At 69.0% G+C, this 55,544-nt stretch carries 53 protein-coding genes and 1 pseudogene; 30 read left to right on the top strand and 24 right to left on the bottom strand.

Going from position 1 to position 55,544, the window contains the following annotated elements:
- Positions 1-271 precede the first annotated feature (271 nt).
- The 15 genes from AC1DYD_RS27755 (at position 272) to AC1DYD_RS27685 (ending at position 14,649) form a co-directional block, all read left to right on the top strand.
- A complete protein-coding gene (locus AC1DYD_RS27755; protein WP_478175974.1) occupies positions 272-1,135 on the top strand; it encodes an FAD binding domain-containing protein in 864 nt (287 codons plus the stop codon).
- Positions 1,136-1,154: 19 nt separating this feature from the next.
- Positions 1,155-1,646, top strand: coding sequence for a (2Fe-2S)-binding protein (locus tag AC1DYD_RS27750; protein ID WP_478175973.1), 492 nt, complete (start codon positions 1,155-1,157; stop codon positions 1,644-1,646).
- A gap of 67 nt (positions 1,647-1,713) precedes the next feature.
- Positions 1,714-4,128, top strand: a complete 2,415-nt coding sequence (locus AC1DYD_RS27745) for an aerobic carbon-monoxide dehydrogenase large subunit (RefSeq protein ID WP_478175972.1) — start codon at positions 1,714-1,716, stop codon at positions 4,126-4,128.
- 24 nt (positions 4,129-4,152) lie between these two features.
- A complete protein-coding gene (locus AC1DYD_RS27740) occupies positions 4,153-4,806 on the top strand; it encodes an SRPBCC family protein (RefSeq protein ID WP_478175971.1) in 654 nt (217 codons plus the stop codon).
- A gap of 7 nt (positions 4,807-4,813) precedes the next feature.
- Positions 4,814-5,731 carry an AAA family ATPase gene (locus AC1DYD_RS27735; RefSeq protein WP_478175970.1) on the top strand — a complete coding sequence of 306 codons (918 nt, stop codon included), beginning with the start codon at positions 4,814-4,816 and terminating at the stop codon, positions 5,729-5,731.
- A complete protein-coding gene (locus AC1DYD_RS27730) occupies positions 5,728-6,894 on the top strand; it encodes a VWA domain-containing protein (protein ID WP_478175969.1) in 1,167 nt (388 codons plus the stop codon). Before AC1DYD_RS27735 ends, AC1DYD_RS27730 begins: the two co-directional genes overlap by 4 nt.
- 32 nt (positions 6,895-6,926) lie before the next feature.
- The gene (locus tag AC1DYD_RS27725) at positions 6,927-7,814 is read left to right on the top strand and encodes an XdhC family protein (protein ID WP_478175968.1); all 888 of its coding nucleotides are present in this window, start codon (positions 6,927-6,929) and stop codon (positions 7,812-7,814) included.
- 1 nt (position 7,815) lies between these two features.
- Positions 7,816-8,487: a nucleotidyltransferase family protein gene (locus tag AC1DYD_RS27720; RefSeq protein ID WP_478175967.1), complete on the top strand. Its 672-nt coding sequence runs from the start codon at positions 7,816-7,818 to the stop codon at positions 8,485-8,487.
- A gap of 137 nt (positions 8,488-8,624) precedes the next feature.
- Complete coding sequence (locus tag AC1DYD_RS27715; RefSeq protein ID WP_478175966.1) at positions 8,625-8,789, top strand: FmdB family zinc ribbon protein; 165 nt, start codon at positions 8,625-8,627, stop codon at positions 8,787-8,789.
- 178 nt (positions 8,790-8,967) lie between these two features.
- On the top strand, positions 8,968-9,648 hold the full coding sequence (locus AC1DYD_RS27710) for a redoxin domain-containing protein (protein WP_478175965.1): 681 nt from the start codon (positions 8,968-8,970) through the stop codon (positions 9,646-9,648).
- 149 nt (positions 9,649-9,797) lie between these two features.
- Complete coding sequence (locus AC1DYD_RS27705) at positions 9,798-10,451, top strand: hydrolase (protein WP_478175964.1); 654 nt, start codon at positions 9,798-9,800, stop codon at positions 10,449-10,451.
- Between the two features lie 15 nt (positions 10,452-10,466).
- Complete coding sequence (locus tag AC1DYD_RS27700) at positions 10,467-10,766, top strand: XapX domain-containing protein (RefSeq protein WP_478175963.1); 300 nt, start codon at positions 10,467-10,469, stop codon at positions 10,764-10,766.
- Entirely contained in the window at positions 10,759-12,642 is a 1,884-nt protein-coding gene (locus tag AC1DYD_RS27695; RefSeq protein ID WP_478175962.1) for an amidohydrolase, read from the top strand. Before AC1DYD_RS27700 ends, AC1DYD_RS27695 begins: the two co-directional genes overlap by 8 nt.
- A gap of 2 nt (positions 12,643-12,644) precedes the next feature.
- Positions 12,645-13,052, top strand: coding sequence for a DoxX family protein (locus tag AC1DYD_RS27690; protein WP_478175961.1), 408 nt, complete (start codon positions 12,645-12,647; stop codon positions 13,050-13,052).
- Positions 13,042-14,649, top strand: a complete 1,608-nt coding sequence (locus AC1DYD_RS27685) for an MFS transporter (protein ID WP_478175960.1) — start codon at positions 13,042-13,044, stop codon at positions 14,647-14,649. The genes AC1DYD_RS27690 and AC1DYD_RS27685 overlap by 11 nt, the downstream gene beginning before the upstream one ends.
- Positions 14,650-14,694: 45 nt before the next feature.
- Here AC1DYD_RS27685 and AC1DYD_RS27680 read toward each other — a convergent pair whose 3' ends face one another.
- Positions 14,695-15,630 (bottom strand): LysR substrate-binding domain-containing protein, encoded by a 936-nt coding sequence (locus tag AC1DYD_RS27680; protein WP_478175959.1) that lies wholly within the window; start codon positions 15,628-15,630, stop codon positions 14,695-14,697.
- 113 nt (positions 15,631-15,743) lie between these two features.
- Here AC1DYD_RS27680 and AC1DYD_RS27675 point away from each other — a divergent pair, with 113 nt between their 5' ends.
- A complete protein-coding gene (locus AC1DYD_RS27675) occupies positions 15,744-16,832 on the top strand; it encodes a tartrate dehydrogenase (protein WP_478175958.1) in 1,089 nt (362 codons plus the stop codon).
- A 224-nt stretch (positions 16,833-17,056) separates the two neighbouring features.
- The gene (locus AC1DYD_RS27670) at positions 17,057-18,034 is read left to right on the top strand and encodes a Bug family tripartite tricarboxylate transporter substrate binding protein (RefSeq protein WP_478175957.1); all 978 of its coding nucleotides are present in this window, start codon (positions 17,057-17,059) and stop codon (positions 18,032-18,034) included.
- An 18-nt stretch (positions 18,035-18,052) separates the two neighbouring features.
- Here AC1DYD_RS27670 and AC1DYD_RS27665 read toward each other — a convergent pair whose 3' ends face one another.
- On the bottom strand, positions 18,053-19,042 hold the full coding sequence (locus tag AC1DYD_RS27665) for a helix-turn-helix domain-containing protein (protein WP_478175956.1): 990 nt from the start codon (positions 19,040-19,042) through the stop codon (positions 18,053-18,055).
- Between the two features lie 371 nt (positions 19,043-19,413).
- On the opposite strand from AC1DYD_RS27665, the gene AC1DYD_RS27660 reads away from it, so the two are divergent.
- Positions 19,414-19,815 carry a nuclear transport factor 2 family protein gene (locus tag AC1DYD_RS27660; RefSeq protein ID WP_478175955.1) on the top strand — a complete coding sequence of 134 codons (402 nt, stop codon included), beginning with the start codon at positions 19,414-19,416 and terminating at the stop codon, positions 19,813-19,815.
- A gap of 135 nt (positions 19,816-19,950) precedes the next feature.
- Here AC1DYD_RS27660 and AC1DYD_RS27655 read toward each other — a convergent pair whose 3' ends face one another.
- The 5 genes from AC1DYD_RS27655 to AC1DYD_RS27635 all read right to left on the bottom strand — a co-directional run bounded on the left by AC1DYD_RS27655 (position 19,951) and on the right by AC1DYD_RS27635 (position 23,535).
- Positions 19,951-20,238 carry an acylphosphatase gene (locus AC1DYD_RS27655; RefSeq protein ID WP_478175954.1) on the bottom strand — a complete coding sequence of 96 codons (288 nt, stop codon included), beginning with the start codon at positions 20,236-20,238 and terminating at the stop codon, positions 19,951-19,953.
- A gap of 41 nt (positions 20,239-20,279) precedes the next feature.
- Positions 20,280-21,335, bottom strand: coding sequence for an RNA methyltransferase (locus AC1DYD_RS27650; protein ID WP_478175953.1), 1,056 nt, complete (start codon positions 21,333-21,335; stop codon positions 20,280-20,282).
- Between the two features lie 23 nt (positions 21,336-21,358).
- The gene (locus tag AC1DYD_RS27645; RefSeq protein ID WP_478175952.1) at positions 21,359-22,258 is read right to left on the bottom strand and encodes a dienelactone hydrolase family protein; all 900 of its coding nucleotides are present in this window, start codon (positions 22,256-22,258) and stop codon (positions 21,359-21,361) included.
- A gap of 89 nt (positions 22,259-22,347) precedes the next feature.
- Positions 22,348-22,704, bottom strand: coding sequence for a hypothetical protein (locus AC1DYD_RS27640; protein ID WP_478175951.1), 357 nt, complete (start codon positions 22,702-22,704; stop codon positions 22,348-22,350).
- Between the two features lie 111 nt (positions 22,705-22,815).
- Positions 22,816-23,535 carry a pirin family protein gene (locus AC1DYD_RS27635; RefSeq protein WP_478175950.1) on the bottom strand — a complete coding sequence of 240 codons (720 nt, stop codon included), beginning with the start codon at positions 23,533-23,535 and terminating at the stop codon, positions 22,816-22,818.
- Between the two features lie 142 nt (positions 23,536-23,677).
- Between AC1DYD_RS27635 and AC1DYD_RS27630 the strand changes: the two genes are divergently transcribed.
- Positions 23,678-24,583, top strand: a complete 906-nt coding sequence (locus AC1DYD_RS27630) for a LysR family transcriptional regulator (RefSeq protein ID WP_478175949.1) — start codon at positions 23,678-23,680, stop codon at positions 24,581-24,583.
- 72 nt (positions 24,584-24,655) lie between these two features.
- Here the strand turns inward: AC1DYD_RS27630 and AC1DYD_RS27625 are convergent, their stop codons facing one another.
- Positions 24,656-25,561: a helix-turn-helix domain-containing protein gene (locus tag AC1DYD_RS27625; RefSeq protein ID WP_478175948.1), complete on the bottom strand. Its 906-nt coding sequence runs from the start codon at positions 25,559-25,561 to the stop codon at positions 24,656-24,658.
- A 28-nt stretch (positions 25,562-25,589) separates the two neighbouring features.
- Positions 25,590-26,678 carry a maleylacetate reductase gene (locus AC1DYD_RS27620; RefSeq protein WP_478175947.1) on the bottom strand — a complete coding sequence of 363 codons (1,089 nt, stop codon included), beginning with the start codon at positions 26,676-26,678 and terminating at the stop codon, positions 25,590-25,592.
- 94 nt (positions 26,679-26,772) lie between these two features.
- Between AC1DYD_RS27620 and AC1DYD_RS27615 the strand changes: the two genes are divergently transcribed.
- Positions 26,773-27,705, top strand: a complete 933-nt coding sequence (locus AC1DYD_RS27615) for a LysR family transcriptional regulator (RefSeq protein WP_478175946.1) — start codon at positions 26,773-26,775, stop codon at positions 27,703-27,705.
- Positions 27,706-27,732: 27 nt separating this feature from the next.
- On the opposite strand, the gene aptA is transcribed toward AC1DYD_RS27615, so the two are convergent.
- Entirely contained in the window at positions 27,733-29,085 is a 1,353-nt protein-coding gene (aptA, locus tag AC1DYD_RS27610) for an omega-aminotransferase AptA (protein WP_478175945.1), read from the bottom strand.
- 106 nt (positions 29,086-29,191) lie between these two features.
- Between aptA and AC1DYD_RS27605 the strand changes: the two genes are divergently transcribed.
- Positions 29,192-30,133 carry a LysR family transcriptional regulator gene (locus tag AC1DYD_RS27605; protein WP_478175944.1) on the top strand — a complete coding sequence of 314 codons (942 nt, stop codon included), beginning with the start codon at positions 29,192-29,194 and terminating at the stop codon, positions 30,131-30,133.
- Positions 30,134-30,144: 11 nt separating this feature from the next.
- Here AC1DYD_RS27605 and AC1DYD_RS27600 read toward each other — a convergent pair whose 3' ends face one another.
- Positions 30,145-32,280 carry an EAL domain-containing protein gene (locus AC1DYD_RS27600; RefSeq protein ID WP_478175943.1) on the bottom strand — a complete coding sequence of 712 codons (2,136 nt, stop codon included), beginning with the start codon at positions 32,278-32,280 and terminating at the stop codon, positions 30,145-30,147.
- 337 nt (positions 32,281-32,617) lie between these two features.
- On the opposite strand from AC1DYD_RS27600, the gene AC1DYD_RS27595 reads away from it, so the two are divergent.
- From AC1DYD_RS27595 to AC1DYD_RS27585, 3 genes are read left to right on the top strand one after another with little or no spacing between them, the layout of a single operon-like run.
- Entirely contained in the window at positions 32,618-33,241 is a 624-nt protein-coding gene (locus AC1DYD_RS27595) for a DUF2628 domain-containing protein (RefSeq protein ID WP_478175942.1), read from the top strand.
- 2 nt (positions 33,242-33,243) lie between these two features.
- Positions 33,244-34,425 (top strand): lipocalin family protein, encoded by a 1,182-nt coding sequence (locus AC1DYD_RS27590; protein WP_478175941.1) that lies wholly within the window; start codon positions 33,244-33,246, stop codon positions 34,423-34,425.
- The gene (locus tag AC1DYD_RS27585; RefSeq protein ID WP_478175940.1) at positions 34,422-34,943 is read left to right on the top strand and encodes a hypothetical protein; all 522 of its coding nucleotides are present in this window, start codon (positions 34,422-34,424) and stop codon (positions 34,941-34,943) included. Before AC1DYD_RS27590 ends, AC1DYD_RS27585 begins: the two co-directional genes overlap by 4 nt.
- Positions 34,944-35,121: 178 nt before the next feature.
- On the opposite strand, the gene AC1DYD_RS27580 is transcribed toward AC1DYD_RS27585, so the two are convergent.
- From AC1DYD_RS27580 to AC1DYD_RS27570, 3 genes are all read right to left on the bottom strand, one after another.
- A complete protein-coding gene (locus tag AC1DYD_RS27580; RefSeq protein ID WP_478175939.1) occupies positions 35,122-36,447 on the bottom strand; it encodes an aspartate aminotransferase family protein in 1,326 nt (441 codons plus the stop codon).
- A gap of 25 nt (positions 36,448-36,472) precedes the next feature.
- On the bottom strand, positions 36,473-37,957 hold the full coding sequence (locus AC1DYD_RS27575) for an amidase (RefSeq protein ID WP_478175994.1): 1,485 nt from the start codon (positions 37,955-37,957) through the stop codon (positions 36,473-36,475).
- Between the two features lie 65 nt (positions 37,958-38,022).
- Positions 38,023-39,006, bottom strand: a complete 984-nt coding sequence (locus AC1DYD_RS27570; RefSeq protein ID WP_478175938.1) for a Bug family tripartite tricarboxylate transporter substrate binding protein — start codon at positions 39,004-39,006, stop codon at positions 38,023-38,025.
- Positions 39,007-39,152: 146 nt separating this feature from the next.
- Here AC1DYD_RS27570 and AC1DYD_RS27565 point away from each other — a divergent pair, with 146 nt between their 5' ends.
- The 3 genes from AC1DYD_RS27565 (at position 39,153) to AC1DYD_RS27555 (ending at position 41,708) form a co-directional block, all read left to right on the top strand.
- Entirely contained in the window at positions 39,153-40,064 is a 912-nt protein-coding gene (locus AC1DYD_RS27565) for a LysR family transcriptional regulator (protein WP_478175993.1), read from the top strand.
- A 104-nt stretch (positions 40,065-40,168) separates the two neighbouring features.
- Entirely contained in the window at positions 40,169-40,450 is a 282-nt protein-coding gene (locus AC1DYD_RS27560; protein ID WP_478175937.1) for a RidA family protein, read from the top strand.
- 22 nt (positions 40,451-40,472) lie between these two features.
- Entirely contained in the window at positions 40,473-41,708 is a 1,236-nt protein-coding gene (locus tag AC1DYD_RS27555; protein WP_478175936.1) for an NAD(P)/FAD-dependent oxidoreductase, read from the top strand.
- Positions 41,709-41,723: 15 nt separating this feature from the next.
- Here the strand turns inward: AC1DYD_RS27555 and AC1DYD_RS27550 are convergent, their stop codons facing one another.
- The 4 genes from AC1DYD_RS27550 to AC1DYD_RS27535 all read right to left on the bottom strand — a co-directional run bounded on the left by AC1DYD_RS27550 (position 41,724) and on the right by AC1DYD_RS27535 (position 44,895).
- Positions 41,724-42,020 (bottom strand): hypothetical protein, encoded by a 297-nt coding sequence (locus AC1DYD_RS27550; RefSeq protein WP_478175935.1) that lies wholly within the window; start codon positions 42,018-42,020, stop codon positions 41,724-41,726.
- Between the two features lie 27 nt (positions 42,021-42,047).
- Positions 42,048-42,257, bottom strand: coding sequence for a hypothetical protein (locus AC1DYD_RS27545; RefSeq protein ID WP_478175934.1), 210 nt, complete (start codon positions 42,255-42,257; stop codon positions 42,048-42,050).
- 359 nt (positions 42,258-42,616) lie between these two features.
- A complete protein-coding gene (locus AC1DYD_RS27540; protein WP_478175933.1) occupies positions 42,617-43,633 on the bottom strand; it encodes a Bug family tripartite tricarboxylate transporter substrate binding protein in 1,017 nt (338 codons plus the stop codon).
- Positions 43,634-43,659: 26 nt separating this feature from the next.
- Positions 43,660-44,895, bottom strand: a complete 1,236-nt coding sequence (locus AC1DYD_RS27535; RefSeq protein WP_478175932.1) for a M20 aminoacylase family protein — start codon at positions 44,893-44,895, stop codon at positions 43,660-43,662.
- 147 nt (positions 44,896-45,042) lie between these two features.
- On the opposite strand from AC1DYD_RS27535, the gene AC1DYD_RS27530 reads away from it, so the two are divergent.
- Positions 45,043-45,999: a LysR family transcriptional regulator gene (locus AC1DYD_RS27530; protein WP_478175931.1), complete on the top strand. Its 957-nt coding sequence runs from the start codon at positions 45,043-45,045 to the stop codon at positions 45,997-45,999.
- 33 nt (positions 46,000-46,032) lie between these two features.
- Here the strand turns inward: AC1DYD_RS27530 and AC1DYD_RS27525 are convergent, their stop codons facing one another.
- The 3 genes from AC1DYD_RS27525 to AC1DYD_RS27515 all read right to left on the bottom strand — a co-directional run bounded on the left by AC1DYD_RS27525 (position 46,033) and on the right by AC1DYD_RS27515 (position 48,966).
- Positions 46,033-47,808, bottom strand: coding sequence for a tannase/feruloyl esterase family alpha/beta hydrolase (locus tag AC1DYD_RS27525; protein WP_478175930.1), 1,776 nt, complete (start codon positions 47,806-47,808; stop codon positions 46,033-46,035).
- A gap of 42 nt (positions 47,809-47,850) precedes the next feature.
- On the bottom strand, positions 47,851-48,027 hold the full coding sequence (locus AC1DYD_RS27520; protein WP_478175929.1) for a hypothetical protein: 177 nt from the start codon (positions 48,025-48,027) through the stop codon (positions 47,851-47,853).
- Between the two features lie 213 nt (positions 48,028-48,240).
- Positions 48,241-48,966, bottom strand: coding sequence for a response regulator (locus tag AC1DYD_RS27515; RefSeq protein ID WP_478175928.1), 726 nt, complete (start codon positions 48,964-48,966; stop codon positions 48,241-48,243).
- A 173-nt stretch (positions 48,967-49,139) separates the two neighbouring features.
- Between AC1DYD_RS27515 and AC1DYD_RS27510 the strand changes: the two genes are divergently transcribed.
- Both AC1DYD_RS27510 and AC1DYD_RS27505 read left to right on the top strand, forming a co-directional pair.
- A complete protein-coding gene (locus AC1DYD_RS27510) occupies positions 49,140-50,630 on the top strand; it encodes a tetratricopeptide repeat protein (RefSeq protein WP_478175927.1) in 1,491 nt (496 codons plus the stop codon).
- A gap of 2 nt (positions 50,631-50,632) precedes the next feature.
- On the top strand, positions 50,633-51,595 hold the full coding sequence (locus tag AC1DYD_RS27505; protein WP_478175926.1) for a hypothetical protein: 963 nt from the start codon (positions 50,633-50,635) through the stop codon (positions 51,593-51,595).
- A gap of 99 nt (positions 51,596-51,694) precedes the next feature.
- On the opposite strand, the gene AC1DYD_RS27500 is transcribed toward AC1DYD_RS27505, so the two are convergent.
- The 3 genes and pseudogenes from AC1DYD_RS27500 to AC1DYD_RS27490 all read right to left on the bottom strand — a co-directional run.
- The gene (locus tag AC1DYD_RS27500) at positions 51,695-53,116 is read right to left on the bottom strand and encodes an FAD-binding oxidoreductase (protein WP_478175925.1); all 1,422 of its coding nucleotides are present in this window, start codon (positions 53,114-53,116) and stop codon (positions 51,695-51,697) included.
- A 159-nt stretch (positions 53,117-53,275) separates the two neighbouring features.
- Positions 53,276-55,315 carry a PAS domain-containing hybrid sensor histidine kinase/response regulator gene (locus AC1DYD_RS27495; RefSeq protein WP_478175924.1) on the bottom strand — a complete coding sequence of 680 codons (2,040 nt, stop codon included), beginning with the start codon at positions 55,313-55,315 and terminating at the stop codon, positions 53,276-53,278.
- Between the two features lie 33 nt (positions 55,316-55,348).
- Positions 55,349-55,544: pseudogene (locus AC1DYD_RS27490) on the bottom strand (IS6 family transposase); the annotation flags it as partial.

Genomic DNA, 55,544 nt, shown 5'->3' with positions numbered 1-55,544 from the left:
ACTCCTCGGGGTGTCCGGATTGTGCTGCGCGCACGGTTCGTTGGCGACCCACGCGATCGTTCCGGGACAGGAACGTGAGCACCTCGCCGTCGCCGGGCCGGACCGGGCCAGATCATCAGGGAAAACCCGAGCTGGCGATCCGGCGCTCGCCGTTCATGCAACGAACGCCGCCATTCGTGCGTGCGATGCGGTCGTTCGTGCGTCGGAGCCCGCGGTCGAAACCCGGTCGCCTTAACTTCTGTCGGCGACCCCACGACAGGAGACAAGAACGATGATCCCATCCGGATTCGACTACCACGCGCCCCGCTCGGTCGGCGATGCGATCGCGCTGCTCGGGCAGTACGGCGTCGACGCCAAGCTGCTGGCCGGTGGCCACAGCCTGCTGCCGATGATGAAGCTGCGCTTCGCGCAGCCGGCGCACCTGATCGATCTGAACCGCATCGAGAGTCTGCGCGGCATCCGCGAGGAGGGCGGGACGATCGTGATCGGTGCGATGACGGTCGAGAACGACTTGATCCGCTCGGCGTTGCTGCAGCAGAAGCTGCCGCTGCTGCCCGAGGCCGCGAAGCAGATCGCCGACCCGCAGGTGCGCAACCGCGGCACCATCGGCGGCGACATCGCGCATGGCGACCCGGGCAACGACCACCCCGCGCTGTCGATGGCGCTGGATGCCGTGTTCGTGCTCGAAGGGCCGAAGGGCACGCGCGAGGTGAAGGCTGACGGCTTCTTCCAAGGCACCTACATGACCGACATGGCCGAGGACGAGGTGATGACCGCGATCCGCATGCCGGCCTTCGCGCCCGGCACCGGCTACGCCTACCAGAAGCTCAAGCGCAAGACCGGCGACTGGGCCACCGCCGCCGCGGCGGTGGTGCTGCGCATCGACGGCGGCAAGGTGAGCCACATCCGCATTGCGCTGACCAACCTGGCGCCGACGGCCCTGCGCGCCGCCGACGCCGAAGCCGCGCTGCTCGGCAAGCCGCTGACCGAGGCCGCGATCGCCGATGCCGCCGCCCGCGCGATGGCGGTCTGCGATCCCGCCGAGGACCTGCGCGGCGACCGCGACTACAAGATCGCGATGGCCGGCCAGATGGTGCAGCGGGCGCTGCGGCTGGCGCTGTCGCGCTGCAAATAAGTACAACAAGGAGCGACCCATGGGCAAGCAGATCATCAGTCTCACCATCAACGGCCAGCGCGTGGAGAAGGCGGTCGAGCCGCGCACGCTGCTGATCCACTTCCTGCGCGAGGAATGCCGCCTGACCGGCGCGCACATCGGCTGCGAGACCAGCCACTGCGGCGCCTGCACCGTCGACCTCGACGGCCAATCGGTCAAGAGCTGCACCCACCTGGCGATCCAGTGCGATGGTTCCGAGGTACTGACCGTCGAGGGCCTGGCCAAGGGTCCGCTGCTGCACGCGGTGCAGGAAGGCTTCTACAAGGAGCACGGCCTGCAGTGCGGCTTCTGCACGCCCGGCATGCTGATGCGCAGCTACCGCTTCCTGCAGGAGAACCCGAATCCGACCGAAGAGGAGGTGCGTGCCGGCATCGGCGGCAACCTGTGCCGCTGCACCGGCTACCAGAACATCGTGAAGGCCGTCCTGTATGCGGCGGCCAAGCTGCAGCAAACTGAAGAGGTGGCCGCATGAGCACGCACGGCCGCCCGAAGGGCGAATTCCCCCTCGGGGGGACGGCGCGTAGCGCCAAGGGGGTCCAATGAACGCGCCGATCAATCCCGAGCTGCTCGAACGCGCGGCCGCGCTGCAGGGCATGGGCGACAGCCGCCTGCGCAAGGAAGACGCGCGCTTCATCCAGGGCAAGGGCAACTACGTCGACGACATCCAGATGGCCGGCATGCTGCACATGGACATCGTGCGTTCGCCGGTTGCCCATGCGCGCATCAAGAAGATCGACAAGACCGAGGCACTGAAGGTGCCCGGCGTGATCGCGGTGCTGACGGCCGAAGACCTGAAGCCGCTCAAGCTGCACTGGATGCCGACGCTGGCCGGCGACGTGCAGGCCGTGCTGGCCGACGAGAAAGTGCACTTCCAGATGCAGGAGGTCGCGGTCGTGATCGCCGAGGACCGCTACGCGGCGGCCGATGGCGTCGAGGCGGTGATCGTCGAGTACGACGAACTGCCGGTGGTGCTCGACCCCTACGCCGCGCTGGCGCCCGATGCGCCGGTGCTGCGCGAGGACCTGGCGGGCAAGACCGAGGGCGCGCATGGCAAGCGCGACCATCCGAACCACATCTTTACCTGGGAGGCGGGCGACAAGGCCGCGGCCGACGCCGCCTTCGACGCCGCGCCGGTGAAGGTGGCCGAGCGCATCTTCTACCCGCGCGTGCATCCGTGCCCGCTCGAGACCTGCGGCTGCGTGGCCTCCTTCGATCCGGTCCGCGGCGAACTCACGACCTGGATGACCTCGCAGGCGCCGCACGTGGTGCGCACCGTGGTGTCGCTGCTGTCGGGCATTCCGGAGTCGAAGGTGCGCATCGTCTCGCCCGACATCGGCGGCGGCTTCGGCAACAAGGTCGGGGTCTATCCGGGCTACGTCTGCGCCATCGTCGCCAGCATCGTGCTCGGCAAGCCGGTGAAGTGGATCGAGGACCGGATCGAGAACATCTCGAGCACCGCCTTCGCCCGCGACTACCACATGGACGGCGAGATCGCCGCCACGCAAGACGGCAAGATCCTCGGCCTGCGCGTCAACGTGCTCGCCGACCACGGCGCCTTCGACGCCTGCGCCGATCCGACCAAGTACCCGGCCGGCATGTTCCACATCTGCTCGGGCTCCTACGACATCCCGGCGGCCTGGTGCAGCGTGAAGGGCGTGTACACCAACAAGGCGCCCGGCGGCGTGGCCTACCGCTGCTCGTTCCGCGTGACCGAGGCGGTCTATGTCATCGAGCGGATGGTCGACATCCTGGCGCAGCAGCTCGGCATGGACAAGGCCGAGATCAGGGCCAAGAACTTCATCCGCAAGGAACAGTTCCCCTACACCTCGGCCTTCGGCTTCGAGTACGACTCGGGTGACTACCAGGCGGCGCTCGACAAGGTGCTGGCCGCCTGCGACTACCAGGGCCTGCGTGCCGAACAGGCGGCCAAGCGGGCCGATCCGGCCTGCCCGACTCTGATGGGCATCGGCCTGGTCGCCTTCACCGAAGTGGTCGGCGCCGGGCCCAGCAAGATGTGCGACATCCTCGGCGTCGGCATGTTCGACAGCTGCGAGATCCGCATCCACCCGACCGGCAGCGCGATCGCGCGCATGGGCACCATCTCGACCGGCCAGGCGCACGCGACCACCTACGCCCAGATCATCGCCACCGAACTCGGCATCCCCTCGGAGGTGATCCAAGTCGAGGAAGGCGACACCTCCACCGCGCCCTACGGTCTCGGCACCTATGGCTCGCGCTCGACGCCGGTGGGCGGCGCCGCGGTGGCGATGGCCTCGCGGAAGATCCATGCCAAGGCGCGCAAGATCGCCGCCCACCTGCTCGAGGTCGGCGAGAACGACCTCGACTGGGAGATCGACCGCTTCAAGGTCAAGGGCGACGACGCGCGCTTCAAGTCGATGAAGGACATCGCCTGGGCGGCCTACCACCAGGCCCCGCCCGGGCTGGAGCCCGGCCTCGAGGCGGTGCACTACTACGACCCGCCGAACTTCACCTTCCCGTTCGGCGTCTACCTGTGCGTGGTCGACATCGACCGCGGCACCGGCGAGACCAAGGTGCGGCGCTTCTACGCGCTCGACGATTGCGGCACGCGCATCAACCCGATGATCATCGAGGGCCAGATCCATGGCGGGCTGACCGAAGGCTATGCGGTCGCGATGGGCCAGCAGATGCCTTTCGATGCCCAGGGCAACCTGCTGGGCAACACGCTGATGGACTACTTCCTGCCGACCGCGGTCGAGACGCCGAAGTGGGAGACCGACCACACCGTGACGCCGTCGCCGCACCACCCGCTGGGCGCCAAGGGGGTGGCCGAATCGCCGCACGTCGGGTCGATCCCGACCTTTACTTCGGCGGTGGTCGATGCCTTTGCGCACCTCGGCGTCAGGCACATGGTGATGCCGCACAGCGCCTACCGCGTCTGGCAGCAGCTCAAGCAAAGCGGCGTCGCGCTCTGAGGCGCCGCACCCGATCGCAGACCCATGGAAGTCAAGCTCGACAAACGCTATCCGCTCGACGTCGACGCCCGGCGCGCCTGGAGGCTGCTCGCCGATGTGCCGGCCACGGCCGGCTGCATGCCTGGCGCGGCCATCACCGAGAAGATCGACGACACGCACTACAAGGGCAGCGTCAAGGTCAAGGTCGGGCCGGCCAATGCGGCCTTCGCGGGCGACATCGAAGTGCTGGCGCTCGACGAGGTGCACCAGACGCTGCAGCTGCTGGGCAAGGGCTCGGACCGCGGCGGCTCGTCGGCGTCGATGAACCTCCGGGCCACGATCGAGGCCGGCGAGACGGCCGGCAGCTCGGTGCTGGTGGGCCATGCCGAGGTGATCGTCAACGGCAAGTTCGCGCAATTTGGCGGCCGGCTCATGGTGCAGGTGTCCGACATGCTGCTCGGCCAGTTCGTCGACAACTTCCGCGTGGCGGCGGCCGCCTTGCCGGTGCCGCAGGCGGCCGCCGTCGCGACGACCGAGGCCGCGCCCGAAGCCGTCGCCATGGCACCGGTCGAGCCGCCGGAGCCCTCGGCGGCCGCACCGGCGGCCGCGACGGTCAAGCCGAACGAGATCAATGCGCTCGCGATCTTCTGGCACCTGCTCAAGGGCTGGGTGGCCGGCCTGTTCGGCAAGCGCGCCTGAGCTTGCCATGACCGACGCCGAGCTGCGAGAGTCGCTCCACCGCGCCGGCTACATCGCCGACGAGAGCCTGGCGACCACGCTGTGGCTGGCCGGCGAGCTCGAGCGGCCGCTGCTGATCGAGGGCGACGCCGGTGTCGGCAAGACCGCGCTGGCCGGCGCGCTGGCCCGGGCCCGGGGACAGGCGCTGGTTCGGCTCCAGTGCCACGAAGGCCTCGACCTGTCGCAGGCCGCCTACGAGTGGAACTACGCCCGCCAGCTGCTGGCGATCCGCCTCGGCGAGACGCGGGCCGAGGGGCTCAAGGAGTCCGACCTGTTCGCGCGCGACTACCTGCTGGAGCGGCCGCTGCTGCAGGCCATCTCGAGCGAGCAGCCCTGCGTGCTGCTGATCGACGAGATCGATCGCGCCGACGAGGCCTTCGAGGCCTTCCTGCTGGAGGTGCTGGCCGACTACCAGATCACGGTGCCCGAGCTCGGCACGCTGCATGCCAGGCACATCCCGCAGGTGGTGCTGACCAGCAACGGCACGCGCGAACTGTCGGATGCGCTGCGCCGGCGCTGCCTGTACCACTACCTCGACTATCCGAGCCTGGCGCGCGAGATCGCGATCGTGCGCAACACGCTGCCGGAAGCCGAAGGCGCGCTGGTCGAGCAGGCGGTGGCCTTCGTGCAGCGGCTGCGGCGCGAAGACCTGGCCAAGAAGCCCGGCGTGGCCGAGACGCTGGACTGGGTGCGCGCCCTGCACCGCTTGACTTTCAAGGCGCTGCCCGAGGATCCGCACGCGCTCGCGGCCACGCTGGCCTGCCTGCTGAAAACGCGCGAGGACCGCTTCCAGTTCGGCGAGGACCGCATGCGGCAGTTGATCGAAGGACGGCGCGCGGTCGGCGTCGCAGAGAAGGCGCCGCAATCGACGGCGGCGCCGACATGAACACCGTGGCGAGCCCGCTCGAGAGCATCGCCGGCTTCGCCGCGCTGCTGCGCGACCACGGCATGAAGGTCGGCATTTCCGAGCAGCAGGCCTTCGTGCAGGCGGCGCTGCGCCTGCCGCTCGCGCGGGCGGCGCGACTCGATCCGGCCTGGCGCGCGATCGCCTGCCACGACGCCAACGACTGGCGTCGCTGGCCCGAGCTGTTCGACAGCTACTGGTATCCGCAGCGCGCCAGGGGCCGCGCCAAGGTCGGCGGCCAGACGCGGCCGAGCCGAAGCCTGCAGCAGGTGGTGCAGAGCCTGCACGAGCACATGGACGGCGCTTCGCCTTCGGCCCGGCCCGGCGCGGCCGACACCGCGCTCGACGCGCCGCCCGTCGTCGACGACCACGCTGCGCTGCAGCGGGCGCAAGGCGGGGCCAGCCGCACCGACGCGCTGCACGACCGCTCGTTGTCGCAATGGCTGCCGCAAGACCTGACGCAGCTGCAGAGCCTGGCCGAGCGGATCGCGCGGCGGCTGCGCAAGCGCTTGACGCGGCGCTGGCACGACGATGCGCGGGGGCGTCGTCTCGACGTTCGGCGCACGCTGCGCGCCAGCCTTCGAACCGGCGGACTGCCGATCCATCCCGCATGGCGCGCCGCGCGGCGGGAATGGCCGCGGCTCTTCATCCTGGTGGACGTCAGCCGGTCGATGGAAACCCATGCCCAGCTTTTCCTGCGCATCGCGCGCGCCTTCGTCGCCGCCATGAACGCACGGGTGTTCGTGTTCCACACCCGGCTGGCCGAGGTCACGCCGCTGCTGCGCAGCGATTCGGCCGCGGTGCAGGAGAAGATCAATGCCGTGACGGCCGGCTTCGGCGGCGGCACCCGCATCGCCACCAGCGTGGCGGACTTCCACGCGGTGCATGCGCGCGCACAGCTGCAGCGCAACGCGCGCGTCTGGGTGCTGTCCGATGGCTTCGATGCCGATCCGCCGGAACGGCTGGCGCAGGAACTGGCGCGCGTGCGAGCCCGCGGTGCACGGGTGCACTGGTTTTATCCGTCCGAGGCGCCGCCGGCATCGCAGTCGATGCAGGCGGTGATCGGGAAACGCGAACTTGTGGACGGTTTTTCGCGTCTCAACAGTCTGCGTGATCTTGCCGATCTCGCGAAGCACCTGCGTTGAATCGCGGGCATCCCCCTGAAGGAGAAGATGACATGAACCACGCCGACACCGTCCTCGAGGCCGCGCGCCGGCTGCAGCAGGCCGGTACGCCCTGCGCGCTGGTCAGCGTCGTGAAGGCGCTGCCGCCCGCGTCCGCGCATCCGGGCGACAAGGCGGTCGTCACCGCCGCCGGCGAGATGCATGGCTGGGTCGGCGGCGGCTGCGCGCAGCCGGCGGTGATCCGCACCGTGCGCCAGGCGCTGGCCGACGGCCGCGCGCGGATGATCCGCATCGCGCCGGCCGAGGAGGGCCACGAACGCGACCTGGGCGACGTGCTCGAGTTCGGCATGGCCTGCCACTCCGGCGGCACGCTGGAGCTGTTCGTCGACCCGCTGCTGCCGCGCGCGGAGCTGGTGGTGATCGGCAGCTCGCCGGTGGCCGCGAGCCTGGTGCAGCTCGGGCCGCGCGTCGGCTTCTCGGTGACGCTGGTCGCCCAGGGCGCGAAGGCGGCGGACCATCCCGATGCCTGCCGGGTCATCGACCGCGACGATGCGGCCACCGTGCTGCCGCAGGTCGGCGCCGGCGCCTGGGTCGTCATCGCAACGCAGGGGCGCCGGGACCTGCAGGCGCTGGGACTGGCGCTGTCGTTGAATGCGCGGCAGGTGTCCTTCGTCGCCAGCGCGCGCAAGGCGCAGGTGCTGAAGGATTCGTTGATCACCGCGGGTGCCGATGCGGTCGCCGTGGCTGCGATCGTGGCGCCGGCGGGCTACCCGATTTCGGCGACGACGCCGGAGGAGATCGCGCTGTCGGTGCTGGCGGCGGTGGTGTCGAACCGACGCCGATCCGCCGCGTCGCCTGCGCATCAGCCGGAGGGCGAGGTTGCGCTTCCTCGCCCGGCGGTGGCTGCGCTGCCGGCCAGGTCGCCGTGCTGCGGAGACTGACATGGGCTGCATCCTCAAGGGCGGCGGCGGTCTCTATTCGCGGCTCGTGGTGGGCGCCGTGCTACTGGCCGCAGGGGCCGGCAGACGGCTCGGCGGACGGCCCAAGTCGCTGCTCGAACTCGGCGGCGTGCCGCTGATCCGGCGCCAGCTCATCGCGCTGTCGGGCGCGGGCGTCGACGAGGTGGTCGTGGTGCTCGGCCATCACGCCGAGGCGATCGAGGCGGCGGTGCGCGAATTCCCGGTCACGCTGGCGCGCAACCCGGCGCCGGACGACGGCCAGGCCTCGTCGGTGCGCATCGGCCTGCAGGCGCTTTCGGGCCGGCTCGACGCGGTGGTCGTCGCGCTGGCCGACCAGCCGATGATCAACGCGCAGGACATCACGGCGCTGATCGGCGCCTTCAAGAAGCGTGGCGAGGCGTCGATGGTGGTGCCCCGCGTGGCCGGCGAGCCGGGCAATCCGGTCATCTTCGAGGCCGGATTGCGCGATCAGTGGCTGGCCGGGGAGGTCGATGGCGCCTGCCGCCGCTGGCGCGAAGCCCATCCGGAGCAGGTGCACTGGCTCGACACCGACAACCGGCGCTATCGCGTCGACATCGACACGCCCGAAGACCTCGAGCGCTTCGCCGAGCGAACCGGTCACGTGCTGCGCTGGCCTGCGGCCGCGATGGCTTGAAACCGCACTCCGATTCCGGACTGACGAGAAACGTGCAAGAGTTTCCAACTCGGCGGCATCGTCGTAGGATCAACGAGGAGGGGCGCCGGCATTCACGGTTGCAACTGCGCCTCTCGCAACCGTCATGGAGAAGCGCCATGCCTACGTACCAGTATCGTTGCGTGAAGTGCGGCGAGGTTTTCGACCACATCGAACACGTCGCCGAGCATGAGACTGCCCGCTTGCAATGCCCGAAGTGCGGCAGTGATGCCGTTCAGCACCAGCCGACGCAGTTCTTTGCGAAAACATCCAAGAAGAGCTAGGCCTCGCTTCGAGCCAGATACCGGCTGCATGAAGCAATGTTTCGATAGATTGCGAGTGCCTGCGCGACTCGGACGGTAGGTGGCGCGTCACGCGAGCTCGAGCGTTGTGCCGGCCTGTGACAAGTGATACGGTCGGCCTTCCGCTCTTCAACTGGACGACACCCAAAGGAGATGTTCCATGGGAGACCAGAGACGCCCCTTGCAGCCGGGCGAGCTTGCGCCCGCGTTCGCGCTTCGCGCGGCCAACATCGAAGGAATGGTCTCCCTGGACAGCTTGCGCGGTCGCCCGTTCCTGATCGGCTTCTATCGCGGGCTGCATTGCCCGTTCTGCCGGCGCCAGGTGCTGCAGCTTGCCGGCGTACAGGCGCCCTTGCGCGCAATGGGGGTCGAGACCTTCGCCGTGATCAACACGCCGGTGGAACATGCCAGCCTGTATTTTCGCCACCGGCCGACGCCGGTCACGCTGCTGTGCGACCCGGATTGCCTCACGCACCGGGCCTTCGGCGTGCCGTATCTCGAGTTCCTGCCCGATGGCAGCAGCGAGCGCCCCGAATGGCCCTATCGCGCAAGCATGGCGCAATTCGAGGCGGCGCGAATCAATCCTGGCGGTGTGTTGCCGGAACCGATGCAGCCGATGGAAGCCAACACCGCACTCAACGCCAAGGACGGGTTCGAGCTTGACGAAACCGACGATGCCATCTTCGCAAGCCACGGCACTCAGCTGGTCGGACACTTCCTGGTCGACGCGGCCGGCAGGGTCCGCTGGGTGCAGATCGAGGCGCGCGACGGGCCGAACAGCCTTTGCATCTTTCCGGATGCGGCGCAGATCGTCGCCGCCGCCGGCAGCCTTGCAGATTGACCTGCAGCGGACCGTCCGGCGCGAGCGTCGCCGTCAGCGCACAAACGGTAAAAACGGCGCCACATTGTTCAAGCCGGCGAGGTCTGCGTACCGTAGCCTCGGGCAACTTCCCACCGCAGACCTGCTCTGCTTCTCGAAAGGACCCAGCCATGCCGATCACCGCCAAGCCCACCCCGGGCGCCAAGCTCCTCACGCCGACCGATCACACGCTGATCATGATCGACTTCCAGTCGCAGATGGCCTTCGCGACGCACTCGATCGATGCCGTCACGCTGCGCAACAATGCGGCGCTGGTGGCGCATTCGGCCGCCGGCTTCGGGGCCTCGACCATCCTCACGACGGTGGCCGAGAAGAGCTTCTCGGGCCCGATGTTCGACGAGATCAAGGCCGCCTTCCCCGAGCAGGCAATGCTCGACCGCACCTCCATGAACACCTGGGAGGACGCCGCCGTGATCCGGAAGGTCAACGAGATCGGCAAGTCGCGCATCGTGCTGTGCGGGCTCTGGACCGGGGTCTGCATCGTCGGCCCGGCGCTGTCGGCGCTCGACCAGGGCTTCGAGGTCTTCGTGATCGCCGACGCCTGCGGCGACGTCTCGGCCGAGGCCCACAACCGGGCGATGGACCGCATGGTGCAGGCCGGCGCCCAGCCCATGACCTCGTTGCAGTACCTGCTGGAGTTGCAGCGCGACTGGGCCCGCACCGGCACCTACGACATGACCACCGGCATCGCGAAGAAGTTCGGCGGGGCCTACGGCCTGGGCATCATCTACGCCAAGACCATGTTCGGCGCCCACGAAGGCTGAAGGGGAGCCACGCGAATGAAGCCCTACCTCGTTTCGTTGGCGCTCGGCGTGCTGGTGGGCGTCATCTACGCGCTCTTCAGCGTGCGCTCGCCGGCGCCGCCGATCATCGCGCTGGTCGGCCTGCTGGGCATCCTGGCCGGCGAGCAGCTGCCGCCGCTGGCCAAGCGCCTGTTCGACCGCAGCCCGACATCGACCTCCTGGCTGCAGCACCAGGTCAAGCCGCACATGTTCGGGCGCCTGCCCGAATGCGCCAAGGAAGCGCTCCCGCCGAGCGCGGGCGCTGCCGTCGCCAGTGGGGAGCAGGGCCGTGGCTGAGTCGCCGTCGCTGGTCCTCCACAACGGGCGCATCACCACGCTGGACCGCGCCAACCCGGTCGCCAGCGCGGTGGCCGTCACCGACGGGCGCTTCAGCCGTGTCGGCCGCGACGAGGACGTCCTGCCGCTGGCCGGTCCCGCGACCCGCGTGATCGACCTCCAGGGCCGGCCGGTGCTGCCGGGCTTGATCGACAACCACCTGCACATCATCCGCGGCGGCCTCAACTTCAACCTCGAGCTGCGCTGGGACGGCGTGCGCAGCCTGGCCGACGCGATGGGCATGCTCAAGCGCCAGGTGGCGATCACGCCGGCGCCGCAGTGGGTGCGCGTGGTGGGCGGCTTCAGCGAGCACCAGTTCGCCGAGAAGCGGCTGCCGACCCTCGACGAGCTCAATGCCGTGGCGCCCGACACGCCGGTGTTCCTGCTGCACCTGTACGACCGCGCCCTGCTCAACGGCGCGGCCCTGCGCGCGGTCGGCTACACGCGCGAGACGCCGGCGCCGCCGGGCGGCGAGATCGTGCGCGACAGCGCCGGCAACCCGACCGGGCTGCTGCTGGCCAAGCCGAACGCGAGCATCCTGTATGCGACGCTGGCCAAGGGGCCGAAGCTGCCCTTCGACTACCAGCTCAACTCGACGCGCCACTTCATGCGCGAGCTCAACCGGCTCGGCGTCACCGGCGCCATCGACGCCGGCGGCGGCTTCCAGAACTTCCCCGAGGACTACCAGGTCATCCAGCAGCTGGCCGACGCCGGCCAACTGACCATTCGGCTGGCCTACAACCTGTTCACGCAGAAGCCCAAGCAGGAGAAGCAGGACTTCCTGAACTGGACCGCGACGTCCAACTACAAGCAGGGCGACGACTACTTCCGCCACAACGGCGCCGGCGAGATGCTGGTGTTCTCGGCCGCCGACTTCGAGGACTTCCGCCAGCCGCGTCCCGACATGGGGCCCGAGATGGAGGGCGATCTCGAGGAGGTGGTGCGCGTGCTGGTGCAGAACCGCTGGCCGTGGCGCATGCACGCCACCTACGACGAGACCATCGAGCGTGCGCTCGACGTCTTCGAGAAGGTGAACCGCGACACGCCGCTGGCCGGGCTGAACTGGTTCTTCGACCACTGCGAGACCATCTCCGAGAAGTCGATCGACCGCATCGCGGCGCTCGGCGGCGGCATCGCGGTGCAGCACCGCATGGCCTACCAGGGCGAATACTTCGTCGAGCGCTACGGGGCGGCGGCGGCCGAGGCGACGCCGCCGGTCAAGCGCATGCTCGAGAAGGGCGTGAAGGTCTCGGCCGGCACCGACGCCACGCGGGTGGCTTCCTACAACCCCTGGGTGTCGCTGTCGTGGCTGGTCACGGGCAAGACCGTCGGCGGCCTGCAGATCACGCCGCAGCGCAATTGCCTGGACCGCGAGGCGGCGCTGCGCATGTGGACCGAGCACGTGACCTGGTTCTCCAACGAGGTTGGCAAGAAGGGCCGGATCGAGGCCGGGCAACTGGCCGACCTGATCGTGCCCGACCGCGACTTCTTCGCCTGCCCCGAGTCCGAGATCGCCGACACCACGGCGCTGCTCACGGTGGTGGGCGGCAAGGTGGTCTACGGTGCCGGCGACTTCGCGGTGCACGATGAGGGCGCGCCGCCGCCGGCGATGCCGGACTGGTCGCCGGTGCGCCGCTTCGGCGGCTACGCGGGCTGGGGCGATGCCGAGGGCGCGCCGCTGCAGGCCACGCTGCGTCAGGCGGCCCAGGCCTGTGGCTGCGCCAACGACTGCAACGTGCACGGCCATCGGCATGCCACGGCCTGGAGCAGCCGACTGCCCGTGGCCGACCTCCAGAGCTTCTGGGGCGCGCTCGGCTGCGCCTGCTGGGCGGTCTGAGGATGCAGGCGCTTCGCCGTCTCTTCACCGCGCGCGCCGTGCACTGGCTCGCGCTGTTGTTGCTGTGCGCAGCCTACCTGCAGGGCGCCTTCGACAAGGCCACCGACTTCGCGTCGGCGATCGGCGAGATGCAGCACTTCGGCCTGGCGCCGGCGGCGCCGCTGGCCGTGGCCGTGATCGCCTTCGAGTTCGGCGCCTCGCTGATGATCCTGACCGGCTTCCACCGCTGGCTCGGCGCGCTGGGGCTGGCCGGTTTCACGCTCATGGCCACTTTCGTGGCCAACCGTTTCTGGGAGCTCGGGCCGCCCGATCGCTTCATGGCAGCCAATGCCTTCTTCGAGCACTGGGGGCTCGTCGGCGGCTTCCTGCTGGTCGCCTGGCATGATCTGCGGGCACCCGATGAGCACTGACCCTTCGACCCCGGCCTCTGCCGCTGCCGCCACGAGCGGCAGCTTCGCACCGTTGCGCCAGCCCGTGTTCGCCGTGCTGTGGGGGGCCACCGTGCTGGGCAACGTGGGCAGCTTCATGCGCGACGTCGCCAGCGCCTGGATGGTCACCGAGCTGTCGACCAGCCCGACCGCGGTGGCCTTGGTGCAGACCGCCGCCACGCTGCCGATCTTCCTGCTGGCGATCCCGGCCGGTGTGCTGTCGGACATCCTCGACCGGCGCCGCTTCCTGATCTTCATCCAGTTCATGCTGGCCGCGGTCAGCGGTACCCTGCTGCTGCTCGCGAGCACCAAGGCGCTGACGGTCGAATACCTGATCGCGCTGACTTTCGTCGGCGGCATCGGCGCCGCGCTGATGGGGCCGACCTGGCAGTCGATCGTGCCCGAACTGGTGCCGCGCGCCGACCTCAAGAACGCGGTGGCGCTGAATTCGCTCGGCATCAATATCGCGCGCGCCATCGGCCCGGCCGCCGGCGGCCTGCTGCTGGCGAGTTTCGGCGCCGCCGCAGCCTACGGCGCCGACGTGCTGAGCTACGTGTTCGTGATTGCGGCGCTGCTGTGGTGGAAGCGGCCGCCGACGCCCGACAGCGGCCTGACGGAGCAGTTCTTCGGCGCCTTCCGGGCCGGCCTGCGCTACGCCCGCGCCAGCCGCGAGCTGCACGTGGTGCTGCTGCGCGCGGCCGTGTTCTTCCTGTTCGCAAGTTCGGTCTGGGCCTTGCTGCCGCTGGTGGCGCGCCGGATGCTGGGCGGCACGGCCGGCTTCTACGGCCTGATGCTGGGCGCGGTCGGCGTCGGGGCGATCCTCGGTGCCTTGCTGCTGCCCAGGCTGCGCACCAAGCTCGACGCCGACGGCCTGGTGCTGCTCGCATCGCTGCTGTCGGCGCTGGTGATGGCGGTGCTCGCGAGCGCACCGCCGCAATGGCTGGCGGTCCTGCTCATGCTGCTGCTGGGCAGCGGCTGGATCATCGCGCTCACCACGCTCAACGGCGTGGCCCAGGGGGTGCTGCCGAACTGGGTGCGCGGCCGGGGCCTGGCGATCTACCTGACCGTCTTCAACGGCGCCATGGCCGCGGGCAGTCTGGGCTGGGGGCTGGTGGCGCAGACGATCGGCGTGCCGGTCACCTTGCTGGCCGGTGCCGCCGGGTTGACGGCGGTGGCCTTCGCATTCCATCGCATCCGGCTGCCGACCGGCGAGGCCGACCTGCAGGCCTCCAACCACTGGCCCGAACCCTTGCTCGACGAGCCGGTCGCGAACGACCGCGGGCCGGTCATGGTGCAGATCGAATACCGCATCCGCAAGGAAGACCGGCCGGCCTTCCTGCGGGCGCTGAAGTCCTTGTCGCTGGAACGCCGGCGCGACGGCGCCTACGCCTGGGGCATCACCGAGCACACCCACGAGCCCGAGCGCCTGATGGAGTGGTTCCTGGTCGAGTCGTGGGCCGAGCACCTGCGCCAGCACCAGCGCGTGTCGAAGGCCGATGCCGACCTGCAGCACGAGGCGGTGCGCTTCCACATCGGGCCCGAGGCGCCGGTGGTCCACCATTTCCTGGCGCTGGACTGAAACCCACCACGGTCCGCCACGACGGCCGCGGTGCTTTGAGTCTGGCTATGGGCGGGAGGCCGCCGACGCCGCCCGCTGCGTGAACGACAGCGCCAGGAAATCCACGAAGGCCCGCACCCGGGCCGCAAGCTGGTGCCGCTGCGGATACACCGCGTAGATGTCGGCGTCCGGCGTGAAGTACTGTGGCAAGACTTGGACCAAACGGCCATTGCGAAGGTAGCGCTCGATGTCCCACTCGGCCCGCATCAGGATGCCGTGACCGTCGAGGGCCCAGTTCACCGCGATCTCGCCATCGTTGGTGGCCAGGTTCCCTCGCGTCTTCACCGCCTCGGTGCTGGCATTCCGGCCGCTGCCGCTGGCGAGGCGCCAAACGCCGTAGGCCTCTTCGCCCTGGCGGATCCCGATGCAGTTGTGCCGGGTCAGGTCGTTGGGGACCTTGGGGATGCCGTGCTTCGCCAGATAGGCCGGCGCAGCGCACAACAGGCGCCGGTTGGCGGCGATGTTCCTGGCGATCACCCGACTGTCCGGAGGAGCGCCGAAACGCACGCAGACGTCGAACAGATCCTCGGTCGGCGCGGGCGGATTCACCGAGAGCTGCAGCTGGACTTCCACTTCCGGGTACTCGCGAACGAACTTCGAGATCAGCGGCGCCACATGACTGCGGCCGAAGCCCAGCGTCGCATTCACCCGGAGCAGGCCCTTCGGCCTCGCCTTCGAAACCCCAAGCAGTTCCTCCATCCCGTCGATCTCGCCAAGGATCCTTCGGGCATGCGCCAGGTACAGCTCGCCTTCAGGCGTCAGGCTCATGCGGCGCGTCGACCGATTGACCAGCAAGACCCCGATCCTCGACTCCATCAGGGCCAGGTGCTTGCTCACGGCAGGGGTGGTGACACCGAGCTCGCGCGCGGCCGCGCTGAGGCTTCCGGCGCTCGCCAGCGTCGAAAAGAAGCCCAGATCGGCCGGAAGGATGGCGTGGGTCATGGCGGCTCCACTGTTGAACTCAAGTTAACAATGGATTCACTTTAGCGCCGATCCAGCAGGCCGTCGATTTTCTACATTCACTGGACCCACCCACTATCGAAGGGAGACACACCATGAAGACGTACAAGATCGCAACCATCCCCGGCGACGGCATCGGCAAGGAAGTCGTGCCGGCCGGCCAGCAAGTGCTGGAAGCGCTGGCTTCGGCAAGCAGCAGCTTCAAGTTCCAGTTCGAGAACTTCGACTGGGGCGGCGACTACTTCCGCGAGCACGGCGTGATGATGCCGGACGACGGCCTCGACGCCTTGCGCGACAAGGACGCGATCCTGTTCGGCTCGGCCGGCGACCCGCACATCCCCGACCACATCACCCTCTGGGGCCTGCGCCTGAAGATCTGCCAGGGCTTCGACCAGTACGCCAACGTCCGCCCCACGCGCATCCTGCCGGGCATCGACGCCCCGCTGAAGCGCTGCGGCCCGGATGACCTCAACTGGGTCATCGTTCGCGAGAACTCCGAAGGCGAATACTCCGGCGTCGGCGGCCGCGTGCACCAGGGTCACCCGATCGAGGCCGCCACCGACGTCTCGATGATGACCCGCGCCGGCGTCGAGCGCATCATGCGCTTCGCTTTCAAGCTGGCCCAGTCGCGTCCCCGCAAGCTGCTGACCGTCATCACGAAGAGCAACGCCCAGCGCCACGCGATGGTGATGTGGGACGAGATTGCGCTGCAGATCTCCAAGGAGTTCCCGGACGTGACCTGGGACAAGGAACTGGTCGACGCCTCGACCGCGCGCATGATCAACCGGCCGGCTTCGCTGGACACCATCGTGGCGACCAACCTGCATGCCGACATCCTGAGCGATCTGGCCGCCGCACTGGCAGGCAGCCTCGGCATCGCCCCCACCGGCAACATCGATCCCGAGCACCGCTACCCGTCGATGTTCGAGCCGATCCACGGCTCTGCCTTCGACATCATGGGCAAGGGCCTGGCCAACCCGGTCGGCACCTTTTGGTCGGTCGTCATGCTGCTGGAGCACCTGGGCGAGACCGAAGCCGCCAAGCGCGTCATGCAGGCAGTCGAGGCCGTGACGGCCGACACCTCGCTCCACACCCGCGACCTGGGCGGCACCGCCACGACGGCACAGGTCACCAGGGCGGTGTGCGACCAAGTCACCGGCGGCGCCCAGCGCAAGGCGGCCTGAGGGCCGCCGTCCCCCGCCCGCACGCAGCGGCCGCGATCGCAGGCCGGTGTTCATCGAGGCCGAACTCGGCGCCGACGCGTCCTTTGCAGGGCGAAACGCTCCGCGCTGGTCGCATCTGGCGGCGTCTTGACTATTGAACTCAAGTTAACGACGGATTCACTTTTCACCCCGGATTGAAAACCTCTGCATCCCTACAGCCGCATCACACCCACAAGGAGACAACCGTGAAGACTTCGACATTCCGGCCCCGCATCGCCTCGACGGCGATCGCCCTCGGCTTCGCTGCCTCGCTCGCTGCGGCGCAGGCCTACCCTGCCAAGCCCATCACCTTGGTCGTTCCGTTCCCGCCTGGCGGAAGCTCGGACGCGCTGGCACGCGCGATCACCACGCCGCTGTCGCAGAGCATCGGTCAGCCGGTGATCGTGGAGAGCAAGCCGGGCGCGGGTGCGACGGTCGGCGCCGACTATGTCGCCAAGGCCAGGCCGGATGGCTACACGCTGCTGATGGGGGCGGTGCACCATACGATCGCCACCAGCGTGTACAAGAAGCTGCCCTACGACTTCGAGAAGAGCTTCGCGCCGATCACCACCGTGGCCCTGGTGCCCAACGTGCTGGTGGTCAACGCCAAGTCCCCGGCGACCGACGTGAAGAGCCTCGTGGCGCTCGCCAAGGCATCGCCGGGGAAGCTGTCGTATGGCTCGAACGGCAACGGCACGGTGCAGCACCTGATCGGCACGCAGTTCTCCAGCATGGCTGGCGTCGAGCTCCTGCACGTCCCCTACAAGGGCAGCGCACCGCTGACCACCGACCTGCTCGGCGGGCAGGTCGACATGTCCTTCGATACGCTGACGCCGCTGGTGCAGCACATCAAGGGCGGCAAGCTGCGTGCCTTGGCCGTCACCACGGCCAAGCGGTCGAGCACGCTGCCTGATGTGCCCACCTTGGCCGAGGCGGGCATCAAGGACTTCAACCAGGGGACATGGTTCGGCATCCTGGCGCCGGTGGGAACGCCCAAGGAGGTGGTCACGAAGCTCAACGCCGAGATGGTGAAGATCATCCAGTCGCCGGAGTTCAAGAAGCGCATGGAAGAGATCGGCGCCGAACCGGTGGGCGACAGCCCCGATCAGATGGCCGCGCAGATCAAGGACGACACGACCAGGTACGCGAAGCTGGTCAAGGATGCGAAGGTCGCCATCGATTGAGGGGGCGAAGCCGGCCGCTCACGCCTCGTCGCTCTGCCCGTGGCCGTCCTGCGAACTGGCGCAGGTGCGGCCTCGCATCGTCTGTGACGGCAATTCTCCGAACAGCGCCTGGTACCGTTGAGCAAAGTGGCTCAGATGGTTGAATCCTCTGTCTGCGGCCGCCTGCGCAATGTTCAGGTCCACCGCTCGCGTCGACATCAACTGCCGACGCACGGCGTTGAGCCTCACGCAGCGCAGATAGTGCACAGGCGTCGCGTCGGCGACCTGCCTGAAGCTGTTCTGCAAGGTGCGCCGGCTCGTGCGAAGGCGCAGGCACAGTTCCTCTACGCCAGGTGGGGAATCCCCACTGTCTGCCACCATCCGATGGCATTGCGCGACGATGAAACTGGCCGAAGCGCTCCCGACGGGCTGCCTCGCGTCGGCGGCACCATCGAACAGTTCGCAAAGCGCTTCGAACACGCCGCGGGACACTGACTGGCCGTTGATCGCTTCCGATTTGCATGGATCGGCTGTCGCCGTCTCATCGAACAACGAAAGCAGGTCATACCGCAATCGCTGCATCGCGCGACCCGGGGCTCGCAGCACGGAGCGGGACAGTAGAGCCCGGGCGCCCGGTGCCCACGGCCGTTCGTCAGACAGGCGACGAAATTCGTCGAGCTCGAACGTCACCGCCATCAGTTCCATCCCTTTCGGCCGTTGTAGCGTGAACTCGTCGCCGCCGCGAAGAACGACGACGCTGTCCTCGTGCATTTCGTGCCCTTGCATTCGGGGCGTTCCAGCGAGCTTCCCAAGCGGGATCGCGAAGCAGATCTTGCCGTTGGGCAGACAGCCCTGTTGAATCACCCGCTCACTCATCCACTTGCGAAAGACATGGATGCTGTCCGTCGTCACCTCGGCGAGCGAACTGTGCATGGCCCCCGGCGACACCTGCAGATAGCGTTGATTCCACTCCGGCGCCGAGGCGCCATGCACGTGGAAGTCGTCGAATACGTCCAGTTTGAGTGTCATGCGATGTTCGGAGGCGGCGCTGCAATCGAAGAATAGCCAAGGGCCTGTTTACACTATTTCCGCGACCCGGGAAATAGTGTGAACAGGCCCTCGACCGGGACGCCGTGTCGCTTTGCCGATTTGGGCTAACGGAGCAGGGCGCTCGCGCTTCATAATTTGCGCACCTTCTCAGGCGAGAATTCTTTCCAGATGTGGACACGACGCATTTCGCGCCTCTTGGCGCTCGTGCTGGCGTTGACGCTCGCAGCCTGAGCCACGACATGCCGTTCTGGGGCGCGCGCAACGTGGACGGTCGTGGGTTCGACAAGGAAGAGAACAGGCCGACGAACCTGCAGATCCCGCTTGCGCGCAACTAGGTCTGGAGAACGAAAGTGAGTCTGTCCATCGAAGCGAGAAACAAGGCGCTGGTCCTCGAGGCCTTCGACGCATTGTTCAACCAGCGCGACTACGCGAAGGCCGAACGCTACTGGTCGCCGAACTACATCCAGCACAGTGCTCACATTTCGCCGGGCCGCGACGGGCTTTTCAACCTGATCAAGAGCCTGCCGGCGTCGCTGCGCTACGAGCCGGGCCTGATCATGGCCGAGGGCGACCACGTGATGATCCACGGCCGTTTCTGGGGTGAACACCGTCCGGTGAACTGGATCGGGGTGGACATCCTGCGCATCGCCGACGGCGTTCTGGTCGAGCATTGGGACGTGCTGCAGGACGAGGCGACGCGGGCTGAATCGAAGAGCGGGCTGCCGATGTTCGGCGACGAGTTCCTTGCGTGAGCCTCAGCCTTCGACGCCGACCTCGATGACGTCGACCCGATCCGGGTAGAACGCCAGGTATTCCCGGATTGCCGATACGGCTGCACAAGAGCGAAGACAGCAAACTGGGGTCTTGAGCCGATCTCGTGGGTGGCGCTAAATCGTCGCGCGCTGCTCGAATCCTTCGGGTGCATGCGCATGTCCTTGCATCTCCAGAACCTCCACCCGTTCAACTCGCGCCTGCGGCGGGCCGCGGAGTGCCCACGCCACCAGCGCCTCTACCGCCGGGGCATCGCCGATGGCAAGGGCCTCCACCGTGCCGTCGCGGCGATTTCGCACCCAACCGCGCACGCCCAGCGCCTCGGCGGCTTGCGCCATCGACCAACGGTAACCCACGCCCTGCACGAGGCCGTGGACGATCAGATGCTTTTGGACGGGCGCCATGCCGGCACTGTAGTGCGGCAGCGTCGCATCTGCAGCGTTCTCTATGCGGTGGCTGCGGGTGCCTGACGCCCGTCCTGGGCCCTTCGGAGCAGCACGGGTACTTCGGCTGCACGCGCCCTCAACTGACCGCACCCGCCGTCGACATCCTGGCCGGCGGAATAGCGCAGCTTCGTGAGGATGCCCCGTTGGTGCAGCGTGGCAGCAATCTCTTTGCAGCGCTCCCATGGCGGGCGACTGAACGCCGCGCCATCCACCGCGTTGAAGGGGATCATGTTCAGCACGCCGTACTTGCCGGCGAGGAGGCGGACGATGCCTTCGATCTCGTCCACCCCATCGTTGACACCTTCCAGCAGCGTCCACTGGTACTGGATCGGGTAGCCGGTCGCCCGGGCATAGCGTTCGCAGGCGGCGACCAGTTCCTCGGGCGTCATGTTCGGCGCGCGCGGAAGGAGTCTTCTGCGCAGCTCGGCCTGGGTCGTGTGCAACGAGAGTGCCAGCGCGGGCCTGACGCTTTGCTGGTGCAGTCGCTCGAACGCGCGTGGATCGCCCACGGTGGAGAACACCAGGTTCTTGTGGCCGATTCCGCCCGCCGTGCCGAGCAGGTCGATCGCCTCCATCACGTTGTCGAGGTTGTGGGCCGGTTCGCCCATGCCCATGAAGACCACCTTGCGCACCGGCCGTCGCATGCGCGCGAGGGCGACCTGGGCAATGATCTCGGCGCTTCCCAGTTGGCGCAGCAATCCGTCGCGACCCGTCATGCAGAAATGGCATCCGACGGCACACCCGAGCTGCGACGAGACGCAGAGACCGTCCCGGGGCAGCAACACGCTCTCGACGGTCTGGCCGTCCGCCAGGGCGACGAGCAGCCGCTCGGAACCATCGGCGCCGGGATGGACCGCGTGGATGCGCGCCAGTCCCGCGAGTTCGGCTTCGATGGACGGCAGGGCGGCCAGCAGCGACGACGGAAAAAAGCTCTCGGGTCGACGCCTGCCGCTGTCCCGGGGCAGCGCATGGGACCACAGCCGAAGGATCCGGTGCTCGTGGAGGGGACCCGCTCCGGCGTTCCGGAGCCGTCGTTTCAGTTCGTGGATTCGCATGCCGTTAAAGAGCGCCGATGGCGCTAGTCGCCTGCCAGTTGCGTCTTCAGGAACCCAACGGTACGCGACCAGGCCAGCTGGGCGGCCGCCGCATCGTAGCGCGGCGTGGTGTCGTTGTTGAAGCCGTGCTGGGTACCGGGATACTGATAGGCCGTGAAGCGCACGCCGGCGGAACGCAGGGCCGTTTCGTAGGCGGGCCATGCCGCATTGATCCGGTCGTCGATCTCGGCACGCTGGACGAGCAGCGGTGCCTTGACCTTGGCCGCTTCCGCCGGCGCAGGCGTGTTGCCGTAGAAAGGGACGCCCGCGTGGAGGTCCGGCAGCCTGATCGCAAGCTGGTGGACCATGCCGCCACCGTAGCAAAAGCCGACGGCGCCGATCCTTCCGGTGGCATCGGGTCGCGATTTCAGCCAGGTGGTGGCCGCCAGGAAGTCGTTGAGGGCATGCGCCTGGTCGAGCTTGGCGAAGGCTTCGCGCGCCTTGTCCTCGTCACCGGGATAGCCACCGAGGGGCGTGAGTGCGTCGGGCGCGAAGGCCATGAAGCCATCGAGCGCCAACCGCCGCGCAATGTCCTCGATGTGTGGATTGAGGCCGCGATTCTCGTGAATGACCAGCACCGCGGGCAGGGGCTTCGCACCGGCATTCGCCGGGCGCGCCAGGTAGCCGTTGACGGTGCCGCTGCCGGAAGGCGAGGGATAGCTCACCCGCTCGACCTTGAGCCTCGGATCGGCGGGGGGTACCTGCTGTCCGGCCGCGAAGTCGGGGCTCAGCGCCGCCAGCAATGTCGTCGCGGCAACCCCGGCCTTGGCGAATTTCTGGGCCTGCCTCAGGAATGAGCGCCGATCCAGGTCGCCATGGACATAGGCGTCGAAGAGTATGAGCAGTTCCTGGTCGAAATCCTGGGCAGCAAGACGAGGCGGCATGGCAAGGCAGGTCATTGGAAGCGAAGTGCCGCAGCATAGCCGGGACGCCGGAGGACGATCAAGGTGCGCCGGCAGAGGCCCCGCGGCCCTCAGACCCGGATACCGAGGTCGAAACGCCGACGGTTTGCCCAGAGATTGACCAGCGCGTCGAGTTCCGTCGCATAGATCCCCACCTGGGGAGGGCCCAGGGCGCCGTCGCTGCGGGCCCTGCTGCACATGGAGGCGTGCCAGAAGCCATCCGACAGCTGCCTGTACTGACCCAGAATTGCGCAGCCCAGTGGCGCGGCGATCGAGAAGGCACATCGGCGAAGGAGAATGCCATCGCTCCTCGAGCCTTCCACGCCTCTCGTCGACACGAGCATGTGCACCCCGTCGTCTTGAAGAACGCTTTCGCTCGGGAGCTGGGTCAGCAGCTCGGGTGATCGGCTTGAATGTGGCTTGTCCATGATTGCCTATGTATCGGCAGCCATGAGGCAAGTTGTAGGCGACGTGTCATCAAAGCGTAAGCGCCGCTGTGGCCGGACCGCCACCCGCCAGCGCCGCGCCGTGCCGGCGACCTACATCGAAGGCCGTTCGTGGGGCCGCAGGTCGAACACCAGCACTTCGGCCTGGTCGGCCTTCGCGAAGCGCAGCGTGCGCTCGTCGCGGATCCGCGCGCCGTCGCCCTGGCCGAGCCGTTCGCCGTTGACCTCGATGCTGCCGCGCGCGACGTGCACGTAGGCATAGCGATCGGGCTTGAGCTGCAGCGTGGCAGCCTCGCCGCCGTCGAAGAGGCCGGCATGCACGCGGGCGTCCTGGTGCACCGAGAGCGAGCCTTCGGCGCTCTCGGGCGAGACGATCAGGCGCAGCTTGCCGCGTTTCTCGGCGGCGCTGAAATGCACCTGCTGATAGCGCGGCACCGCGCCGCGGACCGAGGGCACGATCCAGATCTGGAGGAAGTGCACCGGTTCGCTGGCCGAATGGTTGAACTCGCTGTGGCGCACGCCGGTGCCGGCGCTCATCAGCTGCACGTCGCCCGGCCGGATGACCGAGCCGGTGCCCATCGAGTCGCGGTGCTCGAGCGCGCCTTCGAGCACGTACGAGATGATTTCCATGTCCCGGTGCGGATGGGTGCCGAAACCCTGTTGCGGCGCGACCCGGTCGTCGTTGATCACGAGCAGGTCCGAGAAGCCCTGCTGCTTCGGATCGTGGTAATGACCGAAAGAGAAGGTGTGGCGCGACTGCAGCCAGCCGTGGTCGGCCAGGCCGCGATGGTTTGCCTTGCGAAGTTCGATCATGGGCGTTCCTTGTGGGGTTTCGTTCGACTAAATTCACGATTGAGTACAAGGAGTATCCGAGGTCGGAAGGGTGTCAATGTTGAGATATTCCGGCGCTGATGATCGATAATTTCGATCCTCTATTGAAAGCGAAGGAAGCGTGATGTTGAAGCTCAGCCTCGAGGCCATCGAACTGGTGGACGCGATCGCCCGCCACGGCTCCTTCGCGGCGGCGGCCGAGCGCCTGCACAAGGTGCCCTCGACCATCTCCTACGCGATCAGCAAGCTCGAGGAGCAGCTGGGCATCGCGCTGTTCGTGCGCCAGGGCCCGCGCGTCAGCCTGACGGCCGCGGGCCAGGAGATGCTCAAGGAAGGGCGCTGGCTGGTGGCCGCCGCCGCCGACCTGGAATCGCGCATGCGCCAGATCGCCACCGGCTTCGAATCCGAGCTCAGGCTGGTGCACGACTCGCTGATTCCGACCGCGGCCTTCAGCCACGACATCCGCGCCTTCGAGGATCTGAACTGCGGCACGCGCCTGCGCATCGCCTGCGAGACCCTGACCGGCACCTGGGAAGCGCTGCGCGACGGCCGCGCCGACCTGATCGTCGCCGCCGGCGACGGGCCGGCCGGCGGCGGCTACAAGGCGGTGTCGGTGGGCAGCCTCGACTTCGCGTTCTGCGTCGCGCCGACGCACCCGCTGGCGATGCTGCAGCGGCCGCTGGTCCGCGCCGACCTGCTCGAGCACACGGCCGTGGTGGTGGGCGACGGCGCCCGCTCGATGTCCGACCGGACCATCGGCCTGCTGGCCGGGCAGCGCCGCATCACGGTGCCGTCGATGGCGGCCAAGATCGCCTTCCAGGTCGAGGGGCTGGGCCACGGCTTCCTGCCGCGGGCCTGCGTGCGGGGGCCGCTGGCCCGCGGCGAGCTGGTCGAGCTGGCGCTGGACGAGTCGCGGCCCGAGGAAGACTTCTGGCTGGCCTGGAAGCCGGCCGCCGCCACGGGCGAGGCGTTCAAGTGGTGGCGCAAGCGCCTGCAGCGGCCGTTGCTGCCGGACATCCTGCCGGCCTGAGGCGCGCGCCGTTCACCGGGAAGCCTTCGCGCAGCAGCGCTTCGGCATTCGCCTTGGGAACGGCCCGGCGGCTCATGCGCGGCGCTGGCGCCGCCACGACGCCGGCGAGCTGCCGGTGCGGGCCCCGAACACGCGCGTCAGGTGGCTCTGGTCGGCGAAGCCGCAGGCGATCGCGATCTCCGACAGCGAAGCCGTGGATGCGAGGAGCATGCCGCGCGCCGCCTCGATCCTGCGCTCGACCAGCCAGGCGTGCGGCGACTGGCCGGTCGTCGCCTTGAACGCCTTGCTGAAATGGCCGCGCGACAACTGGCACGCGGCGGCGACCTCCACCAGCGGCACGCTGCGTGCCAGGTTCGCGGCCAGCAGCTCCTTGGCGCGCCGCGCCTGCCAGGGCGCCAGGCCGGCCGTAGGCGCGGGCCGCCGGCGGGCGCCGCCGTAGGCGCTGGCGAGGTGCGCGCAAAGGGCCAGCGCCATGTGGTCGAGGAACAGCCGGCAGGCCTGCGCCGGGCGCTCCAGCGATGGCAGCAGCGCCGCCGCAATGCCGGCCAGCACCGGATCGGTCGCGCCGGGCGTGCAATGCAGCGCCGCGATCGGGGGCTCGCCGGTTTCGCGCGCGAACGCGTCCATCGCGGCACGCGGCAGGCGGAACAGCACCGAATGGAAGGGGCTGCAGACATAGGCGGAAGGCCGCTCGGCGAGGTCGGCGATGTGGACCGCACCGGGTTCCAGCAGCCCGACTTGGGTTTGCGCGCTGCCCTGGAAGAAGCGCCTGCCGCCGGCCCGCGCGAGCTCCACGCTGACGACGAAGGCGTCGTCGGCCGGCAGCGGCGCCAGCACGAAGAGATGCGGCTGGGCGTAGTGCATCCGCGCCATGTCGAGCGACAGCGAGGCCGACCGCGACGCCGGCACGTCATCGAGTCCGTACTGCTGCGCCAGCTGGCGCGCAAAGGGGCTGGGCAAGGCGGCGTCGTGGGTCATGCGGCAGGAACCTTGGGTGGCAGGCGGATCAAGTTCTGGGGGCCACGCCGTCGAAGGCATCCTGCAGCAACTGCCGCAGGGCGCGCGCCTCGATCGCCCGTGGATTGGCGTACGCATTTTGCAACGCCAGCGCGCAGGCGGGGTCCAGGTCCTCCTCGCGCATGCCGATCTGTTTCAGCGCCGTCGGCGCGCCATTGCGCAGCGCCAGTTCGTGGACCGCCTGCGGGGCGCTGGCGGCACCGAGCGCGCCGGCGATGCGCCGCATTGCGCCGGGCGCGGCTGCGGCGTTGTAGGCCAGCGCATGCGGCAGCACGATGGTGTGGGTCTCGGCATGCGGCAGGTTGAAACTGCCGCCCAGCGTGTGGCACAGCTTGTGGTGCAGCGCCATGCCGACGCTGCCGAGCACCGTGCCGCAGAGCCAGGCGCCGTAGAGCGCGTCGCTGCGCGCCAGGGTGTCGGCCGGGTCCGCATGGATGCCGGACAGGGCGCGGCCCAGCGCCGCGATGCCCTCGACCGCCATCAGGTCGCAGACCGGGTTGCCGTCCGCCGAATAGAGCCCCTCGGCCGCATGCGCGATGGCGTTGATCCCGCTGACCACCGACAGGCCGACCGGCAGGCCGAGCGTCAGGGCGGGGTCGTAGATCACGGTACGCGGCAAGACGCGGGGGTCTTTGCCGGTGCGCTTGAGTCCGTTCTCGGTGAGGCCGTAGATCGGCGTCATCTCCGAGCCCGCGTAGGTGGTCGGGATGGCCAGGATCGGCAGGCCCGAATCGAGCGCGATGGCCTTGCCGAGGCCGATGGTCGAGCCGCCGCCGATCGCCACCGCACCGTCGGCGCCGAGGCGCGCGGCGGCCTCCCGCGCCGCCCGTGCGCTCTCGATCGGCACGTGCATCACCGCACCGTCGAAGATGCCCGCGGCACGGGCGCCGAGCAGGTCGGCCACCCGTTCGGCCTGGGCGCGCTGCGGTGGCGTGCACAGCACCAGCGCCTTGCCGACCCCCATCCGCTCGATCTCGCCGGCGACCTTCGACAGGCTGCCGTGCCCGAACAGGACCCGCTGCGCGCGGCTCTCGAAGCTGAAGGACTGGATGCCGCCAGGTTCGGCGTCGGTGTTCATAGGCGTACCTCGGTGGAGCCCACGGATGCTATTCTTTGCGCCTCGTCATGGGAATCCGGCGTCAGGGCCAAATGCCTTTGCGTTGTTTGCACAAATGGAATCGATCCGCTTTGCCGAAAGCCTCTCCATGTTCGTCGACGTGGCGCAGGCGAAGAGCTTCTCGGCCGTGGCCCGGCGCAAGGGCCTGGTCGCCTCGTCGGTGGCGCGCCAGATCGATGCGCTGGAACAGGACCTCAAGGTGCCCTTGTTCACGCGCTCGACCCGGGCCCTGGTGATGACCGAGGCCGGCACGCTGCTGTTCGAGCGCGCCGTGAAGATCCTGCACGACATGAGCGATGCGCGCAGCGAGGTGGTCTCGCTCGACGGCAGCGTGCAGGGCCTGCTGCGCGTGAGTTGCGTGCCGGCCTTCGGCCGCCGCCACGTGGCGCCGCACCTGGGTTCGCTGTTCGACAAGCATCCGGCGCTGAACGTCGAACTCGAGCTCACCGAGCGCGTGGTCGACCCGGTGCTCGAGCGCTTCGATCTCGTGATCCGGATCGGCGACCAGCCCGACAGCAGCCTGATCTGCCAGCGCATCGGCAGCCAGCGCTACATCATGGGCGCCTCGCCGGCCTACCTGCAGCGCCACGGTCATCCGCGGCGCTTCGCCGACCTGGCGCAGCATCGGCTGATCGACCGCCAGCACAGCACCGGCGCGCGCGGCTGGCGCGAGCTCGAAGGCTTCGACTGGAGCCGTCCGCCGCAGTTCGCGCTCGAGAGCAACGACTGCGACGCCCGCCGCATGTGCGCCGCACAGGGCCTGGGCATCGCGCTGATGCCCAACTGGGCGATCGGCGAAGACCTGGCGGCCGGCCGCATCGTCGAGCTCGACCTCGAAGGCGCGCCGCGCCAGGAGGCGAGCGGCATCTTCCTGGTGCGCGCTGCGCCGCGCGCCAGCGTCAAGGTGCGGGCCTTCACGGAGCACCTGCTCGAGCGCATCGGCCGCTCGGCCAGCTGGGTCGGCGACGCGGCGACGGCGAAGGAGTGAGGGGGCCGGGCCCTGCCGAGCCGAGGCTCAAGCGGTCTCGGCCAGCGCCTCGCCGAGCGCGTTGACCAAGCGCTCGATCTCCGCCTTCTCGACGATGAAGGGCGGGGCGAGCTGGATCGTGTCGCCGCCGTAGCGCACATAGAAGCCCTTGCGCCAGCAGGCCATGGCGACTTCGTAGGGGCGGCGTGCCGGCTCGCCGGGCAGCGCCGCGAGCGTGAGCCCGGCGGCCAGGCCGTAGTTGCGGATGTCGACCACGTGCCGTGCACCCTTCAGGCTGTGGACCGCCGCCTCGAAGAACGGCGCCAGCGAAGCGACCCGCTCCACCAGCCCGTCCTTCTGCAGCGCGTCGAGGGCGGCAATGCCCGCGGCGCAGGCCACCGGATGGGCCGAGTAGGTGTAGCCGTGCGGGAACTCGAGCATGTAGTCCGGGCCGCCGGCTGCCATGAAGGTGTCGTAGATGTCCTTGCTCGCGATCACGGCGCCGAGCGGCTGGGCCCCGTTGGTGACCTGCTTGGCGACGTTCATGATGTCGGGCAGGACACCGAAGGCGTCGGCGCCGGTCATGGCGCCGCAGCGGCCGAAGCCGGTGATGACCTCGTCGAAGATCAGCAGGATGTTGTGGGCGGTGCAGATCTCGCGCAGGCGCTGCAGGTAGCCCTGCGGCGGCACCACGACGCCGGCCGAGCCGGAGAAGGGCTCGACGATCACCGCGGCGATGTTCGAGGCGTCGTGCAGCGCGATCAGGTCGAGCAGCCGGTCGGCCAGTGCCGCGCCGTGGGCCGGCATGCCGCGGCTGAACGCGTTGTCGGCCAGCTGCGTGTGCGGCAGGTGGTCGGCCTCGACGCCCTGGCCGAAGGTCTTGCGGTTGCCGCCGATGCCGCCGACCGAGATGCCGCCGAAGTTGACGCCGTGGTAGCCCTTCTCGCGGCCGATCAGGCGCGTCTTGCTCGCCTGGCCCTTGGCCCGCCAGTAGGCGCGCGCCATCTTGAGCGAGGTGTCGGCCGCTTCCGAGCCCGAGCCGGTGAAGAACACGTAGTCGAGGCCCGCGGGCGTCAGTTCCTTGAGCCTGTTGGCGAGTTCGAAGGACAGCGGATGGCCGTGCTGGAAGGCCGGCGCGTAGTCGAGCCTGGCGATCTGCCGGCTCACCGCCTCGGTGATCTCGGGCCGGCCATGGCCGAGCCCGGAGCACCACAGGCCGGACAGGCCGTCGAAGATCTTGCGGCCGTCGCCGTCGGTGAAGTAGGCGCCGCGGGCTTCCACGATCATCCGCGGGTCGGCCTTGAACTGCCGGTTGGCGGTGAACGGCATCCAGTGGGCGTCGAGCCAGGCGGCATCGGTGCGCACGGCGGGCGCCGGCGAAGGAGAGGTCAGGACGGTCATGGGATCTTCCCGCGGGGCAGGCGGGCGTTGTGTTGCGGTGGCGATCATTGTTGGCATCCTTCATACTTGGAAAAAGAAACCGATATCAATGTTCACTTGACGAATCATGAAAGTAACGAAGGGCGCGAAATCGAAGGCCGTGCTGGGCCAGATCAGCGACATGGACCTGCGTCTGCTGCGGGTCTTCAAGAGCGTGGTCGAGTGCGGCGGCATGGCGGCCGCCGAACTCGAGCTCAACATCGGGACCTCCACCGTCAGCCGACACGTCAAGGACCTGGAAACGCGGCTCGGGGTGGTGCTGTGCCGGCGCGGGCGCGGCGGCTTCGCGGTGTCGCCCGAAGGCGAGCGCGTCTACCGCGAGACCCTGCGCCTGCTGGCGTCGGTCGATGTCTTCCGCGAGAGCATCGATGACATCCACCAGCGCATGGGCGGCCGGCTCGAGGTGGCGGTGTTCGACAAGACCGCCACCAACCCGGAGGCGCGCATCGGCGAGGCCATCGCGCTGTTCAACGACCGGGCACCGGACGTCAGCCTGAGCATGCACGTGGCGACCCTCAACGCGATCGAGCGCGGCATCATCGACGGCAGTTTCCACGTCGGCGTGATCCCGGCCCACCGCAGCTCCACCAGTCTCTCCTACACCGACCTGTTCGGCGAGCAGATGCTGCTCTATTGCGGTGCCGGCCATCCGCTGTTCGACGCCCCGCAGGGCGCGCTCACCTGGGCGCGCCTCAAGGGGCACGCCTTCGCAGGGCTCGGCTATCACTCGCCCAACATGGACCTGAGCCACCAGGCGCGCCTGGTTCGCACGGCGACCGGCTTCGACCAGGAGGCGATCGCCACGCTGATCCTGTCCGGGCGATTCCTGGGTTTCCTGCCCGACCACTATGCCGAGGCCTTCGAACGCCGAGGGCAGGTGCGGGCGGTGCGGCCGGACCGTTTCCGCTACAGCTGCAGGTTCGTGTCCATCGTGCGCCGGGCACCGCAGCCGTCGCGGGCCGCGCAGTTGTTCGCGCAGTGCCTGGACGCGGCGCACGCGCGGGGCTGAGCCCGGCGCGGCTACGAGGCCGGCGCGAGTGCCGAGGACGCGTCCAGCGTCCAGCCCAGCACCGCCGACGCCCGCATCGGCCGCGCATAGAAGTAGCCTTGCAACTCGTCGCAGCCGAGGTCCAGCAGGACGTCGCGCTGTCCCTGCGTCTCGACGCCTTCGGCCACGACCGTGAGCCGCAGGGCATGGGCCAGCTTGATGACGGCCTCGACCACGGCGCGCGCGTCCTCCTTGCCCTCGATGTCCTTGACGAAGCTGCGGTCGATCTTCAGCTGCCGTGCCGGCAGGTCGCGCAATTGGCTGAGGCTCGAGTAGCCGGTGCCGAAGTCGTCGATGGACAGGTGGACGCCGATGCGGGCCAGGCCCTCGAAGATCCGGGTGGTGATCTCGCGCTCCTGGATCGCGACCGACTCCGTGATCTCGCAGATCAGCTGCGAACCGAGCAGGCCGTGCCGCCGGAGCGCTTCCTCGACCGAGTCGACCAGGGAGACCTCGCGCAGCTGATGCACGGAAAGGTTCACCGCCACGCGCATGTGGCGGCCTTCGTCGCCCCAGGCCGCGACCTGCCGGCAGGCTTCGTTGATGACCCAGTGGCCGAGCCGCACGATCAGGCCGAAGCGCTCGGCCAGCGGGATGAAGGTGTCGGGGCCGACGACGCCCAGGCGGGGGTGGTTCCATCTGACGAGGGCTTCCAGGCCGCTCAGGCGATGGCGCCTTCCATGGATCTTCGGCTGGTAGTAGAGCTCGAGCTGGTCGCCCTCCAGGGCCTGGCGAAGATCGCTCTGCAGTTGCAGGTGGTCGGCCGTGTCGACGGACATGTGCGCCTCGAAGAAAGCCAGGCTGGAGCCGCCCGTGCGCTTGGCCGCATACATCGCGGCGTCGGCGTGGGCGACCAGCTTCTCGCCATCCCCTTTCAGGGCGTGCATCGCGATGCCGATGGAGCACGAAATGCGCAACTGGCGGCCGGCGACTTCGAAGGGCTGCGCGAAGGCGCGCAGGATCCGGTTGGCCACCTGGACGCAGTCTTCGATGGCGTGCAGGCCTTCCAGCAGCAGCACGAATTCGTCGCCGCCGACCCGTGCCACCGTGTCGCCCGCGCGCGATTCGGCGATCAGCCGCTGCGCGGTGGTGACCAGGATCTGGTCGCCCGCGCCATGGCCGAAGGTGTCGTTGACCGGCTTGAAGCCGTCCAGGTCGACGAACAGGACGGCCAGCTGTTCCACCACCGCCTGCTCGTTGACACGCTCGAGCCGATACACGGCCTGGCGCAGCCGGTCCTCGAACAAATGCCGGTTGGGCAGTCCGGTCAGCGGGTCGGACAAGGCCCGCTGGAGCAACTCGTCGTTGGCGCTCTGGAGTCGCGCGTTGGATTCCTGAAGCGAATGCGAGAACTGGCGCGCAACCCGCTGAAGCCGGGCTTGCACCATCGAGGCGACCAGGGTGCCCAGCAGCAGCATGAAGGTCGTGATCGCGACGATGGCGGCCAGGTTCTGTCCGCGCAGCGCGTGGGCGCTCAGGCAGACCGAATCGAGCGGGAAGCGGGCCGCCGCCATGCCGGTGTAGTGCATGCCGCAGATGGCCGCCCCCATGACGGTGGCGGCCAGCACCTTGAGCGCGAATTTCTGCCGGGTGTGGATGTGCTGGAGGAATCGGAAGATGACCAGCGCCGCGGCGGAGGCGGCGACCGCGATGAGCGCCGAGACGGCGACCAGGCGCAAGTCCCAGACGATGCCGGGCTTCATGTCCAGGGCCGCCATGCCGATGTAGTGCATGCCGCAGATTCCTGCGCCCATCGCGACCGAGGCGCCCGCCACCGAGGCGGGGCTGTAGCGACCGGCGCTTGCTACGCCGAGCGCGACAACCGAGGCGGCCACCGCGGCGAGCCAGGAGGCGAAAGTCATGAGGCCGGTGAAGCCGAGCTCGATCGGCAACGAGAAGGCCAGCATGCCGACGAAGTGCATGGACCAGATGGCCGTGCCCATGACGAGGGAGCCGGCGGCCCACCACATCTTGCTGACGCCCCCGTCAGGCGTGCGGACCTTCAGGGACAGGTCGAGGGTCACGTAGGACGCCAGAATGGCCACAGCCACCGAAGCGACGACGATCCAGGGATCGTGGTCCGAGGCAAGGAAGCTGACATCGTTCATGAAGGCGCGCCGTAAATGAATCCCAATCTATCGGCATTTGGCGGCAATCGTTGAGGCCGGCGGGTCTCGAACGCTTCGGCAGCCGCCGGCGTTGTCAAAAACTCACGCACCACCCATGCCAATTTCCTGCTTCAGGATGTAACTGATACGCTCGGGGCCAGTCTGACCTGCGATGACCTGGGGATCGTTGACGATGAATTGCGCTCGATGCGGCACCTTGATGCCTCCCGGGGCCGGCGCTTGCGCCCGATGCGGCGCCGCAGCCGGCGGTGCTTTGCAGGAGGCGGCCGCCGTCGGTCCGCCTCCGCGCGATGCGATGGGCAGGGTGGAGCCGGCGATGGGCAGCGAGAGCGCTTGGCAGCGCATGCGGACACCCACGGCGCCCCAGGGCCGGTCTTCGTCGCGGGTTGCGCAGAGCCAGGAAGAGCTCTATTCGCTCGTGATCGGCGACGCCAATCTTCAGCACTACCTGCGCAAGTTCGCCCAGTTCGATCGCGACGGAAAAACCTCGGCGGGCTGGCACTGGCCGGCCTTCTTCGTCACCTTCGGCTGGTTGCTCTACCGCAAGAGCTGGTTGAACGCGGCGCTCTATGCCTTCGTGCCCGGCGTCGTCGTCGGCTTCGCCACCGCGATCGCGGCCCCCTTCGGTCCGGCGGCCGTCGCCGTCGTGACGCTGGCGGTCGGGCTCCCTGTCCTGCTGCTGCCACCCTTGTACGCGGATGCCGCCTACTATCGGCTGTGCAGGAAGCGGATCTCCAAGGTTCTGAGCCTGCCCGGCAAGGACCCCGACACCCTGCGTGCGCTACTGCTCAGGAAGGGCGGCACCAGCCGGGTCGCGCCGATCCTCATCGTGCTGCTGACGATCCCCGCGGCCGTCGTGGGAATGATGGCGGCGATCTCGACATCGGCCGGCCCGGACGACGCGGTGCGCGCCAAGGCTGCAAGCCAAAGGATGCCCTGACCATGAAAGCCGACGACCTGGCCCGCGACTACCGACGCTCCGGTTCGGGCCGTTCGCGTTCGTCCCGCAGACGGCGGGCCCGAAGGAAGGGGCTGTGGATCTTTTTCGCCGCCATGGTCGCCGTCATCGCGGTGGTCGGTGCGGGCCTGCTCTACCTGTCGGAGTCCGAGCGGCTGCCGCTCGCCGCCGCGCCGGCCGCGCCGGTCGAAGCGGGCAAGAAGCCGGCGGAGCGCACGGCGGCCCTGGCGCCGCTGAACCTGCCGGCCGACCATGCGCCGCATGGCTCCGGCATGGAATGGTGGTACTACAACGGCATCCTCGACGCCAAGACGGGCGATCGCTACGCCTTCCATGTCGCCGTCTTCGTCGCCAACGGACTGGTCAAGCAGACGGTTATGCACGCAGCGTTGACCGACCTGCAGACCGGCAAGCGCTTCACCAGCCAGAACCGCACGGGCGGCCTCCCCGCCAGGAGCGTCACCAACGGATTCGATTTCAGGCAGGATGGCTGGCAGGTCGTGGCATCGGGCCCGGCGCATGCCCTGCGTGCATCGTTCGAGGGTGCTTCCCTTGCGCTCGACCTCGAGGACACACACCCGGTGGTTGCGCACCGGGCCGCGGATTCGGCCACGCCGGGGCTTTTGGACTTCGGCAAGAGCGGCATCAGCTACTACTACTCGCGCCCCCGCATCTCGACCCAGGGCGAGATCTCGATCGGCGGCAAGTCGGTCCCGGTGAGCGGCGACGTGTGGTTCGACCACCAATGGGGCGACTTCGATGTCCTGACGCTGGGCTGGAACTGGTTTGCCTTGCACCTGGCGGACGGCTCCGACGTGATGCTCTATGAACTGTTCGACATGGAGGGGCGCAAGGTGATGACCGCCGGCACGGTGTCGAATGCCGTGGGAGCGGTGCCGCTGAAGGCGGGCGACGTCGAGTTGAAGCCGGGCAGCACCTGGACCAGCCCGAAGACCGGGATCCGCTACGTCGTCGAATGGGGCCTCAAGCTGCCGTCCGGGACCTATGCCATCAAGCCCTTCCATCCGGATGGCGAATTCGATTCGTCCCAGACGACTGCGAATGTCTATTGGGAAGGGCCGGTGAAGGTGACCGGCAGTTCCAATGGCGAAGGCTTCCTGGAACTGAGCGGCTACGACCGCGTCAAGCCGCCGAATCGAAAATGAATCAAGGATTTGAAGTGGTTCTGGGCGTGGCGCTCGGTGCCCTCGCCGGGATCGTCGGTGGGGCGCTCGCGGGTTGGCGGCAGTCGTTGCGCGAGCGGGAGAATTGGACGCGCAGCCGCGAAGACCAGCTTCGCTCGGAGACGCGAGGCGCGGTGGCGGCGCTGGCGAGAACGCTCGCCTCGACGGCCCATTCGATGATGTGGGCCACCTTCAAGGCCCTCACTTCAGGCAAGGCCAGCCTCGAGGCGCTGGCCTCTTTCGAGGTCGAGTTCCATGCCGAAGTGGCCGAGCTGGTGGGTGCCCAGATGCGTCTGGCCGAACTGGACTTCGCGCTCTACGAAAAAGTCACGCCGTACGTCGGCCAGGTCATCTCGATGGGCGGCGGCACCTATGCCGCGCTGAGAGCCTCGATGGAGAAGGCGCTCGACGCCGAGGAGCAGCTGCGCGCCAGCAACCAGGAGGCGCTCGACCTGCTCAGGGAGGTGCCGAAGAAGGTGGCCGGCCTGTTGGCGGCCTAGGGCCTGTTCAGCCTATTTCCGGGGTCGCGAAGGCATGCCAGGACGGGCCAATCAAGGCGCGCGACATGTGGCTCGGCACACTCTCAGAGTGCGCAATCCACGATACCGGAGACGAGCCTTCCTTCGCCTATCGAGCGACCATGATGTCTAGGGATGCGCTGCACGCAGGGTCGCTCCGTCATCCGGCCGCACGGCGAGGCAGCAGGCCCGCATGGACCGCGAGGAAGTCGGCCACGGCCTGCTCGAAGCGCGCGATCGCATCGTCTTCCAGCGGCAGCGACAGCACGATGAAGCCGCGCGGCGAGGCATAGATGCCCCGCGCCAGCAGGTGGAAGAAGAAGAGCCGGCGCAAGCGCGGGTCGACCGCGGCGAGGTCTTCGGGCCGCAGGATCTCGCCGGCCACGAAATGGGCGTTCATCACCGAGCCGACGCCGGTGAACTGCAGCGCGACGCCGGTTTCAGCGCAGCGGGCGTTGAGCCGCTCCCGAAGTGCCGCCCCGCGCGCCGCCAGCGCGCCGGCGGCGGCGGGCGGAAAGAGCCGCGTCAGGCCGGCATGGCCCGCCGCCATGGTGACCACGTTGTTGTTGAAGGTGCCGGAATGCGCGAGCGGCCCGCTGCGCGGGTCGAACAGCGCCATGATGTCGGCGCGTCCGCCGAAGGCCCCGAAGGGCATGCCGCCGCCAATGTACTTGCCCAGGGTGCTCAGGTCGGGCCTGATGCCGTGGCGCGCGGCCAGCCCGTGCGGCGCCAGGCGCGAGGTCATGACCTCGTCGATCACCAGCAGGGCGCCGGCCTCGGTCGTCAGCGTGCGCAGGGCCTGCAGGAAGCCGGGCAAGCCCGGGATGCAGCCGCTGGCGCCCAGCATCGGTTCGACCAGCACCGCTGCGATGTCCCGGCCTTCGCGCGCGAAGGCGGCCCGCAGGCTCGCCTCGTCGTTGTAGGGCAGCACCAGGAAGTCGAAGGGCACGGTGGTCGGCGACGGCTCGGCACCGAAGCTCAGCACGCCGCCGTGGTAGCCGCCCGAGAACACCATGATCCGCTTGCGTCCGGTGAAGTGCAGTGCCGCCGTGATGGCCATCAGGTTGGCTTCGGTCCCCGAATTGGTGAAACGCACGCGTTCGATCTGGGGGAAGCGCTCGCAGATCAGCTGCGCCAGCTGGCCCTCGCGCAGGTTGTGGCCGGTGAGGTTGATGCCGCCCTCCATGGCCTCCAGCACGGCCTGGCGGATCTCCGGCGCCGAGTGACCGTACACGCCGGCCGTGTACTCGGCGATGAAATCGTCGTAGCGATGGCCGTCCACGTCCCACAGGACGGCGCCTTCGCCGCGCGCGATCGTGAGCGGGAAGGGGGCGTAGAACAGCACCGATCGGCTGTTGGCGCCGGGCAGGAAGCGTGCATGGGCGTCGAAGCGCTCGCGGCTGGCGGGGTTGGACGCGGTGAATGCATCCAGCCGCTGCGCCAGCGCCTGGTCGAGGTCGGGGAGGGCGAGGGAGGTGGGTGCCATGGGTTCGTGCGAGCGGGATTTGAATCTACACGACCGAGGTGGCGCCGCCGCCGGCACGGCCCGGCTCGCGCCAGTTCGCGGGCGGGGGTGCGGTGACGATCGAGTCCAGCGTCGGCTGCGGCATCCGCAAGGCGGCCAGGTCGGGGCGCGGGCGGCGCAGCGCCGGGTCGGCGGCAAAGGCCTGCTCCAGCGCCAGCGCCGCCGACAGCACCCGCAGGTCGCCGCGGAAGGGGCCGACCACCTGGAGGCCGAAAGGCATGCCCTTGGCGTCGGTGCCGCAGGGCAGCGTCAGCGCGGGATGGGTGGTCAGCGTGGTGACGTAGGTCAGCGCCAGCCACCGGTAGTAGTTGGCCTGTGGCTTGCCGTCGACGACCCGGGCGTAGGGCTGGGTCCAGGGAAAGGGCGAGACCGGCGTGGTCGGCGCCAGCACCAAGTCGTAATCGGCGAAGGTGGCCTGGAAGCGCTGCAGGATGCGGGTCTGCTCGGCCTGCGCCCAGGCGCTGTCGAGCAGGCTCATGCCGGCGCCCAGCTCATAGTTGGCGCGCGGGTTCTCGCCCAGGCTCGCGGGGTCCTTCTCGTAGCTCTCGCGCATGCCGGCGACGAAGGCCTCGGCGCGCAGCACGTCGAAACAGCGGTGCACCTCGCCCAGGTCGAAGCGCACCGCGTCGCAGCGGGCGAACAGGTGCCGCATCGCCGCGATCCGGGCGGCGAAGGTGGCGCGGATGTCGGGGTCGACGTCGCAGCAGTCGAAGTCGGTGGTGTAGGCCACCCGGAGCCGGCCCAGCTCGCCCGGCTGCGGATTCAGGAAGGCCAGCGGGTCGAGCGGATAGCTGAGCGGGTCGCCGGCATGCATGCCGGCCGTGGCGGCGAGCTGCAGGCAGGCATCCGCGACCGTGCGGCCCATGGGGCCGACGACCGAGATCGGTGTCCAGCCCAGCAGCTTGCGCACGCTCGGCACCACGCCGGGCGAGGGGCGAAAGCCGACCACGCCGCATTTCGATGCGGGAATGCGCAGCGAGCCGCCGGTGTCCGAGCCGGTGCAGACGGGCAGCATGTCGCAGGCCAGGGCCGCGGCCGAACCGCCCGAGGAGCCCCCGGCATTCAGGCGGGGATCGAAGGGGTTGCCGGTGGCACCCCACACCGGGTTGCGCGAATTGGCGCCGGCGCCCATCTCGGGCACGTTGGTCTTGCCGGCGACGATGGCGCCGGCGCGGCGCAGCCGGGCCACCAGCTCGATGTCCTGCGCCGGCACGTGGTCGCGGAAGGCGGGAGAGCCATAGGTGGTCAGCAGGCCGGCGGTGGGCTCCAGGTCCTTCACGCCCAGCGGCAGTCCGTGCAGCAGGCCCAGCGGCTCGCCCTTCAGCACCGCCCGCTCGGCGGCGCGGGCCTCGTCGCGCGCGCGGTCGAAGCAGGTTGCCGTGACGGCGTTGACGAAGGGGTTGACCGCCTCGATGCGTTCGATGCACGCCGCCAGCAGTTCGACTGGCGAGATTTCCCGGGTGGCGATCATCTGCCGCAAGGCGACGGCGGAATGCTCGACCAGGGCGACGGGGCGGGCGGCGCTGTTCACCCGGCTCACTCCGGCTGGATGTTGGCGCGGACCGCGATGGCGCGCATCAGCGGCAGCTCGGCCTCGAGCTGTGCCGCGGCCTGGGCCGAACCGATGAAGCCGGGCTCGACGCCCTGGTCGGCGAAGCCCTTGCGCACCGCCGGATCGGCGAGCGTGTCGGCGAGCGCCTTCTCGAGCCTGGCATGCACCGCCGGCGGCAGGCCGCGCGGGGCGACCACCATGCCCCAGCTGTCGAGCACCGCCGCCGGATAGCCCGACTCGGCGAAGGTCGGCACGTTGGGCAGCAGCGGGGAGCGCTTGGCCGTCGTGATCGCGATCGCCTTCACCTTGCCGGCCTTGATCTGCGGCAGGGCGGCGGTCACCGTGTCGAAGGAGAAGGGCACTTGCCCGCCGATCAGGTCGGTCATGGCCGGGCCGCTGCCCTTGTAGGGCACGTGCATCAGCTGGATGCCCATGGCCTGCAGCGCCATTTCGGCCGCGAAGTGCGAGCTGGTGCCGGCGCCGAAGGAGGCATAGGCGTACTTGCCGGGTGCGGCCTTGGCCGCCGCCGTCAGGTCCTTGAGGTTGTTCACGGGGACGCCGGGGTTGGCCAGCATCACCAGCCCGACCCGGCTGACGATGCCGATCGGCTCGAAGCTCTTGATCGGGTCGTAGGGCAGCGACTTGCGGATCGCGGGGTTCAGCGTGTAGGTGGAGGCCGAGCTCATCAGCAGCGTGTAGCCGTCGGGCTTGGCATTGGCGACGTAGGCGGCGCCGATCGCGGTGCCGGCGCCGGGCCGGTTGTCCACGATCACGTTCTGGCCCAGCTTCTCGGCCAGCTTCTGTGCCAGCAGCCGGCCCTGGGCGTCGCCGCCGCCGCCCGGCGGAAATGGCACCACGATCGTGATCGGCCGCGAGGGGTAGGCATCCTCGGCCAGGGCGCCGGGGGCGTGGAGACCGAAGGTGCAGAGGGCGGCGATGCCGACGGTGCGCAGGAAATGAGCGTGCATGGCGGGCGGTGGCGTGGGTTGGCGGGGCGAAGCGAAGCGGCGAGACCTCATCGTAGGAAGGCGAATGCGCTGCAGCAATATCAATGTTTGGAACATTCCATTGCGATAATGGCAATCTTCATGAGGGTAATCCCGTGCCACAGAACATCAGCCAACGGGTCTTGCAGGAAGCCGCGTTGCGCCATTTCCTCGAAGTGGTGCGCACCGGCTCCGTCACGGCCGCGGCCGAGCGCCTGAACGTCGCACCTTCGGCCGTCAGCCGCCACATCGCCCGCCTGGAGAGCGAACTGGACACGCTGCTGTTCGAGCGCCGGGCCCGCGGCATGGTGCCCAATGCCGCCGGCGAGCTGCTGGCCGCGCATGCCAAGCGGGCCTGGCAGGACATCGAGCGCGTGACGGACGACATCCAGGCGCTGCGCGGGCTGCAGACCGGCCGGGTGCGGGTGGCCAGCACCGAGGGCTTCGCGTCCGAATTCCTGCCGAACCTGATCGCCGACTTCCAGCGCGACTACGCGGGCATCCGCTTCGTGCTGGATGTGTGCATGCAGGCCGAGATCCCGCAGCGGGTCCGCGACGGCGACGTCGACATCGGCGTGACGCTCAGCACCAGTTCGGAGCGCAACATCAACGTCGAGCTGCGCCACCCGTCCCCCATCCTGGCCATCATGGCGAAAGACCATCCGCTCGCTTCGCGGCGGCAGCTGGCGCTGTCGCAGCTGATCGGCTATCCGATGGCACTGCCCGGTCCGTACTCGACGCTGCGCCAGCTGTTCGACATCAGTTGCAGCCGCCAGGGCCTGCAGTGCGAGCCCGCCTTCCTGAGCAACCGGCTCGACGCCACGATCTCGTTCGCCGCGGCCGGCGGCGGCATCGCGCTCAGCGGCGAGGCCGCGCTGCGCACGCGGCTGAAGGCCGGCTTCGTGGTCGGCGTCCCGCTGCGCGATCGCGAGATGAACGAGCGCCATTTCGAGGTCCAGACCATGGCCGGGCGGACCCTGCCGGGGTCGTGCCGCGCCTTTCTCGGTCACCTGCGGGAAGTGCTGCGCAAGGAGGGGTAGGAAGGTTCATTGCGTTGCAAATATCGCAACGGATCATTCAATAGATTGCCATGCCGGCATCCGCGCGGGCACCCATAATCGACCGGTCCATCGCGCCACGACCCATGACCCCAACCCCCGCACTTCCGTTCTCCAAGCTTCGCCTCGCCAAGGGCCTGGCCTTCCTCCAGCGCATCGGCGCCACGCTGGCCACGGCGGGCCTGGGGCTGGACGATGTCGTTCAGGTGGCGGTCCACCTGGTCGACGGGGCCGATTTCGCCGCCTTCAATGCCGAGTACCGCCGGCATTTCCAGGACCCGCTCCCGGTGCGCACCACCGTCGTCGCCAGCCTGCTGGCCCCCGGTGCGCGGCTCGAGATCACGGTCACCGCCGCGCAGCGCGACTGATCCGGGGCACGGCGCGACACCGATGTCCTGCGATGTCCTGATCCTCGGGGCCGGCATGGTCGGCACCTGCACCGCCTTGCAGCTGGCGCGGCGCGGGCACGCCGTCGCGCTGGTCGACCGCCAGGCGCCCGGGCGCGAAACCTCCTATGGCAATGCCGGCATCATCCAGCGCGAGGCGGTGGAGCCCTATGCCTTTCCGCGCGACTGGTCGGCGGTCTTCGATGTCGCATTCAAGCGCGGCATCGACGTCAACTACCACTTCGGCGCCTTGCCGGCGGTGCTGCCGCGCCTGGCACGCTACTGGCACGCCTCGGCACCCGCGCGCTACGCGCGCATCGCGCTCGACTACAGCCGGCTGATCGAACACTGCCTGAGCGAGCACGCGCTGCTGATGGCCGAGTCCGCCGCCGGCGACCTGGTGCGCAAGGAGGGCTACCGGGTCGGCTTCCGTACGGCGGCGGCCATGGACCTGGCTGCGGCCCGCGCGGCCGACCTGACGCAGCGCTACGGCATCCGGCACACGCTGCTCGACGGCGACGCGCTGGCGCTGGCAGAGCCGGGTCTGCGCCAGCGCATGGCGGGCGCGCTGCATTGGCTGGACCCCTGGTCGGTGAGCGACCCCGGCGCGCTGGTGGCGCGCTATGCGCAACGCTTCGCCGAGCTCGGCGGACAGCTGCTGACGGGCGATGCCGCCAGCCTGCGGCCCGACGCCGGCGGATGGCGGGTGCAGACGGCCGCCGGGCCGCTGGTCGCGCGCCACGCGGTCGTGGCGCTGGGCCCCTGGGCGGACGAGGTCATCACGCCGCTCGGCTACCGGTTGCCGCTGTTCGTCAAGCGCGGCTACCACCGGCACTACCTCGGCGGCCCCGGCCTGCGGCTGCCCATGCTCGATGCCGAACGCGGCCTGGTGCTCGCGCCCATGGCCCAGGGCATGCGAATCACCACCGGGGCGGAATTCGCCCGTATCGGTGCGCCGGCCACGCCGGTGCAACTCGGCAAGGCGGAGGCCGCCGCGCGCGAGCTGCTCGATCTTCCGCAACCGGTCGAGGCCCAGCCCTGGGTCGGCAACCGCCCCTGCACGGTGGACATGAAGCCGGTGATCGGTCCGGCGCCGGACCATCCGGGCCTCTGGTTCAACTTCGGCCACGCGCACCAGGGCTTCACGCTGGGGCCGGCGAGCGGCCGCCTGCTCGCCGAGCTGATCGAGGGCGCGGCGCCCTTCATCGACCCCGCGCCCTATTCGGCGACCCGGTTCTAGCGGGGGAAGGCACAGCTACTCGAAGGGCTGGGATCTTTCCTCGTCCGACGGCGGTCCCGGCTCTTCGATGCCGACGGCCCTGTCATTGCGCAGGGTCGTCTCGACGGAGACGCCGGACTGCTCGGTCGACCGCTCGATGTCGACGCGACCGCTATCCGGGTCGTGCAGGGGGCGGAGGTCTTCGGATTCGCCTGCCGCTTCGTCGGGCTGCGCGGTGGCGCCGGACGCGCGCTTGCGCCTGGACGGCGTGTCGGAGGGGGCACGGACCGCGGCCGACTTGCCTGCCTTCGGGGTTCTGGGATTCCTGCTCATGGATTTCACCCTCCGGTTGCCTCGGACTCAGTGCGGCCCGCTCGGACGCACGTCCGGCCAGGACACTTCCAGGCCCATCATTGCGCGGGCGTACAGGTAATTGACGCGCGCCCGCTCGCCGAGCGTGTCCATGTCGACACGACCCGTGGCGTCGCAAGGAAAGGAGAAGGAACGCCGGTCGCCGAAGAGCGCGTTGAAGCGCAGTTCGTAGGCGCTCGATGCAGCTGGGGTGTTCATCATGATCTCCTGCGCCAGCGGTGGTGGCACGGCTTCAATCTAGGCGCGCCGGTTGGCAGGACCGCGAACGGCGCGCATCAGCGTGAAACAGTGTGTCAATCGTCCGTGTCGCAGCGCTTCGGGGTGCCGTCGGTGGTGTGCGGTTGCCGGGCCGCCGGTATCGCCCCTGGAGGGGAGGCGCCGCAGACGCTTCGGGGGGCGTTTCATTTCAGTGCTCCACGACATGATCGCGCGACCCGCGACGCATGAAACCGGCGCAGCCAAATGCCAGGGATACCGCGGAACCGGCTTTGCCGGGCCGCCGGTATCGCCCCCCTTGAGGGGGGAGGCGCCGCAGGCGCCTCGGGGGGTGTTTCATTTCAGTCGCGCATGTGGGCGAACGCCACCAGCTTGCCGTATTGCGCCATGTCGGTGCGGATGAGCGCGGCCATGTCCTCCTTGCCGCTGGCGGGCACCATGCCGGCGTCGGTCAGGCGACGCCTGACCTTCGGGTCCTGCATGACGGCCTGCAGCGCCTGGCTCAGCCGCTGGTTCAGCTCGGGCGGCAGATTGCGCGGCGCGGCCAGCGCGAACCAGCCGACCAGTTCGTAGCCCTTGAGCAAGGGATGCTCGCCCAGCGCCGGCACGTTGGGCAGCTCGGGGTTGCGCTTGGCGCTCGAGATGCCGAGCGCGAAAAGACGGCCGTTCTGCACGAAGGGCATGGCCGCGGTCGGCGACATCACGGCGAATTCGATGGTCCCGCCGGCGAGGTCGCTGGTCAGCGGCGCCGTACCGCGGTAGGGGATGTGGGTCAGGAAGAGAGCCGCCCGCTGCTTGATCAGTTCGCCCGCGAAGTGCAGCGTGGAGCCCACGCCGGAGCTGCCATAGCTGAACTTGCCCGGGTTGCGCTGGGTGGCGTCGACGAACTCCGCCAGCGTCTTCACGCCGGCCTTGGGGCCGGCCACCAGCAGCACCGGCGCCGTGGCGATCAGGCCGATGGGTGTCAGGTCCTTCTGCGGGCTGTACTTCTGGGCCGGGTTCACGAGGCCGGTCGCTGCCATCTCGTTGCTGGAGCCGACCAGCAGCGTGTAGCCGTCGGCCGGGCTGTTCGCTACGCGCTGAGCGGCGATGGCGCCGGCCGCGCCGCCCTGGTTGTCGATCACGAGGGTGGCGTTGAGCTGCGGGCCCAGGGCATCGGCGACGATGCGGGCCGCCATGTCCACCGAGCCGCCCGGCGGATAGCCGACGACGATCTTGATCGGCTTGCTCGGATAGTCGCTCTGGGCCGCTGCCCAGGGTGTCGCGAGCGCGGCGGCCGTGGCGGCCAGCAGCGCGAGCAGGTTCCGGTGGAACGGCAGGCGAGGAGCACGGAGCGGGGAGGGGGAGGGGGAGGACATCGCGTGAGACCCGGAAGTGGAGAAAGTCAGTCGGCGCACGATGGCGCCAGGAAGCGCTGCGCCAGCTTGACCCAGAAGGTCGAAGCAATGGGCAGGCAGGCATCGTTGAAGTCGTAGCCGGGGTTGTGGACCATGCAGCCGCCGCTGCCGTGGCTGTCGCCCTCGCCGTTGCCGATGATCAGGTAGCTGCCGGGGCACTGCTCCAGCATGAAGGAGAAGTCCTCGCTGCCGGTCAACGGCTGCAGGTCGGCGATCACGCCCTCGTCTCCCAGCCAGTCGAGTGCGACCTGGCGTGCGAAGTCGGTGCGGGCGGCGTCGTTGACGAGGGCAGGGTAGCGCCAGCGGTAGTCGATCTCGGCCTGGACACCGAGCGTGGCGGCCTGCGCCTGCACCACCTCGGTGATGCGCGAGCGCAGCATCGCGCGCACCTCGGGGCGATAGGCGCGCACCGACAGGCGCATCTCGACCCGGTCGGGAATCACGTTCGGCGCATCGCCGGCATGGATCGCGCCGACCGAGATCACCGCCATGTCGCGCGGGTCGACGTTGCGCGAGACGATGGTCTGCAGCGCCAGCACGATGTGCGCCGCCGCCACCACCGGATCCGACGCCAGGTGCGGGGCCGAACCGTGGCCGCCGCGGCCCTGCACGGCGATCAGCACGGTGTCGGACGACGCCATGAAGGAACCGCTCTTGAAGCCGAACTTGCCCACCGGAAAGCCCGGCATGTTGTGCAGGGCGTAGATCGCGTCGCAGGGGAATTTCGTGAACAGGCCGTCTTCGATCATCTTGCGGCCGCCGCCCAGTCCTTCTTCGGCCGGCTGGAAGATGAGGTGCAGCGTGCCGTCGAAGCTGCGCTCGCCGGCCAGGTGCCGCGCGGCGGCCAGCAGGATGGCCGTGTGGCCGTCGTGGCCGCAGGCGTGCATCTTGCCGGGCACGGTGCTGGCGTAGCGCAGGCCCGTGGCCTCGTGGATCGGCAACGCGTCCATGTCGGCGCGCAATCCCAGCACGCGCGGGCTGCTGCCCAGCTTCAGCGTGCCGACGACGCCGGTGCCGCCCAGGCCGCGGTCCACCGCATAGCCCCACTGGCCCAGCTGCTGTGCCACCAGATCGCTGGTGGCGAACTCCTCGAAGGCCAGTTCGGGATGCGCATGCAGATGGTGGCGCAACGCCACCATGTCCTGCTCGATCGCGCGGATGCCGGGCAGGACGATGTCGGCGTCGGCAGTACGGCGTGCAGTGGCTTCCAGGACCTGGGTCATGACCTTGTCTTTCTCGTTGGGTATGGCCGTGAAGTCTAGGAAGCAGGGGGGCCGCACGGCAGACAGGCCATGCCTGTCGCCGTGTTGCGCCGCCTGTCTTGCCACGACGGCGCAACCGTGCTCGAGCAGCCATCGATAATCGCGAACATGAAGCTGCACCAGATTCGTTACCTCGTCGCGGTGGCGGCACAGGGCAGCATTCGCGCGGCGGCGCGCACGCTCGGCGTGACCCAGGCGGCGGTGACGCAGGGCATGCGCGAGCTGGAGGCCGACTGCCGGCTGGCGCTGTTCGTCCGCCGCAGCGGCGGCATCGACCTGACCGATGCCGGACGCGACCTGCTGCAGCACGCCCAGCGCATCCTCGAGCAGTTGCACCAGGCCGAGCAAGCGCTGGCGCGGCACCGCGACGCCGGCGCGCCGCAGCACCTGTCGATCGGCGTCACGCCCTGGGTCGCGCAGACCTTGCTGGCGCCGGTGCTGCGGCAGTTCCGGGCCGAGATGCCGCACGTCCGGCTCGAGCTGTTCGACGGCTTCTCGGCGCTGGCCTATCCCAAGCTGCGCGAAGGCAGCCTCGACCTCATGATCGGCCGCATCGCGACGGCCGACGAAATGCAGGGCCTGCAGGCCACGCCGCTGTTCGCCTACGAATCCACGGTGATGGCCCGCGTCGGCCACCCGCGCGCGCAGGCCGGCTCGATCCACGAGCTGCTCGAGGACGATTGGCTGCTCAACTACGCGCCCGATGGAGAGCAGGCGCTGATGGAGCAGCTCTTCGGCCAGCACGGGGCGCCCGTGCCGCGGCATCGCATCCTGCTGGCGCAGTCGGCATCGCTGATGCTGACGCTGGTGCAGCAGAGCGACATGCTGACCTTTTGCCCCTGGCCGCTGGTCGAGACCGCCTACCTGCGCGGCCGGATGGTTGCCCTGCAGCTGCGCGAGCGCTTCGCGCCGCGCACGGTCGGGGTGATCCGGCGCAGCAACGAAACGCCTTCGCTGGCGGCCCAGCGCTTCCTGGCGCACTTCATGGCGCAGGTGCAGGCTAGCGCTGGATCGAACGATCCGGAGATGCGGCGGGTGTTCTATTCGGTGGAGTTGCAGGCCTGACATGGGGCCGGCGCGCCCGCCGGCCCGCGGCGTCTATCTGCAGCTGAAGCTGGCTGCGTCTTCCGGATTGCTGCCCGTGTACGTCGCCACCTTGGGGTAGGGGCACAACGGACGGGTGCGGCTGGCGGACCAGGTGGCAGGGACTTCGGTATTCACCACGTTGGCACCGGCGCCGCGTGCCGTGGCCTTGATCGTGTCCGGCGCCTGGCCCTGCTCCACCCAGGCGACCAGCGGCGTGAGCATGTCGAACTGGTCGGTGGCAGGGCCGCCGGAGCAATGGTTCATGCCCGGGACCGGGAAGTAGCGCGCGAAGCTCGAAGCGTCGCCGCCGTTGTTCGCGCGCAGTCCCTCGTACCAGTTCGCCGTGTCGTCCGAAGAAAACACCGGGTCGCTGGTCCCGTGGTAGACGAGCAGCTTGCTGCCCCGGTCGTGCAGCGTCGCCAGCCTGGTCGGATTCGGCGGCGTCATGAAGGTCATGGCGGACTCGGTGTAGATGCCGCTGGCCGCGTAGATGCTCGGCGCGTCGGCGTCCATGCTGAATGCCAAAGCGAAGTCGATGCCCGAGGGCCGGCTCGGACCCAGGGGCAGGGTGCTGAAGACGAAGCCCACGGCGCCGGTGTCGAGTGCCTGGGAGTTCGCGAACTTCCATTGGCGCCAGTTCGCGCCGTTGATGCCGGCATCGAACGGGAAGCTGCTGTAGATCGACGTCCCGGCGCCGTCCCGGGCGCCGGCGAAGACCTTGGCCAGCACCGTCTTCTGGGTGTCGGTCAGGCAAGTGCCGTCGCGCGTGCCCGAGCAGGAGGGCACGTCGGCAGCCAGGCTGAAGGCCGTCCGGCACCTGGGCAGGTCGGCCACGATGCCGTCTGCCAGGCCGTCGAGCGCATCGCATCGCCTCGCGACCGCCTTGGCGACGAGGTTCAGTTCGGCCTGGGTGAAGGCGGTCTGCAGGTCGGGTTTGCCGGCCGGCGTGGTGGCGGTCGTGACCGTGGCGTACTGCTGCACGCCGTAGAGCTGGGCCACTGCCGCTTGCGGCAGATTGAAGCCAGGGTCGCCGGCCAGGATCCCGTCGTACTGATCGGCGAAGCGCGAGGCCGCGACCATCGCATGCCGGCCGCCGTTGGAACAGCCGCCGAGGTACGAGCGATCGGGCCCGCGGCCATAGGCCTTGGCGATCAGGTTCTTGGCCATCGGCGTGAGCTGGGCGACGGCGTTGTAGCCATAGTCCAGTCTCGCTTGCGGGTCGAGGCCGAAACTGGGCGTGGGCGACGGATGGCCGGCATCGGAGCTGATCACGGCGAAGCCCATGTGCAGGGCGGTCGATTGCGGAGCACCGCCCCCGATGCCGCCAGTGGCTGTCACGACGCTTCCATCGAGGCCGCCATTGGCTTGATAGAAGAAGCGGCCGTTCCATTCGACGGGCAGGCGCACTTCGAATCCGATCGCGTAGGTCTGGCCGTCCACCGGGCCGGTGCGTTCGTTCATCTTCCCTTTGACGAGGCAGTGAGCGGGCACCTGGGTGCTTGCGGTGGCCACGGTGAGGCCTCCGGCTGCGACCGACGTGACGGCGCTGTAGACGGTGCCTCCGAACGCGGCCTTCGACGCGAGGTCCTCGCAAGACATCAGCTTGCCGGGCTGCGCCTGGGTGCTGCTCGTGGCGGGGACGGCGGCCGGCGGGCTGGCGGGCGTTGTCGCTGAAGGAGTCGGCAGGAAGAACCCGCTGCCGCCGCCACCGCCGCACCCGGAGAGAAGCGCGGACGCGCTCAACAGGAAAGCCGTCGGCGCAAGCGCCGGCCAATCGATTCGTACCATGGTTGTCTCCTCTGGAAGGAAGTCGGAAGTCGCTTTATAAAGTTATGCGACATAACCAATATAGTTTCCAGATTGAACTAAATAATCAGTGCAAACCCGCGTGAGGCGGCGCATCGCGCAGCGTGGATTCGATCGTCGCCGACGTCGCGTCCAGGGCGAGGTCGTTCGCACCGGTGTCATCGGCCCGATCGAATCGACCGGGCCGAAGGGCAGGAGCACGCAGTACAGGTAGATGGTGCGGTGAATGATGACCGCGCAGGAGTGCCGGCGCTGCGTTCGCAGCCGCCCAGTGCCTCGGTCAAGCGTCCGAGCGGTCCGATCGCCAGCGTCAACCCGATCAGCGAGAAGGGAACGAAGTTGAGCGGGATCTTCCGCGCCAGACGAACATCATGCGCGGCCAATGCGGACGGGTCGAATGATCATCGGTGCCCATCATGTCTGCGGCACGTACATGTAGCCGGCGTTGCGCACCGTACGGATGCAGCGCGGCTCGCCCGCGGGATCGGGCTCGATCTTGCGGCGCAGGCGGCCGATGCGAATGTCGATGGAACGGTCGAAGGGCTCCCACTCGCGATGGCGCGTGTGCATCAGCAACTGGTCGCGCGACAGCACGCGGTTCGGGTTGGCCAGGAACACCCGAAGCAACTCGTACTCCATGGCCGTCATTGCCACTTCCGCTCCATCGGCTTCGAACAGGCGGCGGGCGTCGATGTCCAGCTCGCAGCGGCCGAAGCGCTGGCGAGCGCTCTTGAGCGTGGCCGGCACCGCAGCCTCCGCCGGCGGTTTGGCCTGCAGCCGGCGCAGCACGCTCTTCACCCGCGCCAGCAACTCGCGCGGGTCGAAGGGTTTGGCGATGTAGTCGTCGGCCCCGATCTCCAGGCCGACCACGCGGTCGATCACGTCGCCCGATGCGGTGACCATGATGATCCCCACGTCGTAGCGCTCCCGCAGGTACTTGGCCAGGCTCAGGCCATCCTCGCCGGGCAGGCGGATGTCCAGCAGCACGGCATCGGGCAGTTCGCGCTCGATGCATTCGCGCATCTGCGTGCCGCTGCCGGCCTCGGCCACGCTGAAGGCGTGGTCTTCGAGGTACTCGCGCAACATCGCGCGCACCGAGGGATCGTCGTCCACGATGAGCAGTCGCGAGATCGTGTCCATGGCCGCGATTTTGCGCCGCCGACTCGGGTTTGCAACAGTGCTTCCGGCCAGGGTCGGGGCCCGCGCCGACAGCGCCTCGTCGGCCGCTACCCAACGGCTACACAAGCGCGTCGGCTTGTTGCACGCCGGATACCAGCGCCGCGCAAAGTGGTCGGCCTCACGAGGAGCCCGCCATGCAACGCGCATTGCAAACCGTCACCGAATTCGACGACGCGGCCGCCGCCGAGGCCTGCCGCGAGGCGCTCGACCTGCTGCACGCCGGCCAGGGCGACCCGCAGGCCGTCGTTGCGAGGGTGCTGAGCGCCCGGCCCGACTTCGTCGCTGCGCACTGCCTGCGTGCGGCCAGCCTGGTCATGGCCAGCCGCGACGACGCGCTGCCGGCACTGGACGAAACCTTGCGAACGGCGCGGCTGCATCTGGCCCGCGCCGGCGAGCGCGAACGTGCCCATCTCGCCGCCGCGCAGGCCTGGCTGGACAAGGACATGAAGCATTCGTTGCGCCTGTACGGCGAGATCGCCGAGCGCGACCCGAAGGACACCCTGGCGTTGCGCGTGGCGCAGTTCGGCGACCTGCAATGGGGCCGCACGGACCTGCTGCGCGAGCGAATCGCCACCGCGCTGCGGCACTGGCACCCCGACGAACCCGGCTACGGCCATGTGCTGGCGATGTATGCCTTCGGGCTGGCCGAGGCGGCCGACCCGGTCTCGGCCGATGCGGTCGGACGCGAGGCGCTGCGCTTCGAGCCGCGCCAGTGCGGCGCCGTGCACGCCGTGGCGCACGCGCTCGAAATGCAGGGACGCAGCGCCGACGGCGCGGCCTGGCTCGAAGGCACGCGCGGCGTCTGGTCCGGCAGCACTGCCTTCTCGACGCATCTGTGGTGGCACGAATCGCTGTTCCGGCTCGACCAGGGCAACCTGGGCGCTGTGCTGCGCATCCTCGATCAGCGCTTGATGCATGGCCGCAAACCAGGCACTTCCACGCTGGTCGATGCCTCGGCCCTGCTGTGGCGCCTCCATTTGCGGGGCCTGGACGCGGCCGACCGCTGGCAGCGGATCGCAGACGCTTGGGAGGGACACCGGTGCGCCGGCTTGCGGCCCTTCAACGACGTGCACGCCATGCTTGCATTCGTTGCCACGAATCGCTGGGGCAGTGCGCGCCGGTTGCTCGATGCGCTGCGCGACTTCGCCTTGCGGGCACCGGATCTGCGACCGGCTGTGTACGACGCCGCGCTGCCGGTGTGCGAGGCCTTCGTCGCCTTCGGTCAGGAACGCTATGCGGTCGCGGCGCAACAGCTGGATGCGCAGCAGCGCCTGGTGCGCGGCTGCGGCGGCAGCCGCGCGCAGTGCGACCTGCTGCACCTGACCTGGCTGGAAGCGGCCTTGCGCAGCCGCCAGCCGACCCTGGCACGGCAGCTGCTGTGCGAGCGCATCGCCAGCCGGCCGCAGAGTCCGTACAACGAGCGCCTGCGCGAACGCATTGCGCTGGCGCTACACGACGGCGACAAAGGCGCGATCCGCGGATGCACGGCGGATACCAGCGCTGCCCAGACTACCTCCCATGCCGTGATCCCGCTGCGCCAGACCGGCGCCGGACCGGCAAGGGGGCCCATGGCCCGACTTTCTGCAAGGCGCGGCCTTGTCACTGCAATCAGCAAAGGAGCATGAGCATGTCCATATCCATCCCCACCGACCGCTACGCGAAGGTCATCGAGGTGTCCAAGCGCGTGCGCTGGGAAATCGAGCGCGACGTGATTCGCGGCCGCCAGTTCGACTACGGCAAGACCTTCCTGCCCAGGGGCCTGTCGCTGGTCCACGAGATCGGGTTCCTGAGCCCGGCCGACGAGCGGCTGCTGAGCCAGGTGCAGGGCCGCACCTATGCCAACATCTTCGGGCTGGTCGAACGCTTCATCTCGTCGAAGGTCATGGACCTGAGCCGGGAACACGTCTTCGGCGACCAGGTGGCGCTGGAAGCCCTGGTGCGCATGACCGACGAGGAGATCAAGCACCAGGCGCTGTTCCGCCGGCTGGAAGAGATGATGGCCGCCGACATGCCTGTGGGCTATGTCATGACCGCCGAGCCGAATGCGGTGGCGCGGGCCGTGCTGGGCAAGCGCACCTGGGCGGTGCTGGCGCTGACGCTGGACATCGAGCTGTTCACGCTGGCGCACTACCGCGCCAGCATCGAACCCGACGACAACGCGTCGGCACTGTGGAAGGACGTCTTCCTGTTCCACTGGCGCGAGGAGTCGCAGCACGCGATCCTCGACGAGATCGAGTTCGTCGCCGAGAACGCCAGGATCGGCGCCGCCGAACGCGATGCCGGGGTCGACGACCTGATCGGGCTGGTCGGCGCGGTCGACGGCATCCTGCAGGCCCAGGCCGCGGCCGACGCGCGCTACTTCTGCGCCATCGCCGGCACGCCCTTCAGCGATGCGCAGCAAGGGCAGATCCACGACACGGTGCTGAAGGCCTACCGCTGGCAGTACATCGTCTCGGGCGTGACGGCGCCGCGCTTCCAGAAGGTGTTGTTCCCGATGCTCGACGATGCGCAACGCGCGCGCATCGACAACGCGCTGGCGCCGCTGGCCTACGCCATGCCGCGGCAGGCCGAGATGCAGATGACAGCCTGACAGGCGCGCAAAAAACGGGTGCCGGCGGGGATGGCCCGCCGGCACCCGTTTCGCTTGTGGACACGAGCGGGCGTTGGCGCTCGCCCGCTCCCCGATCGCTCAGGCTCCCGGCCGGATGTTCTGGTTCTGGCTGAACAGGTTGGCCGAGTCGTACTTGGCCTTCAGCGCGGCCAGCCGCGCATAGTTGGGGCCATAGGCGCCGGCCGCCACGCGCTGCATCTCGTCCTCGGGCATGAAGTTCACGTAGACGCCTCCGGTGGCATGCGGCGTCAGCGCATCGAACAATGCGCGCGCCCAGTCGATGCACTTGCGGTCGTCCGCGGCGTCGCGCCAGCGGGTGTGCACGTTGACGACGAACTCGGCATCGCGATGCGGGTAGGCCGTGTCGCCGACCGCCGTCCGGTTGATCTGCCCGCCCAGCTGGCCGATGAAGGCCTCGCACTCGTCGCTCGGCAGACCCGCGGTGGCCTCGCACAGAATGCGCTCGACATCGGCGTTGAGCGACTTGAAGTCGTGCGACTTCCAGTAGTTGCGTGCGCCCGGCTGCAGCAGGGGGTCGAAGGCAGTCTGCCAGCCGGCGAAGGGCATCGGACCGACATGCGCGCCGGCCGGCTTGCCGAAGCTGTGCAGCGGCCTGGCGAGCTCTTCTCCCCGAGCCAGCTCGCCGACCCAGCAGAAGGCGATGACCACCACCTCCTTGCCATGCACCTCCTGCGGCAGGAAGGGCAGCGGCGGCGCCTTGCGCAGCACCATCCAGGCGGTCATCTCGTCGCTCGCCGCGGCGGTGAAGTTTCGATAGCCTTCGAACACCTGCTTCGCCTGTTCGAGCGGATAGACGATCAGCCCGGCCAGCACCTCGGGACCGAGCGGATGCAGCCGGTACTCGAAGGAGGTCACGACGCCGAAATTGCCGCCGCCGCCGCGCACGGCCCAGAACAGATCGGGGTTCTTCGTGGCGCTCGCCTGCACCAACTCGCCGGAGGCAAGGACCACGTCGACGGCATTGAGGTTGTCGATGGTGAGCCCGCGCTTGCGGCTTTGCCAGCCGAAGCCGCCGCCGAGCGTGAGCCCGGCCATGCCGGTGGTCGAATTGATGCCGGTGGGGGTGGACAGGCCGAAGGCCTGCGTCTCACGGTCGAAGTCGGACAGCAGCGCCCCGGGCTCGACGCGCGCCAGCTTGGCCGCCGGGTCGACGCGCACCGACTTCATCGCCGACAGGTCGATCATCAGGCCGCCATCGCAGGCGGCCTTGCCGGCGATGTTGTGGCCGCCGCCCTTGACCGCCAGCAGCAGCTGGTGCGCTCGCGCGAAGTTCACGGCCTGGATCACGTCGGCTGCGCCGGCAGCGCGAACGATCGCCGCCGGCCGGCGGTCGACCATGCTGTTCCACAGCGTGCGCGACACGTCGTAGCCGTCGTCGGCCGGCATGAGAAGGCTGCCGCGCAGCGCCGCGCGCAGCGCCGCGATGGGCTCGTCGGCGATGCCGACATTGCCGCCTTGGGTGGTGTGAAAGTCAACCATGGAACCGTTCTCCTCGAAGGTGCGGCCGGATGGGGGATGGAAGCGCCGCGCAGCGTCCGGTCGCGCTGGCGGCGAGAAACGAAGTCTGGGAGGCCTTGGTATTGCCCGCGTGTCGCGGCCCCTCGCCTTTGTATCGCGCCGGTATCCGCCGGCGCCGGCTCAGCGGCCGGGGCCGCCCGCTCTCTGCAGGCACGACTTCATCAGCGCGTGCAGCGACTCGTTGTCGATCGGCTTGCGCAGCACGCCGCAAACGCCGTGGCGCTTCGCTTCGGCCTCGTCGACGCCGTCGGCGTTGCCGGTGTACAGCAGGACCGGCAGGCCCGGGCGCAGCGAGACCGCGCGCCGCGCCAGCTGCAGGCCGTCGAGTTGCGGCATGGTCTGGTCGGTGATCAGCAGGTCGAGCGCCTGGCCCTTGTCCTCCAGCCATGCCAGTGCCTGCAGCGGGCTGCGCTGCAGCACCACCTCGATGCCCCAGCTGGACAGCAACTCGACCATGAAGTCGCCCACCATGGCCTCGTCGTCGACGACCATCACGCGCGCGCAGAGCGCTTCGCCGGCCGCTGTCGCGACGGCCGGCACATCGGGCGCGTCGGCCGCGGCGCCGCTGGCCGGTGGCAGCAGCACCCGGAACACCGAGCCGGTGTCCGGCGAAGTCTCCACCAGCACGTGGCCGCCGTGGTCATGCACGATGCCGTGCACCATCGCCAGGCCCATGCCCGAGCCGCGGCCGACCTCCTTGCTGGAGGTGAAAGGTTCGAAGATGCGATCGATCAGGTCCGGCGCGATGCCGCCGCCGCTGTCGGCCACGCTCAGCTCGACCCATCGGCCGGCCTCGACCTGGGCGCGGCACGACGCGCAGGTCCCACCGCCGCCATTGCGGCCCAGGCGCACGCGGATCCAGCCCGAGCCGGTGATCGCATCGCGGGCATTGATGCACAGGTTGAAAAGGACCTGTTCGAGATGCACGGCGTCGACGGTCACGTTCATGTCGTCGCCGCCGGCCGAGGGAGGTGCGACGAAATCCAGCGATACCGAAGACGGCAGCGTGGCGCGCAGCAGTTGCAGGGTCTGGCCGACCAGCGGGCCCAGTGCCAGGGTTCGGCGCTGGCCCCGCTGGCGCCGCGCGAAGGCCAGCATCTGCGCGATCAGCTCGCGCGCCCTTTGTGCGGCGATGTGCGCCTGGTTCAGCTGGCGCTGGAGTCTGGCGTCGCCCAGGCGTTCGGCATGCTCCTGGCCGAGGACCAGGTAGCCGATGACGCTGGTCAGGATGTTGTTGAAGTCGTGCGCGATGCCGCCGGTGAGCTGGCCGATGGCCTCCATCTTCTGTGCCTGCCGCAGTTGCGCCTCGAGCCGTGCGCGCTCGCCCTCGGCGGCCTTTCGCTCGGTGATGTCGCGCGCCGCATACAGCACGTGCGGCTCGCCGCGGTAGGTCACCGGCATGCCGCTGACCTCGAGGTAGAAGGGGCTGCCGTCCTTGCGCACGCCCGGCGCCTCGAAGCGCACCGGCCGGCCGGCCAGGATCTCGGCGTGCTGGGCCCGATGGCGCTGCTGGAGCGCCGGATCGGGCTGCGTCAGCACCCGGGTCGCGCTCAGCACCTCGTCGCGCGTGAAGCCGCTCATGCGCAGGTAGGCCGGGTTCACGTCGACCGCGCGGTAGCCGGCGTCGCGCACCACCAGGCCGTCGGCGGAGGCGTTGAAGATCGCCCGGTACTGCTCCTCGCTGTTGCGCAGGGCGCGCTCGGCGCGCTTGCTCTGCGTCATGTCGCGGCCGATGTACAGCACGTGCGCTTCGCCGTGGTGCAGGATCGGGACGCCGCGCAATTCGAGGTCGTAGCGCTCGCCGTCGCGCCGCACCAGTTCGGTTTCGAGCCGAACCGGGTCGCCGGCCAGCGCCTGCTCGTGCAGGCCGCGGATGGTGGCCATGATCTCGGGCGGGTTGGCCAGCACCCGGTCCACGCCCAGCACCTCGGCCAGGCGATAGCCGCTCATGCGCTCGTAGGTCGCGTTGGCATCGACGATGCTGAAGTTGGCCGCGCGCAGCACCAGCGCGTCGGCCGAGGCGTTGAAGATGCCGCGGTACTGGGCCTCGCTGGCGCGCAGCGCCCGTTCGCTCGCGAGCCGCTCGCTGACGTCGCGGCCGACGCCCAGCACGTAGGGCTTGTCGGCCAGGCGCACCGGGGGCATTGTCACGTTAGGCATGACAGGTTGCAAAAACGACAGGGATGCCTGGGCTCAGAAGGCGGTGGACGGATTTTGGCCGAGGCCGGTGAAAAGGTGCCATGCCTCAAAGCGCGCAGCGAGCTGTTTGCGGTAAAGCGATGGGCGCAGCAAATGACGCTTGAGAGCGAAGTGCTGGCGGATGGGACCGAAGCTCGATAGAAAAGTCTGCGCGCGCTCGGGCCTGCGAAAACCTCGCATGCGTCGCTCG

The organism is Variovorax sp. P4_B11 (genome assembly GCF_056402355.1).
This window is presented reverse-complemented; position numbering and strand designations above follow the sequence as displayed.

Coding starts and splice junctions, on each gene's coding strand:
- AC1DYD_RS27755 (WP_478175974.1), top strand. CDS start 272: ATGATCCCATCCGGATTCGACTACCACGCGCCCCGCTCGGTCGGCGAT.
- AC1DYD_RS27750 (WP_478175973.1), top strand. CDS start 1,155: ATGGGCAAGCAGATCATCAGTCTCACCATCAACGGCCAGCGCGTGGAG.
- AC1DYD_RS27745 (WP_478175972.1), top strand. CDS start 1,714: ATGAACGCGCCGATCAATCCCGAGCTGCTCGAACGCGCGGCCGCGCTG.
- AC1DYD_RS27740 (WP_478175971.1), top strand. CDS start 4,153: ATGGAAGTCAAGCTCGACAAACGCTATCCGCTCGACGTCGACGCCCGG.
- AC1DYD_RS27735 (WP_478175970.1), top strand. CDS start 4,814: ATGACCGACGCCGAGCTGCGAGAGTCGCTCCACCGCGCCGGCTACATC.
- AC1DYD_RS27730 (WP_478175969.1), top strand. CDS start 5,728: ATGAACACCGTGGCGAGCCCGCTCGAGAGCATCGCCGGCTTCGCCGCG.
- AC1DYD_RS27725 (WP_478175968.1), top strand. CDS start 6,927: ATGAACCACGCCGACACCGTCCTCGAGGCCGCGCGCCGGCTGCAGCAG.
- AC1DYD_RS27720 (WP_478175967.1), top strand. CDS start 7,816: ATGGGCTGCATCCTCAAGGGCGGCGGCGGTCTCTATTCGCGGCTCGTG.
- AC1DYD_RS27715 (WP_478175966.1), top strand. CDS start 8,625: ATGCCTACGTACCAGTATCGTTGCGTGAAGTGCGGCGAGGTTTTCGAC.
- AC1DYD_RS27710 (WP_478175965.1), top strand. CDS start 8,968: ATGGGAGACCAGAGACGCCCCTTGCAGCCGGGCGAGCTTGCGCCCGCG.
- AC1DYD_RS27705 (WP_478175964.1), top strand. CDS start 9,798: ATGCCGATCACCGCCAAGCCCACCCCGGGCGCCAAGCTCCTCACGCCG.
- AC1DYD_RS27700 (WP_478175963.1), top strand. CDS start 10,467: ATGAAGCCCTACCTCGTTTCGTTGGCGCTCGGCGTGCTGGTGGGCGTC.
- AC1DYD_RS27690 (WP_478175961.1), top strand. CDS start 12,645: ATGCAGGCGCTTCGCCGTCTCTTCACCGCGCGCGCCGTGCACTGGCTC.
- AC1DYD_RS27685 (WP_478175960.1), top strand. CDS start 13,042: ATGAGCACTGACCCTTCGACCCCGGCCTCTGCCGCTGCCGCCACGAGC.
- AC1DYD_RS27680 (WP_478175959.1), bottom strand. CDS start 15,630: ATGACCCACGCCATCCTTCCGGCCGATCTGGGCTTCTTTTCGACGCTG.
- AC1DYD_RS27675 (WP_478175958.1), top strand. CDS start 15,744: ATGAAGACGTACAAGATCGCAACCATCCCCGGCGACGGCATCGGCAAG.
- AC1DYD_RS27665 (WP_478175956.1), bottom strand. CDS start 19,042: ATGACACTCAAACTGGACGTATTCGACGACTTCCACGTGCATGGCGCC.
- AC1DYD_RS27655 (WP_478175954.1), bottom strand. CDS start 20,238: ATGGCGCCCGTCCAAAAGCATCTGATCGTCCACGGCCTCGTGCAGGGC.
- AC1DYD_RS27650 (WP_478175953.1), bottom strand. CDS start 21,335: ATGCGAATCCACGAACTGAAACGACGGCTCCGGAACGCCGGAGCGGGT.
- AC1DYD_RS27645 (WP_478175952.1), bottom strand. CDS start 22,258: ATGCCGCCTCGTCTTGCTGCCCAGGATTTCGACCAGGAACTGCTCATA.
- AC1DYD_RS27640 (WP_478175951.1), bottom strand. CDS start 22,704: ATGGACAAGCCACATTCAAGCCGATCACCCGAGCTGCTGACCCAGCTC.
- AC1DYD_RS27635 (WP_478175950.1), bottom strand. CDS start 23,535: ATGATCGAACTTCGCAAGGCAAACCATCGCGGCCTGGCCGACCACGGC.
- AC1DYD_RS27630 (WP_478175949.1), top strand. CDS start 23,678: ATGTTGAAGCTCAGCCTCGAGGCCATCGAACTGGTGGACGCGATCGCC.
- AC1DYD_RS27625 (WP_478175948.1), bottom strand. CDS start 25,561: ATGACCCACGACGCCGCCTTGCCCAGCCCCTTTGCGCGCCAGCTGGCG.
- AC1DYD_RS27620 (WP_478175947.1), bottom strand. CDS start 26,678: ATGAACACCGACGCCGAACCTGGCGGCATCCAGTCCTTCAGCTTCGAG.
- AC1DYD_RS27615 (WP_478175946.1), top strand. CDS start 26,773: ATGGAATCGATCCGCTTTGCCGAAAGCCTCTCCATGTTCGTCGACGTG.
- aptA (WP_478175945.1), bottom strand. CDS start 29,085: ATGACCGTCCTGACCTCTCCTTCGCCGGCGCCCGCCGTGCGCACCGAT.
- AC1DYD_RS27605 (WP_478175944.1), top strand. CDS start 29,192: ATGAAAGTAACGAAGGGCGCGAAATCGAAGGCCGTGCTGGGCCAGATC.
- AC1DYD_RS27600 (WP_478175943.1), bottom strand. CDS start 32,280: ATGAACGATGTCAGCTTCCTTGCCTCGGACCACGATCCCTGGATCGTC.
- AC1DYD_RS27595 (WP_478175942.1), top strand. CDS start 32,618: ATGGGCAGCGAGAGCGCTTGGCAGCGCATGCGGACACCCACGGCGCCC.
- AC1DYD_RS27590 (WP_478175941.1), top strand. CDS start 33,244: ATGAAAGCCGACGACCTGGCCCGCGACTACCGACGCTCCGGTTCGGGC.
- AC1DYD_RS27585 (WP_478175940.1), top strand. CDS start 34,422: ATGAATCAAGGATTTGAAGTGGTTCTGGGCGTGGCGCTCGGTGCCCTC.
- AC1DYD_RS27580 (WP_478175939.1), bottom strand. CDS start 36,447: ATGGCACCCACCTCCCTCGCCCTCCCCGACCTCGACCAGGCGCTGGCG.
- AC1DYD_RS27575 (WP_478175994.1), bottom strand. CDS start 37,957: ATGATCGCCACCCGGGAAATCTCGCCAGTCGAACTGCTGGCGGCGTGC.
- AC1DYD_RS27570 (WP_478175938.1), bottom strand. CDS start 39,006: ATGCACGCTCATTTCCTGCGCACCGTCGGCATCGCCGCCCTCTGCACC.
- AC1DYD_RS27560 (WP_478175937.1), top strand. CDS start 40,169: ATGACCCCAACCCCCGCACTTCCGTTCTCCAAGCTTCGCCTCGCCAAG.
- AC1DYD_RS27555 (WP_478175936.1), top strand. CDS start 40,473: ATGTCCTGCGATGTCCTGATCCTCGGGGCCGGCATGGTCGGCACCTGC.
- AC1DYD_RS27550 (WP_478175935.1), bottom strand. CDS start 42,020: ATGAGCAGGAATCCCAGAACCCCGAAGGCAGGCAAGTCGGCCGCGGTC.
- AC1DYD_RS27545 (WP_478175934.1), bottom strand. CDS start 42,257: ATGAACACCCCAGCTGCATCGAGCGCCTACGAACTGCGCTTCAACGCG.
- AC1DYD_RS27540 (WP_478175933.1), bottom strand. CDS start 43,633: ATGTCCTCCCCCTCCCCCTCCCCGCTCCGTGCTCCTCGCCTGCCGTTC.
- AC1DYD_RS27535 (WP_478175932.1), bottom strand. CDS start 44,895: ATGACCCAGGTCCTGGAAGCCACTGCACGCCGTACTGCCGACGCCGAC.
- AC1DYD_RS27530 (WP_478175931.1), top strand. CDS start 45,043: ATGAAGCTGCACCAGATTCGTTACCTCGTCGCGGTGGCGGCACAGGGC.
- AC1DYD_RS27525 (WP_478175930.1), bottom strand. CDS start 47,808: ATGGTACGAATCGATTGGCCGGCGCTTGCGCCGACGGCTTTCCTGTTG.
- AC1DYD_RS27515 (WP_478175928.1), bottom strand. CDS start 48,966: ATGGACACGATCTCGCGACTGCTCATCGTGGACGACGATCCCTCGGTG.
- AC1DYD_RS27510 (WP_478175927.1), top strand. CDS start 49,140: ATGCAACGCGCATTGCAAACCGTCACCGAATTCGACGACGCGGCCGCC.
- AC1DYD_RS27505 (WP_478175926.1), top strand. CDS start 50,633: ATGTCCATATCCATCCCCACCGACCGCTACGCGAAGGTCATCGAGGTG.
- AC1DYD_RS27500 (WP_478175925.1), bottom strand. CDS start 53,116: ATGGTTGACTTTCACACCACCCAAGGCGGCAATGTCGGCATCGCCGAC.
- AC1DYD_RS27495 (WP_478175924.1), bottom strand. CDS start 55,315: ATGCCTAACGTGACAATGCCCCCGGTGCGCCTGGCCGACAAGCCCTAC.